This window comes from Streptomyces sp. NPDC090022 (assembly GCF_044748145.1).
In the GTDB taxonomy this organism is placed as follows: Bacteria; Actinomycetota; Actinomycetes; order Streptomycetales; family Streptomycetaceae; genus Streptomyces.
In genome coordinates this window covers 115,344-169,429 of record NZ_JBIVFN010000014.1, presented here as the reverse complement: position 1 = coordinate 169,429, position 54,086 = coordinate 115,344, and the positions used below count along the sequence as shown (strand labels likewise).

Annotated in this window: 53 protein-coding genes, 1 tRNA gene, 6 pseudogenes and 2 riboswitches (1 of these 62 only partly in view); of the genes and pseudogenes, 38 read left to right on the top strand and 22 right to left on the bottom strand. The window is 73.7% G+C overall.

Annotated elements, in window-relative coordinates; translation table 11 throughout:
- Positions 1-111: 111 nt before the first annotated feature.
- Positions 112-182: riboswitch (cobalamin riboswitch) on the bottom strand.
- A 119-nt stretch (positions 183-301) separates the two neighbouring features.
- Positions 302-440, top strand: a riboswitch (cobalamin riboswitch).
- 115 nt (positions 441-555) lie between these two features.
- Positions 556-1,968 (top strand): hypothetical protein, encoded by a 1,413-nt coding sequence (locus ACIPXB_RS23775; RefSeq protein WP_401453034.1) that lies wholly within the window; start codon positions 556-558, stop codon positions 1,966-1,968.
- 32 nt (positions 1,969-2,000) lie between these two features.
- Complete coding sequence (locus ACIPXB_RS23770; protein ID WP_401453032.1) at positions 2,001-3,086, top strand: enoyl-CoA hydratase/isomerase family protein; 1,086 nt, start codon at positions 2,001-2,003, stop codon at positions 3,084-3,086.
- Positions 3,087-3,167: 81 nt separating this feature from the next.
- Here ACIPXB_RS23770 and ACIPXB_RS23765 read toward each other — a convergent pair whose 3' ends face one another.
- The gene (locus tag ACIPXB_RS23765) at positions 3,168-3,758 is read right to left on the bottom strand and encodes a hypothetical protein (protein WP_401453030.1); all 591 of its coding nucleotides are present in this window, start codon (positions 3,756-3,758) and stop codon (positions 3,168-3,170) included.
- 138 nt (positions 3,759-3,896) lie between these two features.
- Positions 3,897-4,754 carry a GntR family transcriptional regulator gene (locus ACIPXB_RS23760; RefSeq protein ID WP_401453028.1) on the bottom strand — a complete coding sequence of 286 codons (858 nt, stop codon included), beginning with the start codon at positions 4,752-4,754 and terminating at the stop codon, positions 3,897-3,899.
- A 254-nt stretch (positions 4,755-5,008) separates the two neighbouring features.
- Here ACIPXB_RS23760 and ACIPXB_RS23755 point away from each other — a divergent pair, with 254 nt between their 5' ends.
- From ACIPXB_RS23755 to ACIPXB_RS23710, 10 genes are all read left to right on the top strand, one after another.
- On the top strand, positions 5,009-6,166 hold the full coding sequence (locus tag ACIPXB_RS23755) for an ABC transporter substrate-binding protein (RefSeq protein ID WP_401453026.1): 1,158 nt from the start codon (positions 5,009-5,011) through the stop codon (positions 6,164-6,166).
- The gene (locus tag ACIPXB_RS23750; RefSeq protein WP_401453024.1) at positions 6,166-7,068 is read left to right on the top strand and encodes an ABC transporter permease; all 903 of its coding nucleotides are present in this window, start codon (positions 6,166-6,168) and stop codon (positions 7,066-7,068) included. Before ACIPXB_RS23755 ends, ACIPXB_RS23750 begins: the two co-directional genes overlap by 1 nt.
- A 218-nt stretch (positions 7,069-7,286) precedes the next feature.
- Entirely contained in the window at positions 7,287-8,111 is an 825-nt protein-coding gene (locus ACIPXB_RS23745; protein ID WP_401453089.1) for an ABC transporter permease, read from the top strand.
- Positions 8,111-9,211 carry an ABC transporter ATP-binding protein gene (locus ACIPXB_RS23740; RefSeq protein WP_401453022.1) on the top strand — a complete coding sequence of 367 codons (1,101 nt, stop codon included), beginning with the start codon at positions 8,111-8,113 and terminating at the stop codon, positions 9,209-9,211. The genes ACIPXB_RS23745 and ACIPXB_RS23740 overlap by 1 nt, the downstream gene beginning before the upstream one ends.
- 26 nt (positions 9,212-9,237) lie before the next feature.
- Complete coding sequence (locus ACIPXB_RS23735) at positions 9,238-9,873, top strand: HAD family hydrolase (protein ID WP_401453087.1); 636 nt, start codon at positions 9,238-9,240, stop codon at positions 9,871-9,873.
- Positions 9,874-10,262: 389 nt separating this feature from the next.
- On the top strand, positions 10,263-11,921 hold the full coding sequence (locus ACIPXB_RS23730; protein WP_401453020.1) for a sensor histidine kinase: 1,659 nt from the start codon (positions 10,263-10,265) through the stop codon (positions 11,919-11,921).
- Between the two features lie 14 nt (positions 11,922-11,935).
- The gene (locus ACIPXB_RS23725; protein ID WP_401453085.1) at positions 11,936-12,322 is read left to right on the top strand and encodes a roadblock/LC7 domain-containing protein; all 387 of its coding nucleotides are present in this window, start codon (positions 11,936-11,938) and stop codon (positions 12,320-12,322) included.
- Positions 12,319-12,678: a DUF742 domain-containing protein gene (locus tag ACIPXB_RS23720; protein ID WP_401453018.1), complete on the top strand. Its 360-nt coding sequence runs from the start codon at positions 12,319-12,321 to the stop codon at positions 12,676-12,678. Before ACIPXB_RS23725 ends, ACIPXB_RS23720 begins: the two co-directional genes overlap by 4 nt.
- Positions 12,659-13,306, top strand: coding sequence for a GTP-binding protein (locus tag ACIPXB_RS23715; RefSeq protein WP_401453016.1), 648 nt, complete (start codon positions 12,659-12,661; stop codon positions 13,304-13,306). Before ACIPXB_RS23720 ends, ACIPXB_RS23715 begins: the two co-directional genes overlap by 20 nt.
- Positions 13,303-14,718: a cytochrome P450 gene (locus tag ACIPXB_RS23710; RefSeq protein ID WP_401453014.1), complete on the top strand. Its 1,416-nt coding sequence runs from the start codon at positions 13,303-13,305 to the stop codon at positions 14,716-14,718. Before ACIPXB_RS23715 ends, ACIPXB_RS23710 begins: the two co-directional genes overlap by 4 nt.
- A 9-nt stretch (positions 14,719-14,727) precedes the next feature.
- On the opposite strand, the gene ACIPXB_RS23705 is transcribed toward ACIPXB_RS23710, so the two are convergent.
- The 3 genes from ACIPXB_RS23705 to ACIPXB_RS23695 form a co-directional block, all read right to left on the bottom strand.
- Positions 14,728-15,843 (bottom strand): hypothetical protein, encoded by a 1,116-nt coding sequence (locus ACIPXB_RS23705; RefSeq protein WP_401453012.1) that lies wholly within the window; start codon positions 15,841-15,843, stop codon positions 14,728-14,730.
- A gap of 2 nt (positions 15,844-15,845) precedes the next feature.
- The gene (locus ACIPXB_RS23700) at positions 15,846-16,754 is read right to left on the bottom strand and encodes an SAM-dependent methyltransferase (protein ID WP_401453010.1); all 909 of its coding nucleotides are present in this window, start codon (positions 16,752-16,754) and stop codon (positions 15,846-15,848) included.
- Positions 16,755-16,951: 197 nt separating this feature from the next.
- Positions 16,952-17,371, bottom strand: coding sequence for a hypothetical protein (locus ACIPXB_RS23695; RefSeq protein WP_401453008.1), 420 nt, complete (start codon positions 17,369-17,371; stop codon positions 16,952-16,954).
- A gap of 107 nt (positions 17,372-17,478) precedes the next feature.
- Between ACIPXB_RS23695 and ACIPXB_RS23690 the strand changes: the two genes are divergently transcribed.
- Positions 17,479-18,027, top strand: a complete 549-nt coding sequence (locus tag ACIPXB_RS23690) for a type 1 glutamine amidotransferase domain-containing protein (protein WP_401453006.1) — start codon at positions 17,479-17,481, stop codon at positions 18,025-18,027.
- Positions 18,028-18,288: 261 nt separating this feature from the next.
- Here the strand turns inward: ACIPXB_RS23690 and ACIPXB_RS23685 are convergent, their stop codons facing one another.
- A complete protein-coding gene (locus tag ACIPXB_RS23685) occupies positions 18,289-19,689 on the bottom strand; it encodes an FAD-dependent oxidoreductase (RefSeq protein ID WP_401453004.1) in 1,401 nt (466 codons plus the stop codon).
- Between the two features lie 113 nt (positions 19,690-19,802).
- Here ACIPXB_RS23685 and ACIPXB_RS23680 point away from each other — a divergent pair, with 113 nt between their 5' ends.
- From ACIPXB_RS23680 to ACIPXB_RS23655, 6 genes are all read left to right on the top strand, one after another.
- A complete protein-coding gene (locus ACIPXB_RS23680) occupies positions 19,803-20,321 on the top strand; it encodes a DUF6328 family protein (RefSeq protein ID WP_401453002.1) in 519 nt (172 codons plus the stop codon).
- Positions 20,322-20,523: 202 nt separating this feature from the next.
- Positions 20,524-21,624, top strand: a complete 1,101-nt coding sequence (locus ACIPXB_RS23675) for a glutamate--cysteine ligase (protein ID WP_401453000.1) — start codon at positions 20,524-20,526, stop codon at positions 21,622-21,624.
- An 18-nt stretch (positions 21,625-21,642) separates the two neighbouring features.
- The gene (locus tag ACIPXB_RS23670; protein WP_401452998.1) at positions 21,643-21,978 is read left to right on the top strand and encodes a hypothetical protein; all 336 of its coding nucleotides are present in this window, start codon (positions 21,643-21,645) and stop codon (positions 21,976-21,978) included.
- Positions 21,979-22,120: 142 nt separating this feature from the next.
- Complete coding sequence (locus ACIPXB_RS23665; protein WP_401452996.1) at positions 22,121-22,477, top strand: DUF805 domain-containing protein; 357 nt, start codon at positions 22,121-22,123, stop codon at positions 22,475-22,477.
- Between the two features lie 161 nt (positions 22,478-22,638).
- Complete coding sequence (locus ACIPXB_RS23660) at positions 22,639-24,864, top strand: NADP-dependent isocitrate dehydrogenase (RefSeq protein ID WP_401452994.1); 2,226 nt, start codon at positions 22,639-22,641, stop codon at positions 24,862-24,864.
- 239 nt (positions 24,865-25,103) lie between these two features.
- On the top strand, positions 25,104-25,829 hold the full coding sequence (locus ACIPXB_RS23655) for a hypothetical protein (RefSeq protein ID WP_401452992.1): 726 nt from the start codon (positions 25,104-25,106) through the stop codon (positions 25,827-25,829).
- On the opposite strand, the pseudogene ACIPXB_RS23650 reads toward ACIPXB_RS23655, so the two are convergent.
- From ACIPXB_RS23650 to ACIPXB_RS23640, 3 genes and pseudogenes are all read right to left on the bottom strand, one after another.
- A pseudogene (locus ACIPXB_RS23650) lies at positions 25,810-26,136 on the bottom strand (hypothetical protein); the annotation flags it as partial. The gene ACIPXB_RS23655 and the pseudogene ACIPXB_RS23650 overlap by 20 nt on opposite strands.
- 400 nt (positions 26,137-26,536) lie before the next feature.
- Positions 26,537-27,571, bottom strand: a complete 1,035-nt coding sequence (locus ACIPXB_RS23645; RefSeq protein WP_401452990.1) for a methyltransferase — start codon at positions 27,569-27,571, stop codon at positions 26,537-26,539.
- 155 nt (positions 27,572-27,726) lie between these two features.
- Positions 27,727-28,197 (bottom strand): hypothetical protein, encoded by a 471-nt coding sequence (locus ACIPXB_RS23640; protein ID WP_401452988.1) that lies wholly within the window; start codon positions 28,195-28,197, stop codon positions 27,727-27,729.
- Positions 28,198-28,571: 374 nt separating this feature from the next.
- On the opposite strand from ACIPXB_RS23640, the gene ACIPXB_RS23635 reads away from it, so the two are divergent.
- Entirely contained in the window at positions 28,572-30,146 is a 1,575-nt protein-coding gene (locus ACIPXB_RS23635; RefSeq protein ID WP_401452986.1) for a glycoside hydrolase family 71 protein, read from the top strand.
- 110 nt (positions 30,147-30,256) lie between these two features.
- Positions 30,257-31,408 carry an aminotransferase class V-fold PLP-dependent enzyme gene (locus ACIPXB_RS23630; RefSeq protein WP_401452984.1) on the top strand — a complete coding sequence of 384 codons (1,152 nt, stop codon included), beginning with the start codon at positions 30,257-30,259 and terminating at the stop codon, positions 31,406-31,408.
- Between the two features lie 85 nt (positions 31,409-31,493).
- On the opposite strand, the gene cobF is transcribed toward ACIPXB_RS23630, so the two are convergent.
- On the bottom strand, positions 31,494-32,282 hold the full coding sequence (cobF, locus tag ACIPXB_RS23625) for a precorrin-6A synthase (deacetylating) (RefSeq protein WP_401452982.1): 789 nt from the start codon (positions 32,280-32,282) through the stop codon (positions 31,494-31,496).
- Between cobF and ACIPXB_RS23620 the strand changes: the two genes are divergently transcribed.
- From ACIPXB_RS23620 to ACIPXB_RS23605, 4 genes are read left to right on the top strand one after another with little or no spacing between them, the layout of a single operon-like run.
- The gene (locus ACIPXB_RS23620; RefSeq protein ID WP_401452980.1) at positions 32,281-33,036 is read left to right on the top strand and encodes a (Fe-S)-binding protein; all 756 of its coding nucleotides are present in this window, start codon (positions 32,281-32,283) and stop codon (positions 33,034-33,036) included. The genes cobF and ACIPXB_RS23620 overlap by 2 nt on opposite strands.
- Positions 33,033-34,655: a lactate utilization protein B gene (locus ACIPXB_RS23615; RefSeq protein ID WP_401452978.1), complete on the top strand. Its 1,623-nt coding sequence runs from the start codon at positions 33,033-33,035 to the stop codon at positions 34,653-34,655. The genes ACIPXB_RS23620 and ACIPXB_RS23615 overlap by 4 nt, the downstream gene beginning before the upstream one ends.
- A complete protein-coding gene (locus tag ACIPXB_RS23610; protein WP_401452977.1) occupies positions 34,652-35,359 on the top strand; it encodes a lactate utilization protein C in 708 nt (235 codons plus the stop codon). The genes ACIPXB_RS23615 and ACIPXB_RS23610 overlap by 4 nt, the downstream gene beginning before the upstream one ends.
- Before the next feature lie 34 nt (positions 35,360-35,393).
- Positions 35,394-35,789 carry a VOC family protein gene (locus ACIPXB_RS23605; protein ID WP_401452975.1) on the top strand — a complete coding sequence of 132 codons (396 nt, stop codon included), beginning with the start codon at positions 35,394-35,396 and terminating at the stop codon, positions 35,787-35,789.
- Here ACIPXB_RS23605 and ACIPXB_RS23600 read toward each other — a convergent pair.
- Complete coding sequence (locus tag ACIPXB_RS23600; RefSeq protein WP_401452973.1) at positions 35,766-36,254, bottom strand: DUF309 domain-containing protein; 489 nt, start codon at positions 36,252-36,254, stop codon at positions 35,766-35,768. The two genes, ACIPXB_RS23605 and ACIPXB_RS23600, sit on opposite strands and share 24 nt — an antisense overlap.
- 104 nt (positions 36,255-36,358) lie before the next feature.
- Between ACIPXB_RS23600 and ACIPXB_RS23595 the strand changes: the two genes are divergently transcribed.
- Positions 36,359-36,435: transfer RNA gene (locus ACIPXB_RS23595), tRNA-Pro, on the top strand.
- Positions 36,436-36,543: 108 nt separating this feature from the next.
- On the opposite strand, the gene ACIPXB_RS23590 is transcribed toward ACIPXB_RS23595, so the two are convergent.
- Together ACIPXB_RS23590 and ACIPXB_RS23585 are read right to left on the bottom strand one after the other, a co-directional pair.
- Entirely contained in the window at positions 36,544-36,747 is a 204-nt protein-coding gene (locus ACIPXB_RS23590) for a hypothetical protein (RefSeq protein WP_401452971.1), read from the bottom strand.
- 70 nt (positions 36,748-36,817) lie between these two features.
- On the bottom strand, positions 36,818-37,342 hold the full coding sequence (locus tag ACIPXB_RS23585) for an aldo/keto reductase (protein WP_401452969.1): 525 nt from the start codon (positions 37,340-37,342) through the stop codon (positions 36,818-36,820).
- Between the two features lie 38 nt (positions 37,343-37,380).
- On the opposite strand from ACIPXB_RS23585, the gene ACIPXB_RS23580 reads away from it, so the two are divergent.
- Together ACIPXB_RS23580 and ACIPXB_RS23575 are read left to right on the top strand one after the other, a co-directional pair.
- Positions 37,381-37,605, top strand: a complete 225-nt coding sequence (locus ACIPXB_RS23580; protein WP_401452967.1) for a hypothetical protein — start codon at positions 37,381-37,383, stop codon at positions 37,603-37,605.
- A pseudogene (locus ACIPXB_RS23575) lies at positions 37,589-38,083 on the top strand (LuxR C-terminal-related transcriptional regulator); the annotation flags it as partial. The gene ACIPXB_RS23580 and the pseudogene ACIPXB_RS23575, both read left to right, overlap by 17 nt.
- Positions 38,084-38,118: 35 nt before the next feature.
- On the opposite strand, the gene ACIPXB_RS23570 reads toward ACIPXB_RS23575, so the two are convergent.
- Together ACIPXB_RS23570 and ACIPXB_RS23565 are read right to left on the bottom strand one after the other, a co-directional pair.
- On the bottom strand, positions 38,119-39,036 hold the full coding sequence (locus ACIPXB_RS23570) for an aldo/keto reductase (RefSeq protein WP_401452965.1): 918 nt from the start codon (positions 39,034-39,036) through the stop codon (positions 38,119-38,121).
- 14 nt (positions 39,037-39,050) lie between these two features.
- Positions 39,051-40,001: an NAD-dependent epimerase/dehydratase family protein gene (locus tag ACIPXB_RS23565; RefSeq protein WP_401452963.1), complete on the bottom strand. Its 951-nt coding sequence runs from the start codon at positions 39,999-40,001 to the stop codon at positions 39,051-39,053.
- Positions 40,002-40,071: 70 nt separating this feature from the next.
- Between ACIPXB_RS23565 and ACIPXB_RS23560 the strand changes: the two genes are divergently transcribed.
- Both ACIPXB_RS23560 and ACIPXB_RS23555 read left to right on the top strand, forming a co-directional pair.
- Complete coding sequence (locus ACIPXB_RS23560) at positions 40,072-40,989, top strand: LysR family transcriptional regulator (RefSeq protein WP_401452961.1); 918 nt, start codon at positions 40,072-40,074, stop codon at positions 40,987-40,989.
- A gap of 125 nt (positions 40,990-41,114) precedes the next feature.
- Complete coding sequence (locus ACIPXB_RS23555) at positions 41,115-42,824, top strand: serine/threonine-protein kinase (protein ID WP_401452959.1); 1,710 nt, start codon at positions 41,115-41,117, stop codon at positions 42,822-42,824.
- 92 nt (positions 42,825-42,916) lie between these two features.
- Here ACIPXB_RS23555 and arsM read toward each other — a convergent pair whose 3' ends face one another.
- On the bottom strand, positions 42,917-43,672 hold the full coding sequence (arsM, locus tag ACIPXB_RS23550; protein ID WP_401452957.1) for an arsenite methyltransferase: 756 nt from the start codon (positions 43,670-43,672) through the stop codon (positions 42,917-42,919).
- An 87-nt stretch (positions 43,673-43,759) separates the two neighbouring features.
- Here arsM and ACIPXB_RS23545 point away from each other — a divergent pair.
- Both ACIPXB_RS23545 and ACIPXB_RS23540 read left to right on the top strand, forming a co-directional pair.
- A pseudogene (locus ACIPXB_RS23545) lies at positions 43,760-43,981 on the top strand (ArsR/SmtB family transcription factor); the annotation flags it as partial.
- Positions 43,980-44,162: pseudogene (locus tag ACIPXB_RS23540) on the top strand (phosphotyrosine protein phosphatase); the annotation flags it as partial. The pseudogenes ACIPXB_RS23545 and ACIPXB_RS23540, both read left to right, overlap by 2 nt.
- 87 nt (positions 44,163-44,249) lie before the next feature.
- Here the strand turns inward: ACIPXB_RS23540 and ACIPXB_RS23535 are convergent.
- Positions 44,250-44,324 (bottom strand): 50S ribosomal protein bL37, encoded by a 75-nt coding sequence (locus tag ACIPXB_RS23535; protein WP_401453083.1) that lies wholly within the window; start codon positions 44,322-44,324, stop codon positions 44,250-44,252.
- A gap of 17 nt (positions 44,325-44,341) precedes the next feature.
- Positions 44,342-45,160: an SDR family NAD(P)-dependent oxidoreductase gene (locus ACIPXB_RS23530; RefSeq protein WP_401452955.1), complete on the bottom strand. Its 819-nt coding sequence runs from the start codon at positions 45,158-45,160 to the stop codon at positions 44,342-44,344.
- Between the two features lie 555 nt (positions 45,161-45,715).
- On the opposite strand from ACIPXB_RS23530, the pseudogene ACIPXB_RS23525 reads away from it, so the two are divergent.
- Positions 45,716-45,928: pseudogene (locus ACIPXB_RS23525) on the top strand (HAD hydrolase family protein); the annotation flags it as partial.
- Between the two features lie 1,662 nt (positions 45,929-47,590).
- On the opposite strand, the pseudogene ACIPXB_RS23520 reads toward ACIPXB_RS23525, so the two are convergent.
- Positions 47,591-48,484 (bottom strand): annotated as a pseudogene (locus ACIPXB_RS23520) (NACHT domain-containing protein); the annotation flags it as partial.
- A 135-nt stretch (positions 48,485-48,619) separates the two neighbouring features.
- On the opposite strand from ACIPXB_RS23520, the gene ACIPXB_RS23515 reads away from it, so the two are divergent.
- The gene (locus ACIPXB_RS23515; protein WP_401452953.1) at positions 48,620-49,702 is read left to right on the top strand and encodes an ABC transporter substrate-binding protein; all 1,083 of its coding nucleotides are present in this window, start codon (positions 48,620-48,622) and stop codon (positions 49,700-49,702) included.
- A gap of 16 nt (positions 49,703-49,718) precedes the next feature.
- Here ACIPXB_RS23515 and ACIPXB_RS23510 read toward each other — a convergent pair whose 3' ends face one another.
- Positions 49,719-50,126 carry a RidA family protein gene (locus tag ACIPXB_RS23510; RefSeq protein ID WP_401452951.1) on the bottom strand — a complete coding sequence of 136 codons (408 nt, stop codon included), beginning with the start codon at positions 50,124-50,126 and terminating at the stop codon, positions 49,719-49,721.
- Positions 50,127-50,271: 145 nt separating this feature from the next.
- On the opposite strand from ACIPXB_RS23510, the gene ACIPXB_RS23505 reads away from it, so the two are divergent.
- The 4 genes from ACIPXB_RS23505 (at position 50,272) to ACIPXB_RS23490 (ending at position 52,844) form a co-directional block, all read left to right on the top strand.
- A complete protein-coding gene (locus ACIPXB_RS23505) occupies positions 50,272-50,652 on the top strand; it encodes a winged helix-turn-helix transcriptional regulator (protein WP_401452949.1) in 381 nt (126 codons plus the stop codon).
- Between the two features lie 121 nt (positions 50,653-50,773).
- Complete coding sequence (locus ACIPXB_RS23500; protein WP_401452947.1) at positions 50,774-51,340, top strand: hypothetical protein; 567 nt, start codon at positions 50,774-50,776, stop codon at positions 51,338-51,340.
- A 131-nt stretch (positions 51,341-51,471) separates the two neighbouring features.
- Complete coding sequence (sigK, locus tag ACIPXB_RS23495; protein WP_401452945.1) at positions 51,472-52,062, top strand: ECF RNA polymerase sigma factor SigK; 591 nt, start codon at positions 51,472-51,474, stop codon at positions 52,060-52,062.
- Positions 52,059-52,844: an anti-sigma factor domain-containing protein gene (locus tag ACIPXB_RS23490; protein ID WP_401452943.1), complete on the top strand. Its 786-nt coding sequence runs from the start codon at positions 52,059-52,061 to the stop codon at positions 52,842-52,844. Before sigK ends, ACIPXB_RS23490 begins: the two co-directional genes overlap by 4 nt.
- Before the next feature lie 16 nt (positions 52,845-52,860).
- Here ACIPXB_RS23490 and ACIPXB_RS23485 read toward each other — a convergent pair whose 3' ends face one another.
- Both ACIPXB_RS23485 and ACIPXB_RS23480 read right to left on the bottom strand, forming a co-directional pair.
- Entirely contained in the window at positions 52,861-54,000 is a 1,140-nt protein-coding gene (locus ACIPXB_RS23485) for a substrate-binding domain-containing protein (protein WP_401452941.1), read from the bottom strand.
- A 24-nt stretch (positions 54,001-54,024) separates the two neighbouring features.
- Positions 54,025-54,086, bottom strand: partial view of an ABC transporter permease gene (locus tag ACIPXB_RS23480; RefSeq protein WP_401452939.1) — the end only. It continues 1,021 nt past the right edge of the window; 62 of the gene's 1,083 nt are visible here — the last part of the coding sequence; its start codon lies off the right edge, out of view — the gene reads right to left on this strand; the stop codon is at positions 54,025-54,027.

Below are 54,086 nucleotides of genomic sequence, written 5' to 3'. Positions count from 1 at the left end.
GGGCGGACGCGTGCGTGGCAAAGGGCTCCCGCCGGGCACCGTGGGCCCCGGGGAAGCCGATCGAACCACGCCGTAGTCCGCGACGGCGCTTCTCGCTGAAACCTGGCCCCAGGCATTCCGGCTCGCCCGGACGATGCCGGGCCCACGGCTGCGGGTCAGCGCCGGATTCAGACCGGCTTCCCCTGGAGCTGAGTGCTTATCAGTCGGAGTGGAACACGCGGATAAAGACAGCGTCAAGGTGCTCTGCGTCTCACTGGAGCGGCGCTCCAGCGGCGCCCGTAGCCCGCTCCGGGGTGGCTGGCGGACCATTGATCACTCGGGTAGCGTCCTGGGCTGCCACATGGGGGAATCCGGTGCGAAGCCGGAGCTGACGCGCAGCGGTGTGGGACGGCAGGGGCCGTTTCCGAGCCCGAATGCCCATCCGGCGATGCAGTACAGGAAGCCGTACCACGCGTTCCGGGCGGCGGCCCTCCGGTGTGCCCGGCCGCGCGTGGAGCGCGGCGTCGGGGGAGTTCGCCGGCAGCGGTCGGCGTCCGCCGATTCCAGGAGCAGGCCATGTCCCGTCCCCGTACCTCCCGCCGCCTCGCGCTCGCGGTGCCCGCCGCGCTGGCCGCGTTCGCCCTCACCGCGCTGCCCGCCGCCGCGACCTCGTCGCCCGCGCAGATCGCCACGTCCAAGACCAACGGCGTCGCCTACCTCAAGTCCCTCCAGGCCGCGGACGGTTCGTACGCCGGCGCCGGACTGTCCAACGAGTGGGCGTTCACCGCCTTCGCCGCGAGCGGTACGGCCGTCGCCGACGTCCACCCCGGTGGCGACACCACGAAGAACGCCCGGACCGTCTACCGCAACCTGCTCTCGACGGCGGGCTGGCCGCAGGCTTCCCCCGTGGTCACCGACTACGAGCGCGGCACGCTCAACGCGTACGCCGCCGGCATCGACCCGGCCCGGGTCTCGGCCTCCCGCAACCTCATCGCCCACGTCTACTCGTACTGGCAGACGGCGGAGGCGGGCTACTTCGGCCCGTCCGGGAACTTCAACGGCACCGTGTTCGCGGCCCTTTCGCTGGGCGGCGCCAAGACCCAGGCCGGCGGCAACCGCGTCCCGCAGGCGCTGACCGACGCCATGGTCACCCGGATCCGCGCCAACCAGCACGTGGACGGCGGCTGGACGTACCAGAAGGCCGAGGGCAACCCGACCGTCCTCAACTCCGCGAGCGACGTGGATATGACGGGTGCCGCCATGGCCGCGCTGTGCGTCTCCGGGGTCCCGGGCACCGACGCCGACGTCGTCCAGGCGAAGAACTTCCTCAAGGGCAAGCTGGCCAACACCACCGGCGCCTTCAACTCCCTGTACGGCATCAACACCAGCTCCAACGGCTGGGGCGTGGCGGGCCTGAACGCCTGCGGCATCAACCCGCAGACCGGGGACTTCCGCACGCCCGCGGGCAGGACCCCGATCGACTTCCTGATCGCCAACCAGTTCAACCCGGCCGGCGGCTTCAAGTACAAGCCGGCCGACACCACGCCGACGTCCTACGCCTCCATCGACGCCCTGCGCGCGGTCGCCGGCGGCGGCTTCACCACCGCCCCGCCGGTCCCGGTCACCCCGGGCGCCCCGCAGTGGGTGGCGCAGAGCACCTTCACCGCCGGTACGGCGACCAAGCTGGCCCTGACCGTCGACGACGGCACCGGCGGCCTCAAGGTCTGCTCGGTGGCCTTCACGCCCACCGGTACGACCACCACCCTCGGCGACGTCCTGGCCGCGGCCACCACCGGCGCCACCCCGGCGGGCTGCGTCACGAGCGTGACCCCCGCATCGGGCACCGGCACCATCACCGCGGTCAACGGCGTCTCCAACAGCGGTGGCTCGACCTGGAAGGTCAGCGTCGACGGCTCCGCCTTCGCCGGCGCGCAGCGCGAGAAGATCATCAACGTGGGTGACACCATCGCCCTGCGCTACGGCAGCTGACTGTTCCCCTCCTGGAAGGAACCGACGAGATCATGCGCGACACGGACGCGGCGCAGGACGAGGTCCTGCTGGCGGTCGAGGGCCGGGCCGGACACATCACGCTCAACCGTCCCAAGGCCCTCAATGCCCTCAGCCACCCCATGGTGCTGCGCATCGGGGAGGCGCTGACCGCCTGGGAGCGGGATCCCTCCGTACAGACCGTGGTGATCTCGGGCGCCGGTGAGCGGGGCCTGTGCGCGGGCGGTGACATCCGCGCCATCCACGCGGACGCCCGCGCGGGCGGCCACGCCTCGGCGGACTTCTGGCGGGACGAGTACCGGCTGAACGCGCGCATCGCCCGCTACCCCAAGCCGTACGTGGCGTTCATGGACGGCATCGTGATGGGCGGCGGGGTCGGGGTCTCGGCCCACGGCAGCGTCCGGATCGTCACCGAACGGTCCAGGGTCGCCATGCCGGAGACCGGCATCGGCTTCGTCCCCGACGTCGGCGGCACCTACCTGCTGGCGCTGGCCCCCGGCGAGCTGGGCACCCACCTGGCCCTGACGGGCGCGGCCATCGGCCCCGCCGACGCACTCCTGGCGGGGCTCGCCGACCACTTCGTCCCCTCCGACCGGCTCGGCGCCCTGGCGGCGGACCTCGCGCTCTCGCCCGTACGCGAGGTCCTCGCCCGGTACGTCGCCCCGCCGCCGCCCGGTGAGCTCGCCGGCCACCGGGCCTGGATCGACACCTGCTACGCGGCCGACACGGTCGAGGAGATCGTCGACCGGCTGCTCGCCACCGGCCTGACGGCTGCCAAGGAGACGGCCGACACCCTGGTCGCCAGGTCGCCCACCGCCCTGAAGGTCACCCTGGCCGCGCTGCGCCGGGCCCGGGATCTCGGCCCCCTGGAGCGGGTCCTGGAACAGGAGTACCGCGTCTCCTGCGCGGCGCTGGCCTCCGCCGACCTCGTCGAGGGCATCCGGGCCCAGGTCGTCGACAAGGACCGCGAGCCCCGCTGGTCGCCCGCCACCCTCGCCGAGGTCACCGAGGCGGACGTGGCCCGCTACTTCGCCCCGCTCGGCGAGGGGCGCGAGCTCCGCCTCGGCGACGGCGGCTCCCCGCAGGAGGCGCCCTGGTGACCACCGTCGCCTGCGGGGCGGGGCGGGGCCCGGAGTCCGCCCTCGGCCGCGGCCACGTCCGCCCGCCCCGGGCGGGCCGCCTCAGTGGAAGCGGACGGCCGCCGCCGCGAAGGCCGGGGCGTGGGCCGGTACGGACGCGAGGAGGGCCACCCACGAGCCGTCGGTGAACTCGATGTCCATCCGGCCCTTGGGGTGCGCCCCGGCCGGGTTGGCGCGCAGGGCGGCGACCTCAAGCCGGGGTGCCTCCCAGTACTGCCGCAGCGCGGGAGTGTTCTGCCAGACCGGCGAGACGTCGCTCAGGCCGAACCAGCGGCGGTCGGTGACGGCGAGCACCCCGGTGACCGAACCGCGTACGCCGGCCCGGCCGATGAGGAGGCGTCCGGCCGAGCTCTCCCAGCCGCCCTCCATGCCCGTGCCGTGCGCCGTCCCGCCGACGGCGGGCCCGGCCGCCCGGGAGCGGTGCGTGTCGTGCGAGCGTGAGGTGAGCAACTGGCGCAGCGCGCCCGGGAGTCTGGCCTCGATCCGGCGCCCGAGGTCCGCCGGGTCGGGTGGGGCGAGCAGCGACTCGGGCGGCTGCGGTACGCCGGGGGCGAGTGCGTATCCGCACGCGGCGATCAGCCGTTCGTCCGGACGCAGGAACCGGTGGGCCTGATCGCGCGCTTCCTCGTTCAACGCGCCTGCTCCTGTTCTGTCGTGGGGCTCCCGGCACGCTGTCGGCGCGTCACGGGACGCCGTGCGACGTCGTGGGTGGGCGCCGGACAGATCGTGTCCGGCACGCCACGATTGTCCCCTGGTGCCCCGCCTTCTTGATCATCGGGGTGCCCCGCGCGGACGTCGGGCCGACGCGCGTGCCGACGGCGGGCCGCCGCCGCAGTCGCCGCCCGCGCCGGATCCGGGGATGCCGCCGGCGGCCCAGGGCCGTGAGAGATCGCCCGCGTGCCGCTCCAGCGGGGCGGTTACCGCCGAGTTGCTCACAAGGAAGGTCACGCTGCCGGCCCGGTACCGGTCGTCCGTCCACTCGATCGGCCTGCCGGTGTGCGTACTGGTCAGGTGACGCTGGCGCAACAGCGGGCTGCCCCGGCGCAGTTCGAGCAGGCGCGCGTCCTCGGACCCGGCCGGCAGGACGTCGATGAGGTGCTCGCCGTAGTGCGCGACGATGCCGGAGTCCTTGGCCAGGCTGTCCATGACCGAGCGGCAGTCGTCCGGCAGCGCCTCGACCGCCGGGGCGACCCAGTCCGCGTACGCGGTCCGCTCCACCATGGTGGGCTCCCCGTCCAGGCAGCGCAGCCGCAGGACGTAGAGGATCTCGGTGCCCGGCGCCAGCGCCAGCCTCCCGGCCTCCTCGTCGGTGGCCGCCCGGCGGGTGCGCCCCAGGAACCGGCTGGTGACCTCGTGGCCCATGCCCTGGGCCCACTGGGCGAAGCTGTTGAGCTCGCCGAAGCTGTGCCGGCGCTCCTGGCGCAGCACGATCCGGCGCGCCCCCTGCCGGGAGCCGATCAGCCCCTCGGCGGCGAGCACGGCCACGGCCTGGCGCACGGTGCCGCGGGAGGCCGACCAGCGGGCGGCGAGGTCGCTCTCGGAGGGCAGCTCGGCGCCCACCGGGTGCTCCCCGGCCAGGATCGCCGCGCGCAGCGCCTCCGCGATCTCCAGATACCGGGCCGTGCCCATCCGTCCGCCTCCCCGCTCTGCCGCAGTGCTCCTGACGATCAAGTCAACACTCCTGACTCTAGCCGCGGGCAACCATCCGGACCTGCTGTGTTGCGGATCGCACTCCCGCTGTCACGCCGGATTCCGGCCATCCCCACTTCTTCGTCGCACCGTGCTCCGCCGGGCATCCGCCGTTCATGTTCCGTACAGGGACCCCCGGCGAACTAGGGGCAACTTGTTCAGACAAGTGAACCCCTTCGTCTCTGGGAGAGACCGTGTTCAGATCCCCTGCCCGCGGCGCCGCCGCGCTGCTCGGTGCCGCCGTCCTCGCCACCCTCACCGCGTGCGGTGCGGCCCCCGACACCACCGCCAAGGGCGGCGACGCCAAGGGTGGCGTCCCGGCAGGTACGGCCACCTCGGCCGCGGAGTTCGGGGGCAGGTCCGCCCTCGTCACGGCCGCCGAGAAGGAGGGGCAGCTCAACGTCATCGCGCTGCCGCCGGACTGGGCGAACTACGGCGAGCTGATCAAGGCCTTCGAGGCCAAGTACAAGATCAAGGTCAACAGCGAGAACCCGGACGCCTCCAGCGCCGACGAGATCGCCGCGGTGAAGTCCCGCAAGGGCCAGAAGCGCGCCCCCGACGTCCTGGACCTCGGCATCGCCTTCGCGCGCAGCGGCGCCGAGGAGGGCCTGTTCGCCCCGTACAAGGTCGAGGCGTGGGACAAGATCCCGGCCGGCCAGAAGGACGCGGACGGCCGCTGGTACAACGACTACGGCGGCTACGTCTCCATCGGCTGCGACGCGGCGAAGATCGCGAACTGCCCGACCACCTTCGCGGACCTGCTCAAGCCCGAGTACAAGGGCAAGGTCGCCCTCAACGGCAACCCCACCAAGTCGGGTTCGGCCTTCGGCGGCGTGTACGCGGCCGCCCTGGCCAACAAGGGCTCCTTCGCCGACATCCAGCCGGGCATCGACTTCTTCGGGCAGCTGCGCAAGAGCGGCAACTTCATCCCCGTCGAGTCCACCCCGGCCACCGTCGAGAAGGGCGAGACGCCCATCTCCATCGACTGGGACTACCTCAACGCCGGCTACGCCGACCAGTTCAAGGGCAAGGGCGTCGACTGGAAGGTCACCGTGCCCAGCGACGGCGTCTACGCCCAGTACTACTCGCAGGCCATCAACAAGGAGGCCCCGAACCCGGCGGCCGCCCGCCTGTGGATGGAGTTCCTCTACAGCGCCGAGGGCCAGAACCTGTGGCTCAAGGGCTACGCCCGCCCGGTCCTGCTGCCGGCCATGACCCAGGACGGCACCGTCGACAAGGCCGCCGTCGCCAAGCTCCCGCAGGTCCAGGGCACCCCGTCCTTCCCGGCCTCCGCCAAGCTCGACAAGGCCAAGGCCACCCTCTCCGAGAAGTGGGACAAGGCCCTCTCCTGATGCCCGCCACCCCCACCACCCCTCACCCGGGGGGAACCGCCGGCGGCACCCGCCGCCGGCGGCGCGGCCCGCGCACCTGGCTCGCCGCCCTCCCGCTCCTCGTCTTCGCGGGGCTCTGCTTCGGACTCCCGCTCGGCGCGATCGCCTTCGGTGCCGTCACCGCCACCGACCCCGCGAGCGGTGCCACCCGTATGACCGGCGAGCACCTCCAGCGCTCGCTCCAGGGCCCCTACCTCGGCTCGCTCATCGGCAGCGTGCAGCTCTCCGCCCTCACCGCACTCGTCGGCGGCGTGCTCGGCGTCCTGATCGCGCAGGCCGTGGTCACCTCGCGCTCGTCGGCCCTGCGGGGCGCGGTCCTGACCGCCTCGGGCGTGCTCGCGAACTTCGGCGGCGTCCCGCTCGCGTTCGCGTTCATCGCCACCGTGGGCATCTCCGGGGTCGTCACCCAGCTCGCCGAGCTCACCAGCCTCGGCTGGAACCTGTACTCCTTCACCGGGCTCACCGTCGTCTACCTGTACTTCCTCGTGCCGCTGATGGTCCTCGTGATCGTCCCGGCCCTGGACGGACTGCGCCCGCAGTGGCGCGAGGCCGCGCAGAACGCCGGTGCGAGCGGCGGGCAGTTCTGGCGCCACGTGGGGCTCCCCGTCCTCGCGCCCAGCCTGCTCGGCGGCTTCGTCCTGCTCTTCGGTACGGCCTTCGCCGCCCACGCCACGGCCGCCGCGCTGGTCGGCGGCTCCGTGCCGCTGGTCACGCTGAAGATCGCCGACGCGCTCTCCGGCAACGTGCTGACCGGCCAGGAGAACGTGGCACTCGCCCTCGGGCTCGACATGATCCTGATCGCCGGCCTGGTCATGGCGGTCTACCTGCCTCTCCAGCGACGGAGCGCCCGATGGCTGCGATGACCCCGACCACCCCGGAGACCGGCCCGACGGCGCAGGACTCGGCCCAGGACACGGCTGCGGCCACGGCTGCGGCCACGGCCCGGGACACGGCCACGGCCCAGGACACGGCCGCGGCCACGGTGACGGATACGGCGGCCCCGGCCCCGGCTCCCGCGCCGGCCGCCCGCACGGCCGCCGCCGGGCCGCGCCGCCGCCCCCGCGTCTGGCGGGGCGCCGTCCTGCTCCTGGCCGGCGCGTACTTCCTGCTCCCGCTCGTCGCCTCGTTCGTCTTCACCGTGCACGTGCCCGGCCAGGGCGTCTCCTTCGCGGCGTACACCGAACTGCTCGCCGCCGACGGCTTCACCGAGAGCCTGCTGCTCTCGCTGGGCCTGGCCGCCGCCACCATCGCGCTGTCGCTGCTGCTCGCCGTGCCCGCGCTGGTGGCCGTGCACCTGGGCTCGCCGCGGCTGCGGCCGGTCGTCGAAGTGGTCTGCATGCTCCCCCTCGTCGTGCCGCCCATCGCCCTGGTCACCGGGATCACCACGGTGCTGCGCTGGGGCCCCGACCACCTCTCGCGCACCCCGCTGTACCAGACGTTCCTCGCGGTCCAGGACGAGAACTTCCCCCTCGTCCTGGTCCTCGCGTACACGGTGCTGGCGCTGCCCTTCGTGTACCGCTCGCTGGACGCGGGCCTGCGCGCCATCGACGTCCCCACCCTGGTGGAGGCGGCCCGCAACTGCGGGGCGAGCTGGCCGTACGTCGTGCGGCGCGTCCTGCTGCCGAACCTGCGGACCTCGCTGGCCGGAGCCGCGTTCCTCACCCTGGCCCTGGTGCTCGGGGAGTTCACGATCGCCTCGCTGCTGGGCTTCCAGCCCTTCGCCGTGTGGATCGTCTCGATCGCCGGCGCCCAGGCCCGGATGTCGGTCGCCGTCTCCCTCCTCAGCCTGCTGATCACCTGGGGCCTGCTGCTCCTGCTCTCCCGTGCCGGCACCGCCCCGGGGGCCGCCTCCGCCGCCCCCGCCGCCGGCACGTCCGCCGCCTCCCGCAAGGAGTCCCCGTCCTGATGTCCACCACCCTTCCCGCGGCGACCCCGTCCGAGCAGGAGCGGTCCGCCACCACCGGCGCGCGCGTCGAATTCCGCGGCCTGCGCCGGGCGTTCGGCTCCACCCTCGCCCTCGACGGCCTCGACCTGACCGCCGAACCCGGCGAACTGCTCGCCCTGCTCGGCCCCTCCGGCTGCGGCAAGACCACCGCCCTGCGCGTCCTCGCCGGCTTCGAGCAGCCCGACTCCGGCGACGTCCTGGTCGACGGCGAGGACATCACCCGGGTCCCGGCCAACCGCCGCGACGCCGGGATGGTCTTCCAGTCGTACAGTCTCTTCCCGAACCTGAACGCCCGCGACAACGTGGCCTTCGGCCTGCGCGTGCGGGGGGCCGGTGCCGCGCAGCGCCGCGAGCGGGCCGCCGAACTCCTGGACCTGGTGGGCCTGCCGGACCACGGCGACCGCTACCCGCACCAGATGTCGGGCGGCCAGCAGCAGCGCGTCGCGCTGGCCCGCGCGCTCGCCCTGCGCCCGCGCGTACTGCTCCTGGACGAGCCCCTGTCGGCCCTGGACGCCAAGGTCCGGGCGAACCTGCGCGACGAGATCCGCCGCCTCCAGCTCTCCCTGGGCATCACCACCATCTTCGTCACGCACGACCAGGAGGAGGCGCTGTCGATGGCGGACCGCGTCGCCGTCCTGAACGCCGGCCGGCTGGAGCAGTGCGCGGCCCCCGCCGAGCTGTACGAGCGCCCCGCGACGCCGTTCGTTGCCGAGTTCGTCGGCACCATGAACCGCCTCCCCGGCCGGCTCGCCGGATCCGGCGAGGTCGAGGCGCTGGGATCCCGGCTGCCCGTGGACGGCCCCGTGCCGGACGCCACCGACGTCGAGGTCCTCGTACGCCCCGAGAACGTCACCGCGACCGCCGACCCCGACGGCACGGCGACCGTGGTCTCCGCCTCCTTCTTCGGCTCGGTCACCCGTGTCCACCTCGACCTGCCCGGCGGTACGCGGGTCAAGGCCGACCTCGCCTCCCGGGACGCGGGCGCGCTGACGCCGGGCGCCCGGGCGGCCGTGGGCCTCGCGCAGCGACCGGTCCTCGTCGTGGCGGGGACGGCCGGGTGAGCGCGCCGGCCGCCGTCCTGTTCGACATGGACGGCACCCTCGTCGACACCGAGGGCCTGTGGTGGCGGACCACCGAGGAGATCGCCGCGGACCTCGGCCACCGGCTGACCGCCGTCGACGCCGCGGAGGTGGTCGGCCGCGCCGTGGAGGACACCGCGGCCCACCTCGTCACCGTCGCCGGCCGCGGTGCGCCCGAGGCCGTCGCCGCCGCGCTGACCTCGGCGTTCTTCGCCCGGGTGGAGGCCGGGGCGCCGCTGCGTCCCGGCGCCCGGGAGCTGCTGTCCGCCCTCGCCCGCGACGGCGTCCCGTTCGCCCTGGTCAGCGCCTCGCCGCGGATCGTGGTCGACAGCGTGGTGGGGGGCGCGCTGGCGCACGTCCCGTTCCGGTTCACGCTGTCGGCCGACGACACCCCGCGGACCAAGCCGCACCCCGACCCCTACCGGGCCGCCGCCGAGCGCCTCGGCGTGCGGCCGCAGGACTGCGTGGCCGTGGAGGACTCGCCCGACGGCGCCGCGTCCGCCGAGGCGGCCGGCTGCGCCGTCCTGGTGGTCCCCTCGCTGCTGGGCGTCCCCGGCTCGCCCCGCCGCACCTTCCTGCCCACCCTGGAAGGGGTGGACGCGCAGGTGCTGCGGCGATGCCTGGAGGGCCCGGTCACCGCCTGAGCGGGACCCCCGGCCGACGGCTGCCCCGCGCCCGGTGAGCCGGCCGTACGGCCCGCCCCCGGCGAGCCGTACAGCCCGCCCCCGGCCAGGAGGCTGTACGGCCCGACGGCGGCCGGTGGGCCGTACGGGAATCGGCCGATCTGAAGGCGATCTTCCGCGTCGCGCGGCGGGTGCGAGAGCGGGCGCGGCGTGCTCGCAGGCGGGGCGCGCGGGACAGGGAGGTGCCCCCGGGAAGCCGGGGGCACCTTCGCGTTTCGGCCAGATCCGGCAACTCCAACACGCCTGCCCGGTCCAGATGATGACCTGCTGTCAAGACCCGTGCTGTGTTACCGCTAAGCTTCCGGGCCGTTGTCATATGATCATTCGCTTTCGATCGTTTGAGGGTTCTGATGGTTCGAGTGGGATCGTCGCCCGGAAGTCCAGGGCCCACCTCACCCGTCGTTTGGATGCTTCCCGCCCTGGCCACCGCCGCCGCCGGGGCGGCGGCCGTGGCACTGGTGTCCGCACCTGCCCGTACGCCCGTCGCCTGGATCGGTGCCGTGGCGTTCGTCGCGGTGGCGCTCGCGTGTGCCGAGGCCGCCCGGCGCGGCCGGGCCGTCTCGGCCCTGCGGGCCACGGTCACCGCCCAGGAGGCGGCGCTGACGCGCCAGGAGGCGGAGACCGTCCTGCTGGCCCGGGCCCTGCTCCCCGACGTCGTGGAGCGCCTGCGCAAGGGTGAGTTCCCCGAGGAGGTGCTGGCCTCGCTGGAGGCCTCCGACTCCTACGGACCCGGTCTGACCCCCGAGTTCAAGGCCGCCCACCAGGCGGTGCTCCGCTCGGTGCTCGACGCCGTCGTCGCCGAGGAGGACCTGCGCGACTCGGCGCAGCGCGCCTTCGTCAACATCGCCCGCCGCGTCCAGGCCATCGTGCACCAGCAGGCCCAGGAACTGCGGGAGATGGAGGACCGGCACGGCAGCAGCCCCGAGGTCTTCGGCGACCTGCTGCGCCTGGACCACGGCACCGCCCTGATCGGCCGCCTCGCCGACTCCATCGCCGTCCTCGGCGGTGCCCGGCCCGGCCGCCAGTGGAGCAAGGCCGTCCCCCTGTACAGCGTGCTGCGCGGCGCCATGTCGCGGATCATCGACTACCAGCGCGTCGAACTGCACTCGGTCTCGCAGGTCGCCGTCGTCGGCCCCGCCGTCGAACCGCTCATCCACGCGCTGGCCGAGCTGCTGGACAACGCCACCCGCTACTCGCCGCCGCAGACCAAGGTCCACCTGACCGCCGTCGACGTGAACTCGGGCATCGCCGTCGAGATCGAGGACGGTGGCGTGAGCATGAGCGAGGAGGCCCGCAGCCGCGCCGAGCGCATGCTCCGCCAGGCACAGCAGGGCATCGACCTCAACGACCTCGGTGAGACCCCGCGCCTGGGCCTGGCCGTCGTCGGCCGGCTCGCACAGGCGTACGACTTCAACGTCTCGCTGCGCTCCTCGGCCTACGGCGGCGTCCGCGCCGTCCTGGTCATCCCGCAGAACCTGATCACCACCGCCGCGACCGCGACCGGCGTGGCGCACGGCATCGGCACCTCCTCGGGCCCCAGGGCCGCCCTGCCGAGGCCGGCCGGACCGACCACCGCCGGCCCCGCCCGTACGCCCGCCGCCGCCCCGGCCGCCACCGCGGCGTACGCCCCGGCCCCCGCCGCGACCCGCGAGCCGGAGCCGGTGCACCAGGGCGCCGACCCGCGGATCGCGGCCATGCTCGACGAGGTTCCCGTCGTGACCGAACGGACCGAGAACGGCCTGCCGCAGCGCCGTCGCAAGGCCCGCGCCGTGGCGCCGGCCCTGCCCGGCGCCCTGACCGACCCGATCACCGCCGCGGCCGCGGCGACCGCCGACCGGGCCCGGCACACCGAACCCGACCCCGCACCCGAGGTCCAGCCCGGGATGTGGCTGGCCGCCTTCCAGGGCGGCCTGACCGGGGACAGCCAGAGCGCCGTGGGCCGTACCGGCGCAGCACGTCAGAACACAGATGCCTCGCCGGCCGCGGCGAGCAAGGGGGAACAGCCGTGAGCCAGCCGACCAACATGGACTGGATGCTGAAGGACCTGGCCGAGAGCGTTCCGCAGACCCGGCACGTCATCGTCCTGTCCGCCGACGGCCTGCGCATGGCGCAGTACGGCGCGGAGACCGACACCGCCGACCGGCTCGCCGCCGCCTGCGCCGGACTGCAGAGCCTGGCCGGCGCGGTCGCCTCCGAACTCCCGCACAGCAACGGGAGGATGAGGCTCGTCGTCATCGAGATGGACGGCGGCTTCTTCTACCTCATGGCGGCCGGGGCCGGGGCCTTCCTCGCCGTCCTGGCCGACGAGGGCGTCGACGCCGGGCTGATGGGCCAGCGGATGCGTGACCTCGTCGCCCGGATCGGAGAGCACCTCAGCACCCCGCCGCGCCGCGAGGGGCAGCCCGCGTGAGCAACCCGGGCCGGGACTGGGACGACGGCACGCCCGAGCGGCTGTACGTGATCACCGGCGGCCGCAGCGGACCGTTACTGCCCGCCACCCTCGACCTGGTCACCCTGATCATCGCCAAGTCGGGGCCCAGGCCCGGGATGCAGCCGGAGCACGCGGCGATCATGCGGCTGTGCCAGTCGCCGCTGTCGGTGGCCGAGATCTCCGCGTATCTCGGCCTGCCGGTGAGCGTGGTCACCGTACTGCTCGGTGACCTGCTCTCCGCGGGCCATGTGCTCTCCCGTCCCCCCGTCGCCCCCGCCCACCTCCCTGACCTGGCACTGATTGAGGCAGTCATCGATGGACTTCGAAAGCTCTGACCCTCCCGCGGCGACCGCCCCGGGGTACCCCCCGGCGGGGCCGCGGCGCGAGGACGTGCTGCCGGCCACGGCCACCGCCGCGGTCAAGGTGGTGATCGTCGGCGGCTTCGGGGTCGGCAAGACGACCCTGGTCGGCTCGGTGAGCGAGATCCGGCCGCTGACCACCGAGGAGACGATGACCCAGGCCGGGGTCGGCGTCGACGACACCGCGGGCGTGGAGCGCAAGCGCTCCACCACCGTGGCCATGGACTTCGGCCGCATCAGCATCAACGAGGAGCTGGTGCTGTACCTGTTCGGCACCCCCGGCCAGGAACGTTTCTGGTTCCTGTGGCGCGGCCTCTTCGAGGGCGCGCTGGGCGCCGTGGTCCTGGTGGACACCCGGCGCCTGGAGGTCAGCTTCGACGTGATCGGCCGGCTGGAGGAGCGCGGCGTGCCCTTCGTGGTCGCCGTCAACTCCTTCCCCGACGCGCCCCAGTACGCCCTGGAGGAGGTCCGGGGCGCCCTCGACCTGCCCGAGTCCGTCCCGCTGGTGGTCTGCGACGCCCGCAGCCGCGGATCCAGCCGTGACGTCCTCATGACCCTGATGCGCTACCTGCACTCCCTCGCCGTGACCCCGGAGGCCTCGTGACCACCCCCTACCCGACCGGATCCGTCCCGCCTCCGGGCTGTCCGGCACACCGCCTCTACGGCCCCGAGGCCGACGCCGACCCCAGGGGCCTGTACGAGAAGCTGCGCGCCGAGTACGGCGCGGTGGCCCCCGTCCTGGTCCCCGGCGACCTGCCGGCCTGGCTGGTCCTGGGCCACCGCGAGAACCTCGACGTGGCCCGCACCCCGAGCCGCTTCTCCCGCGACCCCCGCCGCTGGCGGGACATGCAGGAGGGCAAGGTCCCGGCGGACCATCCGCTGACCCCGGTCGCCGCCTGGCAGCCCGTGTGCAACTTCCAGGACGGCACGGAGCACGAGCGGCTGCGCGGCGCGGTGACCGAGGCGCTGGAGCGCTTCGACCGGCGGGGCATCCGCCGCTACGTGACCCGGTTCGCCGGGCAGCTGATCGACCGGTTCGTGGAAGCCGGCCGGGCCGATCTGGTCAGGGACTTCGCCGAGCCGCTGCCGATGCTGGTGATGACCCAGCTCGTCGGCATGCCGGACTCCTACGGTCCACGGCTGGTCGAGGCCGCCCGGGACATGATCAAGGGCACCGAGACCGCCGTCACCAGCAACGCCTACGTCACCGAGGCGCTGGAGCAGCTGGTCGCGCGCAAGCGCGTCGTACCGGGCCGGGACTTCACCTCCTGGCTGCTGGAGTCCTCCACCACGCTCACCGACGCGGAGATCATCGAGCACCTGCGGCTGGTGCTGATCGCGGCGTTCGAGACGACCGCCAACCTGATCGCGAACACCTTGCGCATGGTGCTCACCGACCGGCGCTTCCGCGCGAACCTGTCGGGCGGGCACATGACCCTGCCCGACGCGCTGGAGCAGGTGCTGTGGGACGAGCCGCCGCTCACCACCATCCTGGGCCGCTGGGCCACCGGGGACACGGAGCTGGGCGGGCACCGCATCAAGGCCGGCGACATGCTGCTGCTCGGCCTCGCGGCGGGCAACGTGGACCCCGAGATCCGTCCCGACCTCACGGTCCCGGTGCACGGCAACCGTTCGCACCTGGCCTTCAGCGGGGGGCCCCACGAATGCCCCGGCCAGGACATCGGCCGGGCCATCGCGGACACCGGCATCGACGTGCTCCTGTCGCGCGTGCCGGACCTGGAGCTCGCGGTGCCGGAGGGGGAACTGCGCGTGTCCGCCTCCCTCATGTCCCGCCACCTGGTGTCGCTCCCGGTGGTGTTCACCCCGAAGGGCCGCACCGTGACGGCCTCCTCGCCGGTGCCCGCGCAGGTGCCGGTGCAGGTGCCCGCGCCGGCGCAGGTGCCGATGCAGGTGCCGCCGGCGCCGGCGGCACCGGCGGCCGTCCCACCCGCCGCCGCGGGTCACCGCCGCCGGGCCCGCCCGTCGTGGTGGGCCCGGCTGCTGGGCCGCGGCTGAGCGCCGCCGCTACCGCCGGTCCTCCAGCTGCCGCCACCACCAGGCGATGGCGGGGACCGGCGGCGGCCCCTCGTCCGGGTCGCTCGGTCCGTCGCGCCAGGTGACGTCGTACGCGGCGCCCTCCACCGGGAGGGTGTTGCGGTTGCGGGGACTGGCGAACCGCGGTGCGCTGTTCTGCCACTCGATGCAGCCGGCGACGTAGTGGGCGAGGGAGTCGAGGTAGCGCGCGAGCGGCTCGTCGGCGCCCTCGGCCAGCCGCTCGCGCAGCCGGACGAACAGGGTCATCGCACGGTCCCGCAGGGCGACGGCCGGCGCGAGGGCCTCGCGCGGGGTGCAGCCGTGGTGCCCGGCGACGACGTTCAGCAGGTTCTGCTCCCAGGGGTCCTGGTGGTCCTCCTTGTTGTACGAGAACAGGTCGTTGTCGCAGCTGACGATGAACCCGGCGGCGTCGGTGAGGGCCTGGACGGGCGCCGAGTACAGCACGTCGGCCGGCACGTGGATGTCGTTCGCCGCATCGCACCAGGTCAGCGTGAAACGGGTGCCGTTGACGGACATCCGCATGGCGGCGAACTCGTTCAGCGACGGCATGACCCCGAGCTCGGCGTTGGCGGTCTGCCAGCCGGCGCCGAACAGCCAGTCCCGGGTGCCCTCGGCGAACCGGCGCAGCTGGAACGGGGTGAGCACGGCGCGGGTACGGGCCACCAGGTCGTCGAGCGCCGTGGTGAGCGGGCCGGGCGGCAGCAGCCCCGACCCGGGCGCCTCGATCGCGCGGACCAGCCGGGCACTGTGGTCGGCGATGTGCGCGGTGCGGGTGGCGGCGGAATCGGAGTCCTGCCAGTCGTCGACGGCGTTGGCCCAGTAGTTCCACTGGACGAACAGCAGCACCGGCTCCACGTCGCCGTACGGGATGATCCTGCTGGTGAAGTCGGCGCTGTGGGTGGCCAGTCCCCAGGCGCGCTCGGTGTCGTCCGGGTAGAGACCGTACGTGTCGATCCACGCGACGGCCCGCTCCTCGATCTCCGCGGCCTTCGGGTGGATCAGCCCTCGCTCCAACGGGCAGTAGAACGGCGGGAGTTCCCAGCCGATGCGCGAGGGCCGGTGCCGTTCGGCGTAGACGGGGGGCACGGTCAGCGACCCCCGAGGCGGAAGAGGAGCAGCTTGGTCTCCAGCGCGTGGTCGCGCCAGATCCGGAACAGCTTGCCGTGCGTGATCGTGGACTCCCGCAGCCGCTCCCGGGACCAGGCCGAGCGGGCGCCGCGGTGCTCGACGCCGTCCAGCTCGGCGGTGTTCCAGGCCATCGACTGCACCCAGAACTCGGCGACCCGGTCGGTGACGTCCTCGTCCTGCTCCAGGGTGAAGCCGGCGGCCTCGGCCGCGGTGATGTACTCGGTGAACGTGCCCAGACGCGTCTTGTAGTAGCCGTCGATGAACTCGGTCCACTCGGGCCGGCAGATGAAGTGCTCCTGGATTCCGAACCAGCCCCCGGGCTTCAGGGAGCGGGCCACCACCTGGAAGAGCCGCTCGCGGTCCATGTAGCCGGAACTCTCGTTGGCGTACGCCGCGTCGTACTTCACGTCGGTGGTGAACTCGTGCACGTCCGCCAGTACCGGCGTCACCCGGTCGGCGACCCCGGCCGCACGGGCGAAGTCCTCGATCACCGGGACGTGGTCGGCCGCGACGGTCAGACCGGTGACGGACGCGCCGTGCACCTGCGCCCAGTAGAGCGAACCCCCGCCGACCCCGCAGCCGATGTCGAGCAGCCGGCCGGGAGGCGTGGCGTACGCGCCCCAACTGCGCGCGGCGTGCTCGACGATGGCCTCCTGCGACGCGACGATGCGACGCTTGAGCACCTCCTGGGAGACGGTGGTGTTCGGCGTCACGCCCGGATCGAAGAGCCCCATGTGGAAATGGACCCGCGGCCCCGGGCCGTACTTGTGGAGTATGTCCGCGGTCTTCCGGCTGTAGTAGAGCGGCACTTGGGTCTCGTCGAACGCCTGGCCACCCGTGGGGGGCGGGATGACGAGGTTTCTGTCCATCGGTTCTCCGGTCCTGCGGTCGTGTGGGGGTGTTGTCGGCCGCCCCACTGTGCCCGTAAACGATCGATAAAACTCCTCGATCGCACGGGACCTGAGCATAACCACACGTGAAAGGCCAACAATTCTGGCCATTTGATGCACCATCAGACAGATGGTGACCGGGACCCGACGGAGCGGGGGAACGCTTCCGGCCACGCTCAGCAGGCGTGGGCCAGCGGGCGTTCCTGACGGGTGAGGCGGAAGCGGTGGGTCTCCCTGGCGAGCTCGTTGCCGTGCCCGTCGCGGAAGGTTCCGGTCACGGTGTACGTGCCACGGGCCAGCCGGCCGGCGGGCAGCTTCTCGGCGGGCAGGACCACCTCGTACGGGCCGCCGGCCCGGAAGCTGCCGAGCGGGGTCTCGGTGACGGGGAGTGCGCAGCTGCCCACTTCCCGTGCGTCCACGAAGACCAGCCCGTCCACGGCCCGCTCCAGGCGGAACGTGAGTGCCACCGTGAGCAGGGCGCCCTCCGGGAGCTCGAAGGGGATGTCGTCCCCGGCGTCCAGGGGCACGGCCACCCGGCCGAAGCAGTCGGACTCCAGATGGACGCTGAGCAGCTCGAACCGCACGTCGTCGCTCATGCGCTGCGGCTACCCGCCCGGAGCCGGGTCATGCGTACGGAAACATCCCGGTTTGTCCCGAGGTGCTCGGGGCAGGCGCGACACGACGACGAGAGGACGTGAGCGGTATGCGCGTGGCATTCCTGACGGCGCCCGCGGGCGTCGAGCAGTCGGAACTGGAGCAGCCCTGGAAGGCCGTCCTGAACGCGGGCTGGGAGCCGCGCCTGGTGTCGACCCGGCCCGGCGAGGTCCAGGCCTTCCAGCACCTCGAGAAGGCCGATACCTACCCCGTGGACGACGTCGTCGGCCAGACGCCCGCCGACGAGTACGACGCCCTGGTACTGCCCGGCGGCCTCGCCAACCCCGACGCCCTGCGCAGGGAAGCGCGGGCCGTCGCCTTCGCCCGGCACTTCTTCGACGCCGGCCGGACGATCGCGGCCATCTGCCACGCCCCGTGGACGCTGGTCGAGGCCGATGTGGTGCGCGGGCGCACCCTGACCTCCTGGCCGAGCCTGGCCACCGACATCCGCAACGCCGGCGGTACGTGGGTCGACGAGCGGGTCCACGTCTGCCGCGCGGCCCCGGGCACCCTGATCACCAGCCGCAGGCCGGACGACCTGGACGCCTTCTGCGCCACCCTCGTCCGCGAACTCGGCGCCCAGGAATTCGGCACCTGACCCGCGGGCGCGGACAGCCGGGCGGTGCCCGTCAGTCGGGCGGTTCCGGGACCGGCGGGCGCTCCGTCGGGCCGGGCGGCGGTTCCGCCGGGGGAGCGGGCCCCGGCCCCGGCGGGGCGGGCCGCGGGTCGCGCGGTACGGCCCCGGGCTCGCGCGGTTCGGGAGCCGGGTCGGCGGGCGGCGGCTGCCGCCGCCCGGGCCCGGACGTACCCGTCCCGGTCCCGCTCGTCGGCTCGGTCTCGGTCTCCGTCCCGGTCCCGGTCATGGCAGGTCCTTCCTCTCCAGCGGTGCGGTCGCCGGGCCGTGCAGCACCGTGCCGTCGGCCGCGAAGCGCGACCCGTGGCACGGGCACTCCCAGATCTGCTCGGACTCGTCGAAGCCCAGCTCGCAGCCCATGTGCGTACAGCGCGGCGGCGGCCCGAACCCGGCCATGTAGTGCCGCGCCACCGTGGCCTGGGACCGGGCCACCTCGCCGATCTCCCGCAGCGGCAGCAGCCGCCGCGGGTCGTACAGCTCGGTCCACGGCGGCCGCGGCCCGCCCGTCACGTGCGCGGCCAGCAGCGGCCCCGCGACCACCCCGTTGCTCATGCCCCACCCCCCGAAACCGGTCGCCACGAAGACGTGCTGGGTGTCCGGGTGCTCGTGCCCGATGTACGGGAGGTGATCGGCCGAGTACACGTCCTGCGCCGCCCACCGGTATGGCGCCGGCCCGCCCGGGAAACCCGCCAGGTGCCGGTGGGCCCACGCCTCGAGCCGGGCCAGCCGCTGCCCGGTGCCCCCGGCCCCCGGCGTGACCGCCTCCCCGGTGACGATCACCAGCCGCCGCCCGTCCGGGTACGGGGCGCTGCGCACCGACCGGACGCCGTCCTCCTCCGTGAAGTACATGCCCTCCGGAGCGTCCCCGGCGGCCACCGGCGCGGCCACGACCAGCTCCCGGCGTACGGTCAGCCGCGCCATCAGGCCGCTGTGGCAGACCAGCGGGAACTGCGTGGCCAGCACCACGTCCGACGCGTGCACGACCGCGCCGCCCGCCAGCGTCAGCCGGCACTCGGCCAGCTCCCGCAGCCCCGTCACCCGGGTCCCCTCGTGCACGACGCCGCCGCGCGCCACCAGGTCCTCGGCCAGGCCCAGCAGGAAACGGCGCGGGTGGAACTGCAGCTGGTCCTCCACCCGGACCGCCGCCGCGACCGGGTACGGCAGTCCGGTCACCGTCACGTACCGGGCGTCCAGCCCCGCCGCCCGGGCCGCCTCCGCCTCCAGGAAGACCTCCGGAGCCCGCTCGCCGTCCATGACGTACGTGAAGGCGGGCACCCGCTCCAGCTCCGCGTCGATGCCCAGCTCACCGCAGAGCAGCACCGTCCGCCGCAGCGCCTCCTCCTGCGAGCGCGCGTACAGCTCGGCCGCCTCCGGGCCGCGCTCGTGCGCCAGCCGCGCGTACCGCAGGCCGTGCAGGGAGGTCAGCTTCCCCGTCGCGTGGCCGCTGGCCCCGGCCGCGACCCGGCCGGCCTCCAGGACCACCACCTCGCGCCCCGCCCGCACCAGCTCCCGGGCCGCGCACAGCCCGGCGATCCCGGCACCGACCACGACCACGTCCGCCCTGAGATCACCCTCCGGCGGCGGCCGGACGGGCGCGTCGGTGGTGTCGATCCAGTACGAACCCATCGCAGCTCCTCCCGTACGGCCGACGCGGCGCGCCCACGGCGCGCCCCGGACGGCGGATACCCCCTGCGGACCGGCGGATGCGTAGACGCGGCCGATCGGGGCAGGCGCGGGCCATGCGCGAGATCAATCCGTCCGCGGAGCGGGAACCGCGAGGAACCTCCGCCGATCCGCAGCGCGACGAGACGCAGGCCGAGCGGGCCGACCGGCACTGGGCCGAGCTGCTCCAGGAACTGCGGGTCGCCCAGACCGGAGTACAGATCCTGTTCGCGTTCCTGCTGACAGTGGTCTTCCAGTCGCGGTTCACCGAGCTCAGCGACTTCGACCGGAACCTGTACGTCGTCACGGTCCTCCTCGGCGCGGCGACGACCGGGGTCCTGGTGGCCCCGGTCTCCTTCCACCGGCTGGTCTTCGGCCGCCGCCTCAAGCCCGCGGCCGTGACCTGGGCCTCGCGGCTGACCATCGCCGGCCTGGTGCTGCTCTTCCTCACCATGGCCGCCAGCCTGCTGCTCATCCTGCGCTTCGTGCTCGACGACCGCATCGCGGGATGGCTCGTGGGGATCATGGCGCTGTGGTTCGCGCTGTGCTGGTTCTTCATCCCCCTGTGGTCCCGCACGCGGCACACCCTGAAATGACCGCCTGAGGCGACCGCGCGGGCCCCGCGGGTGCCCCGCTCGTACGGCCGCATCGCGCGGCCGGGCCGAACGCGCTCCGGGGGCGCACCATGGATGCACGGAAGCGCCCGTGCGGGATCCTCCCGACCGGGGCGGGCGGCCCGGGTGCTTCGCGACCCGAAAGGTGGGTACACGCGGCCCACCAGCGGCGAGGAGGCAGCCGATGAAGGTTCTCACCATGGGGGTCGAGGAGGAGTTCCTCCTGGTCGACAAGGACGGCGGAGCCCCGAGCGGCCGTGCGCCCGAGGTCATCGCGACCGCGGCCGAGGACCTGGGGGACCAGGTGCAGGCCGAGTTCTACACCGCCCAGGTCGAGGTCTGCACCCGGCCGGGCGCCGACCTCGGCGACCTGCGCGCCCAGCTCGCGCAGCTGCGGCGTACGGCGGCGGCCGCCGCGGACCGGGCCGACTGCAAGATCGTCGCCACCGGAACGCCCGTCCTCCCGCCGGCCGGCCCGCTGACGGTCACCGACTGCGACCGGTACCGCCGGATGGCCCGGCGCTTCGCGTCGATCGTGGCCGGCTTCGACCGCGTGGTCTGCGGTACGCACGTCCACGTCGGGAGCCTGACCCGCGGGGAGGCGCTGGCCCTGTCCCACACCATGCGGCCCTGGCTGCCCGTCCTGCAGTCGCTGACCGGGAACTCCCCCTTCACGCGCGGGCGCGACAGCGGGTACGAGAGCTGGCGGAGCGTGGAGTTCGCCCGCTGGCCGACCGTCGGGCCGGCCCCGGTGCTGCGCGAGCCCGAGTACGACGACCTCCTCGACGGGTTCGTCCGCGACCGGATCCTGCTGGACCGCCGGATGCTCTACTGGTACGCCCGCCCCTCCGAGCACGTCCCGACGCTGGAGATCCGGGTCGCCGACGCCAACGCCGAACTGGACACCGTGGTGCTGCTGGCGGCCCTGGTGCGCGGACTGTCGACCACCCTGCTCGCCGAGGTCGAGGCGGATCTGCCCGTCGCCGGGGTGCCGGACCGGCAACTGCGCTCGGCACACGAGTACGCCGCCCTGCACGGACTGCGCGGCGCCGGGCTCGACCCCGTCGACGGACAGGAGCTGCCGGCCGGGCGGCTGGTGGACCGGCTGGTCGAGCGGGCCGCGCCGGGCCTGGAGGCCGCCGGTGACCTGGGCCTCGTACAGGACCTGCTCAAGGCGCTGCGCGCGGACGGCACCGGCGCCGCGCGCCAGCGCGCGACGTACGCGCGGCGCGGGTCGCTGACCGCGGTGGTGGACGCGCTGGCCGCGGCCACGGTGGCGGCCTGAGGTGACGACGGGGCGGCGATGGCGATGGACGACCGGGAGCTCTCACGACGGGAACTGATGATCCTGGGCGAGATCGAGCGGATGCTGGACCAGGACGCGGTGCTCGCACGCCGGCTGCGCACGATGCGGCGCGGCGCGCGGCCGTGGTCGGGGCCGGCGGCAGGGGTGCGCCGGCACCGGCTCGCCCTGGCGACGGTGCTGCTGGGGCTGGTGTCGGCGGGGCTGTTCGTGCCCGCGGTGGCCCGGTCGTCACCCGTGCTGATCTGGGCCTTCGCCGTCTCCTGGGTGCTGATGCTGGTGTGTCTGCTGGGGCTGGTCTGCCGCTGGTGCCGGCGCTTCGGTGGACGGTCGTGACACGGCCGCGCGGGCGGTGGCCCGTGGGAACCCCAGGGAACCCTTGGGAATCACTACTTGACCGGCCAGTAGGGCAGGCATAGGTTCTGGCGCGGCTTGCTCCACCTGGGACGGGCCCGGATCCGTCCTATTGGGGGGACACATGAAGCACTACATCGACGTCCTCAGGAAGTACGCGCTGTTCGGCGGCCGGGCCCGTCGCCAGGAGTACTGGCTGTTCGCCCTGTTCAGCGGGATCATCGAGATCGCGCTCCTGGTCCTCGGCCGTCTGACCGGGGTGGGCCTGATCCCCATGGCCGTCTATCTCGCCGTGGTCTTCCTGCCGGGCCTGGGCGTCACGCTCCGCCGGCTGCACGACACCGACCGTTCGGGCTGGTGGGCGCTGATCGGCCTGATCCCGGTGATCGGCTGGATCGTCATCCTCGTCTTCATGGCGGACGAGGGCCGCACCGAGCCGAACAAGTGGGGCCCCAACCCCAAGTACGCCGGGGCGGCCTGAGGCCCTCCGGGGCGCCCGCACCGTTCCCGGGCGCCCCGGGTGACCCGCCTCTCGTAGATCCGTCCGAAGCGGCGGCAGGGGTCCTTGTCGAAGGAGACCCGATCACGAGATATCTTGATGTCAAGCAATGTTGCAGACGTGGACGTGGAGCGGAGTACCCGGTGACTGACTCGACCATCATCTATACGCACACTGACGAGGCTCCGGCCCTGGCGACCTATTCGTTCCTGCCGATCGTCCAGGCGTACGCCTCGACCGCCGGCGTCCGGGTGGAGACCCGCGACATCTCGCTGGCCGGCCGCATCATCGCCAGCTTCCCCGAGGCCCTCCAGGCCGAGCAGCGCATCGACGACGCCCTCGCCGAGCTCGGTGAGCTGGCCAGGACGCCCGCCGCCAACATCATCAAGCTGCCGAACATCTCGGCCTCGATCCCGCAGCTCAAGGCCGCCATCGCCGAGCTCCAGGGCCAGGGCTACGCCCTCCCGGACTACCCGGACGACCCGAAGACCGACGAGGAGCGCGAGCACCGCGCCCGCTACGACAAGGTCAAGGGCAGCGCCGTCAACCCGGTCCTGCGCGAGGGCAACTCCGACCGCCGCGCCCCCGCCTCGGTCAAGAACTACGCCAAGGCCCACCCGCACCGCATGGGCGCCTGGTCCGCCGACTCCAAGACCGACGTCGCGACCATGGGCGAGAACGACTTCCGCTCCACCGAGAAGTCCGCGGTGATCGCCGAGGCCGGCACGCTGCGCATCGAGCACGTCGCCGCCGACGGCACCACCACCGTGCTGCGCGCGTCCGTACCCGTCCTGGCGGGCGAGGTCGTCGACGCCTCCGTCATGCGCGCCGCCGCCCTGCGCACCTTCCTCTCCGAGCAGATCGCCCGCGCCAAGGCCGAGGGCGTCCTGTTCTCCGTGCACCTCAAGGCCACGATGATGAAGGTCTCCGACCCGATCGTCTTCGGCCACGTCGTGCGCGCCTTCTTCCCCAAGACCTTCGCCCAGTACGGCGAGGTGCTGGCCGCTGCCGGCCTGTCCCCGAACGACGGCCTCGGCACCATCCTCGGCGGCCTGGACGCCGTCCCGCACGGCCTCGGCGCCGAGATCAAGGCCTCCTTCGAGGCCGAGCTCGCCGAGGGCCCGGCCCTGGCCATGGTCGACTCCGACAAGGGCATCACCAACCTGCACGTCCCCTCGGACGTCATCGTCGACGCCTCCATGCCGGCCATGATCCGCACCTCCGGCCACATGTGGGGCCCGGACGGCCAGGAGGCCGACACCCTCGCCGTCCTCCCGGACAGCAGCTACTCCGGCGTCTACCAGGCCGTCGTCGAGGACTGCCGCGCCCACGGCGCGTACGACCCCGCCACCATGGGCTCGGTGCCGAACGTCGGCCTGATGGCCCAGAAGGCCGAGGAGTACGGCTCCCACGACAAGACCTTCGAGATCGCCGCGGCCGGCACCGTCCGCGTCGTCGACGCCGCGGGCAACGTCGTCCTGGAGCAGGAGGTCGCCGAGGGCGACATCTTCCGCGCCTGCCAGACCAAGGACGCCCCGATCCAGGACTGGGTCAAGCTCGCCGTCACCCGCGCCCGCGCCACCGGCGACCCGGCCGTCTTCTGGCTCGACGCGACCCGCGCCCACGACGCCCAGCTGATCGCCAAGGTCAACACCTACCTCGCCGACCACGACACCGAGGGCCTGGAGATCAAGATCCTGGCCCCCGTCGAGGCCACGAAGTTCTCCGTCGAGCGCATCCGCCGCGGCGAGAACACCATCTCCGTCACCGGCAACGTGCTGCGCGACTACCTGACCGACCTCTTCCCGATCCTGGAGCTGGGCACCAGCGCCAAGATGCTCTCGGTCGTCCCGCTGATGAACGGCGGCGGCCTCTTCGAGACGGGCGCCGGCGGCTCCGCCCCCAAGCACGTCCAGCAGCTGGTCAAGGAGAACTACCTGCGCTGGGACTCCCTCGGTGAGTTCCTCGCGCTGGCGGTCTCCTTCGAGCACCTCGCCACCACCACGGGCAACGCCCGCGCCCAGGTGCTGGCCGACACCCTCGACCGCGCCACCGGCAGCTTCCTCAACGAGGACAAGTCGCCCTCGCGCCGCCTCGGCGGCATCGACAACCGCGGCAGCCACTTCTACCTCGCCCTGTACTGGGCGCAGGAGCTGGCCAAGCAGACCGACGACGCCGAGCTGGCCACCGCCTTCGCCCCGCTGGCCAAGACGCTGGCCGAGCAGGAGCAGACCATCGTCGACGAGCTGATCGCCGTCCAGGGCAACCCGGCGGACATCGGCGGCTACTACCAGCCCGACCCGGCCAAGGCCGCGGCGGTCATGCGCCCGTCCGCGACCTTCAACCAGGCGCTCGCGATCCTGGGCTGACCCCGCCGCGCGGCCGATCCCCGCGCGACACCGCACCACCCGCGCCGCGCGTACCCCGCGTACCACCGGCGCGTCACCCCGCCCCGGCCAGGCTTCCGCCCGGCCGGGGCGGGGTCGCGTTTTCGGCCACGTGGCGGGGGAGCGTGCGCTAACGTTCACGGCCTGTGGGCGAGGGGGAGGCTGCTGTGGCACGGCGCGACGGAACGTCCTGCGCGGGAGGCGGCTGCGGAACGCTTCTGTTGCTGTTCCTCTTCGTCCTCCCGACCGTCGGCTACCTGCTGTCGGTGCCGCTGACCCTGCCCGACCTGCTGGCCGAACAGACGCCCCCGCAGCGGCTCCAGGGCTTCGGGGAGCACCTGACCGCCTACGCCCTCCCGGTCGTCGTGGCCGTGCTCGTGGCCCTCTGGGCGAGCCGCCGCCGCGCGTTCGTGTGGTGGCTGGTCCTGACCCGGGCCGCCGGCCTGCTCGCCCTCGTCGCCGCCGCCCTGTGGTGGACGCACGGCCAGGTCGGCGACCACCCCCTGTGGAACGTCCGGGCGACGGCCGAGAGCGTGGCCGCCGGTCTGGTGGCGTTCGCCTTCGTCGCCGCCGTACGCCGGTGGGACGCGTCCCGGGGCGGCCCGTCCGCCGCTCCGACCCGCCGCCGGCCGGCCCCGGGGGAGATCTGGCTGGCGATGGTCCCGCTGCGGGAGGACCCCGCCCGGCAGCTGCGCCACTACTGCGTCGTGCTGGCCGCCCACGACGACCATGCCGAGGTCGCCCAGATCACCACCAAGGACAAGGACGGCCGCTCCGACCACATCCGGATGCCGAACGACGGCTGGGACAAGGTCTCCGGCCGCGACCACTGGGTCGAGTACGGCCGTCCCCCGCGCCGCGTGGACTACCACCTCTTCCTCGCCGCCCGCCCCCAGGGCCGCTGCCCGGCCCCCGTCTGGCGCCGGCTCAGCCGCGACCCGGACTGAGCGCGCACAACGCCCGTCCGTCCTGGGCCCGTTCCGGCTCCTCCTCGCGCAGGCCGTCCCGGCCGTCGTCCCAGCTGCCCAGGGCCACCTCGGCGGTGATGCCGGGACCGGACCCCGCGATCAGCCCTCGGCCGGCGTGCTCGGCGCCGCCGTCCTCGAAGAAGCGGTCGAGGGCGTCGAAGACGACGGCGCTGGCGCTGTTCCCGCGCTCGCTCAGGGTCGCCCGGCCGTAGCGGAACATCGACGCCGGCAGGCGCAGGTGGGCGCCCAGGTCGTCCAGGATGCGCGGGCCGCCCGCGTGCACGATGCGCCGCAGCTGCGGGCGGTCCTCCGGGGGTGCGTCCATGAGCTGGCAGATCGTCATGAGGGGCAGCTCGTCGGCGAGATGGGCCATGACGTCGGCCAGTCCGCCGGCGGCGGCCATCCGGTCCACCAGGGTGTCCGCGGCGGCCTGGGTCCAGGGCCGCAGTGCCTCCACCCGGGGCGTGGTGAAGGCCCTGACGACCAGCTTGCGCACCCGGTTGAGGGCTGGCGCGTCCACGAGGTTGATCGCCTCGGCCTGGGCGATGGGGGCCGGGGTGATCCGAGGGAAGTCCCGGCCGACCAGGGCGGCGCGGCTGAAGCGGCGGTCGGAGGTCACCGTCCGGCCGTGCCGGTGTTCGGCGGTGCCGGTGCCGGTGCGGGGAGGTGCCGGTGCGGGGAGGGGCTCAGACCGCGACGGCCTCCAGGACCGAGGGCAGGGTCGGGGTCGGCAGGATCCGCTCCAGGCGGAAGCCCGCCCGGCCCAGCAGGTCCGAGAACTCGGCCGCGGTGCGCTCGCGTCCGCGGACGGCCAGCAGCATGACGACGTCGACGTTCACCGCCGGGTGCGGCGCGGAGCCCTCCGGCAGGACGGCGTCCACGACCAGCAGCCGGCTGCCGGGGGCTGCCGCGCGGCGGATCGTCCCGAGGATCCGCAGGGCGTCCTCGTCGCTCCAGTCGTGCAGGATGTGCTTGAGCACGTAGAAGTCGCCCCCGGGCGGCACGGCGGAGAAGAAGTCGCCGCCCTCGGTGTGCCACCGGCCCGCCAGTCCGGGCCGGTCCAGGAGGTGTTCGGCGACCGTCGCGGGCTGGTCGAAGAGGACGCCGGTCAGGGTGGGCTCCCGGGTCAGTACGGCGTCCAGCAGGCCGCCGCGGCCCCCGCCCACGTCGATCACGCGCGCCCCCTCGGGGAACGTGTAGCTCTGCGCGACGAGTTCCTCCACGGGACCGGACATCGAGGCCATGCCGGCGTCGAACGTGGCCCGGTCCTCGGGGGCCTTCAGGAGGTGCTCGAAGAACGACGTGCCGTACGCGAGCTCGAAGGCGGGTTCGCCCGTACGGAGGGTCTCCGCGAGCCCGTCCGTGGACCGCCCGAACATCGGGTCCGTGATCATCAGGACGGCGGCCAGCTGCGATCCCGGCGCGTCCGTGCGCAGCGCCTGCGCGCTGTCGTCCAGCCGGAACGCGCCCCGGTCGTCCTCGTGGAAGAGACCCCGGACCGCCAGCAGCCGCAGGATCCGGCGCAGGGACGGGGCGTGGGTGCCGGTGCGGGCGGCGAGGTCGTCGGCGGTGCGGGGGCCGTCGCCGAGGTGATCGGCGATCCGGTGCACGGCCACGGCCCGCAGCGCGGCGCCGTGGATGTGCCCGTACATCAGGTCCTGGAGGGGAGAGGGTCCGAAGGGGTCGGTCGGGTGGTTCGGTTCACCGGTGGTGCCGGCCACGGTCGCGCTCCTGTCGTCTGGGTCTCGATTTTCCCGGAGTACCGCAAACGGCCATGGTCACCCGCCCCCCGAGGGCGCGGGGGCGCTTTGCGCGGACCCGTCCGCCGTCAAGTCGACTTCCGGCCGGGTCCCCGGGGTCGCCCGGCGCCGGGCGCTCAGAGACGGTGGACCCGCTCCTGCTCCATGATCAGCGGGTACCGGCCGGCCGCCAGCAGCCGTACGCCGGGGGCGACCGCCAGCAGCTTGCGCAGCCAGCCCAGGGCGGCGGCGTCGAGCCGGTCGCAGCCCTCCACGACGAGCAGCATGTCGCGTTCGGCGAGCCAGGACGCGGCGTTCGCACCGCCGCAGGGGAGGAAGGGCATGCCGGGTACGCAGCCCAGCGCCTCCACCAGTTCGCGCACCCCCGTGGTGCGCTCCAGGCTGACGAAGGTCACCCCGTCGTAGAAGTTGGACGCGACCCGGCGGGCGATCTCCCGTACCAGCAGGGCGCGTTGTTCCCGCACCGGTCCGGTGACGGTCAGCACGCGGCCCCGGCGGACCGCCGTGAGCAGCCGCGACATCTCGTCGGAGGTCGCCGGAAGGGCCCCCGGATGCCCTGAATTCCCCATCGGCACGATGCCCCCCATGCATACGTGTCCCCGTGCACGGCCCGAGGCTCGATTCAAGCCGTGCCCAGATGATTATCCGCCAGGTGTGACGGATGGCCAGCGGAAGGGCAGATTCCCTGTAAATCAGGGGCCGTTGGGACGCGGGGTGCGCGGGGTCGACCGGAAGGGACGATGCCGCGCTGCCGTGCCCCGGCACCCGTCCGCCGGCCCATGCCGCCGCCTCGCCGGCCTCGGCCCCGACGGGGGACCGACGCTCGGCGAGGTGCCTGACCCGCCCGTGGCCCCGCCCCGGCGGCGGGAACGGTTGTCCGCGCCGCGGGGATCCGCTCTACTGCTGGGCGGACCCGGATTCCGTACCCAGGACCGGGCCGACGCGGGGGAGGGACCTGACGATGCACACGAACCACCGGCGCCGCTTCCGGCCGCTGGGGCGCCGGTCCTGGCTCGCCGCCTTCGTCTCGGGGCTGCTCCTGGTCGGCGTGTGCGCCGCCACCGGGATCGCCGGGGACCCCTTCGCCGCCGGTGGCGGCCGGCCCGCGCCCGCCGCCACCGCACCCGGCCACCCGTACCCCGGTGACGAGCGGGAACGCCCCGCCGGCGCCCTCCCGTTCGACATGCCGGATCCGGCGGCCCTGCGCGCCGCCGGGCCGGGCAGGCTGGTCTTCGCCCACTACTTCACCCCGTACCCGCTCTCCCTCGACAACGCCCGCCCCGAGGCCGACTACTACGCCCGCCACTACCTCACGGCGGACGGCGAGAGCGGCAAGCACGCGCCCTACGGCGGCCTGCTGCGCGACCGTCCGCTGCCGGTCGCGCCGAAGGGCGGCGACTGGGAAGGCGCCAACCTCCGGCAGGAGGTGCGCACCGCCCGCGCCGCCGGCATCGACGGCTTCACCCTCGACCTGCTCTCCCTCTCCGGCACGCACTGGGAGCGGGCGAACCTCCTGATGGAGGCGGCCCGTTCGGTCGACCCCGACTTCAGGATCATGCTGATGCCGGACATGACGTCCCTGAAGACCGACGACCCGACGGTCCTCGCCGACGCCGTCGCCGCCCTCGGCGCCCAGCCGGCCGCGCACCGCCTCGACGACGGCCGCCTGGTGCTCTCCCCCTTCAAGGCGGAGGCCAAGGACGTCGCCTGGTGGACCCGGACGCTGGACGTCCTGGAACGGCGGCACGGCATCCGCACCGCCTTCGTCCCCCTCTTCCTCGACCTCGCCTCCCACGCCGAGGTGTTCGCGCCCATCAGCCACGGCTTCTCGGAATGGGGCAGCCGCAGCCACACCGGACAGGAGGGTGCGACGGCCGACGTCCGGCGCGCCCACGCGCTGGGCAAGATCTGGATGCAGCCGGTCTCGGTCCAGGACGCCCGCCCCAACCAGGGCGTCTACGACGAGGCGGGCAACACCGCGACGCTGCGCGCGACATGGACCCGCGCCATCGAGGACGGCGCCGACTGGGTGCAGCTCACCACGTGGAACGACTACTCCGAAGGCAGCCACTTCGCCCCGTCGGCGCACAACGGGCACGCCTACCTCGACCTCAGCTCCTACTACCTGACCCGGTTCAAGACCGGCACGTGGCCGCGGATCGTCCGGGACACGCTGTACCTGACCTCGCGCACGCAGTTCGCCGCGGCCGCCCCGGCCGGCGGCCAGCAGCGGCTGATGTCCCTGCGCAGGGGCAGCGCGGCCGCCCGGGACACCGTGGAGGTGCTCAGCCTCCTCACCGCGCCCGCGACGGTCCGTACCACCGTCGGCACTGCCCGCTCCTCGTACGAGGCCCCGGCCGGCCTCCACTCCGCGCTGCTGCCGCTGCGCACGGGCACCGGCTCGGCGCGGGTGGTGCGCGGCGGCACCGGCACGGCGGCCGCCGAACTGCCGTACCCGGTGCGCAGACAGGCGCCGGTGCAGGACCTCCAGTACTACGCGGTGACCAGCGGCCGGGAGGTCCCTTCCTGCTGCTGACCCCGGGGCGGCGGGCCCGGCCGCCCGGAGTGCGGACACGGGGTACCGGATCGCGGGCGCGCGGGGGATGATCCCGTACGACACGCCACCCCGCCGCAACCGGAGGCCCCGTGACCGCGCCCGTGCAGCCCGCCGAGTTCCCCGGCGGCCCCGCCCTCTTCCGCCTCGACCCGGCCGTCTCCCACCTCAACCACGGGTCCTTCGGCGCCGTCCCCCTGCCGGTCCAGGAGGCCCAGGCGGCCCTGCTCGCCGAGGCGCACGCCGACCCCGACGCCTTCTTCATCGCCGCCCCGGACCGCATCGAGCGGGCCCGCGGCCGGGTGGCCGCCCTGCTGCACACCGACCCGGCGGGGCTGGCGTTCGTCGCCAACGCCACCGAGGGTGCCAACCTCGCCCTGGCCGCCCTCCCGCTCTCCGACGGCGACGAGATCCTCGTCACCGACCACGGCTACGGCACGGTCGTCGCGGCCGCCGCCCGCCGCGCGCCCCTGGTCACCGTGCGCCTCGACCCCGGCCTGCCCGACGAGGACGCGGTGCGCGAGGCCGTCCTCGCCGGCCTCACCCCCCGTACCAAGGCCGTGCTCCTCGACCACATCAGCTCGCCCACCGCCCGCGTGATCGCCTCGCCCCGGCTGCTCGCCGAGCTGCGCGAGCGTGGCGTGCTCACCGTCGTCGACGGCGCCCACGCCCCCGGCATGCTCGCCGACCCGCTCGCGGTGCAGGCGGACTTCTGGTTCGGCAACCTGCACAAATGGGGGTACGCCCCCTCGGGCACCGCCGTGCTCGCCGTCGCCGCTCCGTATCGCGACCGGATCCGGCCCCTGGTGCCCTCCTGGGAGGACCACCACGGCTTCCCGCGCTCGGTGGAGAACCGCGCCACCGCCGACTACACCGGCTGGCTCGCCGCCCCCGAGGGCCTGGAACTCCTCGCCCGCCTGGACGCCGCCAAGGTCCGCGCCCACAACAACGCCCTCGCCGCGTACGGCGCCGCCCTGCTCGCGCAGCTTCCCGGGCTCGCCCCGCTCCCGCACACCGAGGGCCTGGCCATGCGCGCGCTGCGGCTGCCGCCCGGGGTCGCGCAGACCCCCGAGGCCGCGCGCGACCTGCGGGAGGAGATCGCCGCGCGGCACCGCATCCGGGTACTGATCTGGCCGTGGCCGGGCGGCGGCGGGATCCGGGTGTGCGGCCAGATCTACAACCGGCCCGAGGAGTACGAACGCCTCGCCGCCGTCCTGCCGGACCACCTGCCGCCGGCGGCCTGAGGCCGGGCGGAAGCGCCCCCGGCCGAAACGACTGCGGCCGAAACGACTGCGGCCGAACCGACCCCGGTGTGCGAGCCCGCCGGGGTCAGTTCCGCCGGAGCAGGTACGTGTCCATGATCCAGCCCTTGCGGGCCCGGGCCGCGGTGCGCAGCTCCTCGATCCGGCCGGACACCTCCGCCAGCTCGCCCTGGACCAGGATCTCGTCGGGCGTACCGACGTAGGCGCCCCAGTAGATGTACAGGTCCTGGTCGAGGTGGCGGGTGAAGGCGTGCCGCGCGTCCAGCATCACCACGACGTCGTCCGCGTCGTCCGGCCAGCCCTCCGCCAGCCGCCGGCCGGTGGTGATCTGGACCGGGCGGCCCACCCGGTTGAGGGTGGTGCGGTGCCGGGCCAGCAGCGCCGAGATGCTGCTGATCCCCGGGATCACCTCGTGCTCGAAGGCCACCCGGCCGCGCGCGGCGACCTCGTCGAGGATCGCCAGCGTCGAGTCGTACAGCGACGGGTCGCCCCACACCAGGAACGCCCCGGTCTCGCCGTCGGCCAGGTCCTCCTCGATGAACCGCTCGAAGAGCGCCGCCCGCGCGCTGCGCCAGCCGTCCACGGTGGGCGCGTACTCGGCCGGCGTACGGTCGCGGTCGGGGTCGCGGCCCTCCACCAGCCGGTGGCCGGGGCGGGCGTGCGCCTCGAGCATGGCGCGCCGCAGCCCGGTCAGGTCCGCCTTCTCCTCACCCTTCTCCAGGATGAGGAACGCGTCCGCCGCGCCGATCGCCCGGACCGCCTGGAGGGTCAGGTGCTCCGGGTCGCCCGCGCCTATACCGATCACTGAGAACTTCTTCACCGCGCCATTCTGCACGGCCGCTATCCTGCCGGTCATGCGTGTCGCCCTGTTCGTCACCTGCGTCAACGACGCGCTGTACCCCGCCACCGGCGTCGCCGTCGTCCGGCTGCTGGAACGCCTGGGCGTCACCGTCGGCTTCCCGGCCGCGCAGAGCTGCTGCGGGCAGCCGCAGTACAACACCGGCTACCGGCGCGAGGCGGAGCCACTGCTGCGGCGCACCGCCGAGGCCTTCGAGGGGTACGCGTACGTGGTCACGCCCTCCGCCTCGTGCGCGGCGATGATCCGCGAGCACTACCCGCGTATCGGGCGGAAGGCCGCCGAGGAGGGGCGCGGGCCGGAGCTGGCCGGGCTCGCGGAGGAGCTCGTACCGAAGATGTACGAGCTGACCGAGTTCCTGGTGGACGTGCTGGGCGTGACCGACGTCGGCGCGTATTTCCCGCATACGGTCACGTATCACCCGTCCTGTCACGGTCTGCGCGCCCTCGGCCTCGGCGAGCGCCCCCGCCGCCTCCTCGCCGCCGTCAAGGGCCTGCGGCTGCGCGAACTGCCCGGAGCCGAGGAGTGCTGCGGGTTCGGCGGCACCTTCGCCGTCAAGAACCCCGACGTCTCCGCCGCGATGGGCGCCGACAAGATCCGCAACGCGTGTGCGACGGGCGCCCGGGTGCTGTGCGGCGCCGACAACTCCTGCCTCGCCCACCTCGGCGGCATCGCGCGCCGCGAGGGCGCCCCGCTGCGCGCCCTGCACCTCGCCGAGATCCTGGCCGCGACGGAGGAGGACCCGCTGCGATGAGCCGGACCGACCTGGGCATGCCGCCCTTCCCGCCCTCTCCTCCTCTCCAGCCCTCCCCGCCGTTGCCGCCGTTCCCGGCGTTCCCGGCGTTCCCGCCGTTCCCCGAGGCGGCCCGGGAGGCCGTACGGGACACCACCCTGCGCGCCAACCTGCGCCACGCCACCCACACCATCCGCGACAAACGGGCCCGCGCCGTCGCCGAACTCGCCGACTGGGACCGGCTGCGCGCGGCCGGCCGGGCCATCAAGGACCAGACGCTGCGCCACCTCGACCGCTACCTCCTCCAGCTGGAGGAAGCCGTCACCGCGGCCGGCGGCACCGTCCACTGGGCGGCCGACGCCGCCGAGGCCAACCGCATCGTGACCGGCCTCGTCCTGGCCACCGGCGAACGCGAGGTCGTGAAGGTCAAGTCCATGGCCACCCAGGAGATCGGCCTCAACGAGGCCCTGGAGGCGGCGGGCATCGCCGCGTACGAGACCGACCTCGCCGAACTCATCGTCCAGCTCGGCCACGACCGGCCCTCCCACATCCTGGTCCCCGCCATCCACCGCAACCGGGCCGAGATCGGCGCCCTCTTCCGCGCCGAGATGGGCGCGTGGGGGCGGCCCGCGCCCGAAGGGCTGGGCGACACCCCCGCCGAACTGGCCGAAGCGGCCCGGCTGCACCTGCGCGAGAAGTTCCTGCGCGCCAAGGTCGCCGTCTCCGGCGCCAACTTCATGGTGGCCGAGACCGGCACGATGGTCGTCCTGGAGTCGGAGGGCAACGGCAGGATGTGCCTGACCCTGCCCGAGACCCTCATCTCGGTCGTGGGCATCGAGAAGACCATCCCCACCTGGCGCGACCTGGAGGTGTTCCTCCAGACGCTGCCCCGCTCCTCGACCGCCGAGCGGATGAACCCGTACACCACCATGTGGACCGGGCCGGGGCCGTCGAGCGGGGCCGACGGCGACGGGCCGTCCGCCTTCCAGCTCGTCCTCCTCGACAACGGCCGCACCGACACCCTCGCCGACGCCACCGGCCGCCAGGCGCTGCGCTGCATCCGCTGCTCGGCCTGTCTCAACGTCTGCCCCGTGTACGAGCGGGCGGGCGGCCACGCGTACGGATCGGTCTACCCGGGCCCGATCGGCGCGGTCCTCACCCCCCAACTGCGCGGCACCGCGAGTCCGGTCGACGCCTCGCTGCCGTACGCCTCCACGCTGTGCGGCGCCTGCTACGAGGTCTGCCCCGTGGCCATCGACATCCCCGAGATCCTGGTCGCCTTGCGCGAACGCGTCGCCCAGGGCGGACCGGTGACCCGCGAGGGCATCCGCGTGACGATCCGCCCGGGGCGGGGCCACGCGGCCGAACGCGCCGCGATGCGCGCGGCGCGCCGGCTGCTGGACCACCCCGGCGCCCTGCGCGCGGGCGAACGCCTGCTGGCCCGTGCCCGGCGGCTGGGCGTCCGGCCCCGGCGGCTGCCGGGGCCCGGGCGGGCCTGGACGGACACCCGCGACCTGCCCGAGCCGCCCGCGGAGCCGTTCCGCGACTGGTGGGCCCGGGAGCGCGGCGCCGTCGGCGACGTACGGGGCGGCGACGTACGGGGCGGCGGCGACGTACGGGGTGGAGGGGGAGCGCGATGAGCAGCAGGGAGCGCATCCTCGCCCGGATCCGCCGGGCCGTGCCCGACCCGGGTCCGGACCTCGACATCCCCCGCGACTACCTCATGGTGCACGCCGCGCGCACCCCGCAGGAGCGGGTGGAGCTGCTGGCCGCGAACCTCACCGAGTACCGGGCGCACGTGCACCGCGCGACCCGTGGCACCTGCCGCGAGGTGGTGGCCGGCCTGCTCGCCGGGGCGCGGACGGTCCAGCTGCCCCCGGCCCTGGGCTTCGACCTGAAGCCCGGCCCGCACGACGGCCCGCCCCCCGAGCACTCCCCGCCCCCCGACCCATCCCCGACCACGGACCACTCCCCGGCCCCCGACCACACCCGCTTCCCGGTCCTCGTCCACGACCGGGCCGACCAGACCCTCGCCGAACTGGACCGGGTCGACACCGTCGTCACCGGGTGCGCCCTGGCCGTCGCCGAGACCGGCACCCTCGTCCTGGACGGCGGTCCCGACCAGGGGCGGCGGCGCATCACGCTCGTCCCCGACCACCACATCTGCCTCGTCCGCGTACCCGACCAGGTCGTGGACTCCGTACCGCAGGCGCTGGCGCTGCTCGACCCGGCGCGCCCGCTGACCTGGATCTCCGGCCCGTCCGCGACCAGCGACATCGAACTCGACCGGGTGGAGGGCGTCCACGGACCGCGCCGACTGGACGTCGTCCTGGTGACCCCGTAGCAGGACCGACCGGGACCGCCCGCACAATGAGGGCATGTCATCCCACATCGCCCTCACGGCGCTGGTCGTCACCGACTACGACGAGGCCATCGACTTCTACACGCGCGCCCTCGGCTTCGAGCTGGCCGAGGACACCGCCCGCCCCGACGGCTCCCGCTGGGTGGTCGTGCGCCCGCCCGGCGCCACGGAATCCGCCCTCCTCCTGGCCCGCGCCAAGGACGACGCCCAGCGCGCCCGGGTCGGCGACCAGACCGGCGGCCGGGTCGGCTTCTTCCTCCACACCGACGACTTCGCCCGCGACCACGCCCGGATGACCGCCGAAGGGGTCCGCTTCCTGGAGGAGCCGCGCCACGAGGCGTACGGCTCGGTCGCCGTGTTCGAGGACCTCTACGGCAACCGCTGGGACCTACTCCAGCCCGCCGCCGCGTAGCCGCGGCGCCTCCCGGGCGGCGTCGACCGCCTCGCCCCGCTCGACGCGGTGGGCCAGTTCCCCGGCCCACCGCACGAGGGCGGGCACATCCATCCCGTGGGTCCCGCCCGCCGCTTCGACGGACCGGGCGCCGCGCCGCAGCAGCCGCGCGCCCCCGACGGCGTTGCCGCGCGCGGCGTGCGTGAGCCCCACGGCCAGCTGCGCGAGCCCGCGCCACAGCGCCGCCTCGTCCGCCGGCCGGGACTTCCAGGCGTCCTCGAACACCTCGTGCGCGTGGAAGGGCATCCCGGCGTCCAGCAGCCGCTGCGCCTGCGCCACCGTCTCCTCGGGCGTGCGCACCACCCCCTCGGGCTGCCGCTCGACCCCGGGCGCCCCGTAGGGCAGCGGCCGCCCCAGCCCGTCCCGCGGCCGGGCACTGCGCGCCCGCCCCTCGCTGTCCCGGTCCCTGCCCTCACCCGTACTCACCCCCTCATCCTGCACCCCGCCCCGGCCGATGCGTGCGCACCCCTCGGCGTGCGGTAATGTTCTTTCTGCACCGCCGCCGGGGGGAAACCCCAGGTGAGGGGCATCGGGACGTGGCGCAGCTTGGTAGCGCACTTGACTGGGGGTCAAGGGGTCGCAGGTTCAAATCCTGTCGTCCCGACCATGCGGAAACGCAGGTCGGAGGCCGTTCTCTCATCCATGGGAGGACGGCCTTTCGTGCGTCCGGGGCCTTGGCGCGGTGCGCGCCGATCAGGTGGCGCTCGGTCGGGCATCAGCGGCGGGCGTCGATCTTCAGGTCGCCCCGGGTCTGCGTACGGGCGAAGGCGCCGGCGAGATGGGTGTGCGGGTAGCCGAGGTCGATCGCGCCGGACTCGTCGAGGCGGGCCAGGCGGGAGGCCGTGAAGTCGACCTCCGAGGCGCCCGGATTGTCCGTCAGTTGGGCTGGGGTGCGGGCGCCGGTGATCGGTGCCGTCACGTCCGGGTTCTGCAAGGTCCACGCCAGAGCGACCTGGACGGGGTGCGGCCCAGCTCCGTGGCAACCTCCTTCACCATGTCGGCGACGACGAGGCTGCTTTCGGTGACCCAGCCCAAGGTGTGGTTGAGGCGCTTGCGGGAACTCTCCTCGGATCCGCCGTCGGTGAATACGGGACGACTCCAAGGCCCATCTCCCGCGCCATGGGGATCAGATCGCGGTCCCCGGCACGCTGGATCAGACTGTATTCGATCTGCAGCGCGACCGGCGGCGACCAGCCGCGCAGGTCGCCATCCCATACGTGCAGGTAGAGAAGATCGATGCAGTCCGTGTTCAGCCGTCGCAGACTTGATTCCACCGACGCGAACAGGTTCTTGCGGTGCGGGCCCCCGGCGTTCGGATCGCCGGGACGGCGATGTGTCGCGTATTCCGTCGCGAGGACCAGGCTTTCGCGGTTGTCACGGGTGAACTCGCCGAGGAGGCTTTCGGAGCTGCCGTCGGTGTAGGTGTCGGCGGTGTCGATGAAGTCGCCGCCGTGCTCGACATAGAGGTCGAACAGCTTGCGCCGACCAGCCCGCCACCACCGCGGCGCCGCCACTGACCGGCCTGGTCGCCGACCTGTCGCCGCTCCCGGCCATGTTCCTGAACCACCGCTACGACATCCTGGCCTGGAACGTCGAAAGGGCCGGGCTGCTCATGGATTTCAGCACTCTGCCGCCGGAGCGGCGCAATGCGATGGGGCTGTGCCTGATGCATCCGGAGGTGCGCGAGTTCTATGTCGACCGCGAACGCGTCGTGCGGGAGGGGATCGCCCACCTGCGCGCCGCTGGGGCCGCGCATCCGGCGGACGCCCGGCCGTGACGGTCTCAGCGCGACGCGGGAACTCCTCTCCCGGCCGGTGCCGCCCCGGGTGCTCATGCTGACCACCTTCGACTCCGACGACCTGGTGCTCGGCGCGCTGCGCGCCGGAGCCCTCGGGTTCGTCCTGAAGGACACCCCGCCGGCGCGGATCCTCGACGCGGTGCGCACCGTCGCGGGCGGGAACCCCGTACTGGCCCCGGCGGCCACGGCACGAGTGATCGCCGCAGCCACCGGGCCGCGGTCCGCCACGGCTCGCCGCTCGTCCCGCGGAGCCGCTCGGAAACAGCTGTCCGCGCTGACCGAACGGGAACTCCACACCGCCCGGGCCATCGCGGACGGGCTGGGCAACCCGGAGATCGCCGAGCGGCTGCAGATCAGCATCGCGACCGTCAAGGCACACACAGGCAACCTGTTCGCGGGGCCGGCGGTCGAGAACCGCGTGCAGATCGCGCTCCTGGTCCGCGACGCAGAGGAATGACCGGCTACCCGCCACCCGGTCCGGATCTCGGAGCGTCAGTCGGCGCTGCCGGGCGCCGGCCACTGGGAGACGGCAGGCCGTTCCCGGTCGAGGCGGGACAGCTCGGTGGCCGTCAGGTCGAGGTCCGCGGCCCGGGCCGAGTCGGTGATGGAGGCTGGGCGGCTGGCTCCCGGTACCGGGATCACGGCCGGGGAGCGGGCCAGGAGCCAGGCCAGGGCGACCTGCTGCGCACTCACGCCGCGACCGGCCGCGACGCGGTGGAACGCGGTGCCCGTGGAGGCCGGGCCGGAGGGGCCGTCGAGGGAGCTGCGGGAGATACCGCCGAGGGGGCTCCAGGGAAGGAAGGCCAGGCCCAGTTCGGTGCACAGGCGCAGTTGGGGCTCGCTGTCGCGGACGGCGGGCGAGTACCGGTTCTGCACGGAGGCCAGAGCGTCACCGAGGATGGCGTGCGCCTCGCGGATCTGGTCGGTGGTGACGTTGGAGATTCCGGCGGCGCGGATGGTGCCGGCGTCGAGGAGGTCGCGCAGGGCGCCGACGGATTCCGACCAGGGGACGGCGGGGTCCGGTTTGTGGAGCTGGTAGAGACCGATCGCGTCGACGCCCAGCCGCCGGGCGGAGGCTTCGGCGGCGCGTTTGACGTGCTCCGGGGTGCCGTTGACGGTCCAGCTGCCGTCACCGGGGCGGCCGCGGCCGCCCTTGGTGGCGATCAGGACGTGGGAGGCGTCGCCGCCGTAGCGGGCCAGGGCGCGGGCGACGAGCCGCTCGTTGTGGCCGGCCTCGTCGGCGTGCCAGTGGTAGGAGTCGGCCGTGTCGATGAGGGTGACGCCGGAGTCGAGGGCGGCGTGGATGGTGGCGATGGCCTGGTCGCTGTCCGGGCGGTGCTCGATGGACAGGGGCATGGCGCCCAGTCCGATGGCGCTGACGGCGGTGCCTGCGAGGGCGCGGTGGCGCATGGGGCGGGAACTCCTCAGACGGTGGGGGCGGTGGGGGCGGTGGCTGCGGTGAGGGTCTCGGCGACGGCGCCGGGCAACCAGTCCACGGTGCGGGAGAAGGCGTAACCCAGCCCCTTGGCGCGGGTGTTGCTCATGGCGTACTGGCGGTCGAAGGAGAACGGCGACGCCGGGGTGCCGGTGGCGACCACCCGGTAGACGGGGTCGCGACCGATCTCGGCGGCGACGGCCGCGGCGAGGCCGCGTACGTCGAGCAGGCCGTCGGAGCAGGCGTTGACCGGGCCGGTGAAGTCGCCGGCGGTGGCCGCCCACAGCAGCAGGTCGGCCAGTTCGGCGTGGTGGATGAACACCGTGGGCAGCGGCCGTTCGTGCACCGTGATCGCTTCGCCTGCGCGTATGCGCTCGGTGTAGTGGGCCAGCCGTCCGGTGAACTCCCGTACGCCGCCGCCCAGTACGTGGGCGCTGCGCACGGCGGCGAATGCGAAGCCGCCGGCGCGGGCCAGGACCGCCTCCGCCTGACGCTTGCCCTCGGCGTAGTGGGCTTCGCGGTACGCCGCGTCGTGCCAGGGCAGGTCCATGGCCACCGGCCAGGTGGCAGGGTCCACGTTCTCCTCCGGCACCGGCGTCCCCGCCGGTACGGACGGCAGGACGGCGGTCGCGGGGTCGTAGACCTCGATCGTGGAGGTCATGACGTAGCGGCGGGTGCGGCCGGCGAAGGCCCGGGCGGCGATCGCGGCCTGCACGGGCGTGTAGCAGACCTGGTCGACGACCACGTCGAAGGTGCGGGACCCGAGGGCCGCGAGGAGCGCCGCCTCGTCGTCGCGGTCGACGACGAGGTGGTCGACGCCGGCGGGCGGCCCGTCGGAGCCGCGGTTGATCACGGTGACCCGGTGGCCCGCCGTCTGCAGGCGCTCGACCAGGACTCTTCCGAAGTACCGGCTTCCGCCGATGACGCAGATCCTTTGCATGCCCTCACTCTGGACACCTATCGTGATCAGCAGAAGTGGTGGCTTACTGGAGACGTTTTAAGGAAAACTGTTGATCGATGTGCAGCGGCTCCGTGTGCTGCGGGCGGTGGCGGAGCACGGCAGTTTCAGCGGGGCGGCCGCGGCGCTCCACCTCACGCCCTCCGCCGTCTCCCAGCACGTGGCGGTCCTCGAACGCGGCCTCGGCGCCCAGGTCGTGGCCCGCAGCACGCGCGGGGTCACCCTGACCGAGGCCGGCCGGATCATGGTCGGCGCCGCCGAGTCCGTCGCGGCCGAGCTCGAACACGCCAAGCAGCAGGTGGAGCAGCTCGGTTCGGGCCGTACGCAACTCACCGTCGCGACCTTCGGCACCGGTGGCCGGCACCTGCTGCCCGGTGCCCTCACCCGCTTCACGGCAGCCCATCCCGGCACCGTGCTCCACGTCCGGGAGGGCGAGCCCGAGACCACCCTGCCCCTGGTCCGCCAGGGCGCCGTCGACCTCGCCCTCGCCTACCACTTCGACGGCCCGCTGCCCCTCGGGCCGGGGCGGAACACCGGCCTGCAGTGGACCGCCCTGCTGGAGGACCCGCTGCACGCCGTCCTGCCGGAGGGCCACCGGCTCGCCGACCGCACGGCGCTGGACATCGCGGAACTGGCAGCCGAGCCCTGGGTGCTCGGCTGCCTCAAGACCGAGGCGTACCTGCGCCGCTACGCCGAGCGGGCCGGCTTCACACCGGACGTACGCGGCAGCACCACCGACTACTTCTTCGCCCGCGCGCTCGTCGCCGCGGGCCTGGGGGTCTCCCTCATCCCTGCCATCGCGCTCACCCCGGGCGTATCCGGCGTGAGCGCCGTGCCCCTCCAGGCGCCGGCCCCCGCCCGGTACATCGGCGTGGCCACGATCGCCCGCCACACCGCCCGGCCGCCCATAGCGGCGTTGCTCCAGGCCCTACGCGAACAGGCGGACCTCCATACCCCACCCCGAGGGTGAGCCCACCATCGACCGCGCGGGCCGGCGGCGGGCCACCGCAGCCGGCCCCCACGGTGGATCGCCTGCGCGAACGCCTCCCCCCACGGTACTTTGACGCACCATCACATCACGTAGGGTCGGCTGCTGTGACCAACGGCATCGACGACATACTGACCCCGCTCGGCCCCCTCGACCCGCGTGAGACAGCCGGCTACCGGCTGCTGGCCCGGCTCGGCGAGGGCGGCATGGGCACCGTGTACCTGTCGCACACGCGAGGCGGACAGCCCGTGGCGTTCAAGATGATCCGCCGCGAGTACGGCGAGGACCCGGAGTTCCGGCGCCGCTTCGAGCTGGAGGTGCGGGCCGCCCGCCGCGTCCAGGGGTACCACCTGGTACCGGTCGTCGACCACGACACCACCGGGGCCCTGCCCTGGATCGCCTCGGCCTTCGTCCCCGGTGTCTCCCTCGCCGACGCGCTCACCTCGTACGGTCCGCTGCCGCTGCCGGCGGTCTTCCAGCTGGTCGGCTGCACGGCCCGGGCGCTGGGTTCCATCCACGCCGCGGAGGTCGTCCACCGCGACCTGAAGCCCGCCAACATCCTGCTCGGCTCATCCGGCCCGTACGTCATCGACTTCGGCATCGCGCGGGCGGCAGACGTCACGCAGCTGACCCGCACCGGCGGAGTCATCGGCACCCCGCAGTACATGTCGCCCGAACAGGCGCTGGGCGAGACCGTCACCCCCGCCACCGACGTGTTCTCCCTCGGCCTGATCGCGGCGGTCGCGGCGACCGGGCACCATCCGTACGGCGAGGCCGGTGCGACCGCCCTGGCCGTACGGATCGCCAACACCGAACGGACGCCACCGGACCTGACCGGCTACCCGGCACCGTTGCGGACGCTGCTGGAACGATGCCTCATCGCCGATCCGGCGGCGCGCATCGCGACGGACGACCTCGCCGTGCTCTGCGAGCAGGCGGCGGGACGGCCGCTTCGCGCGTTCGGGAGTTGGTTGCCCGCACCGATCACGGAGCGGATCACACGCAGGGAGGAGGCTGCCACACACCCTCCGCAGCCCGCGCCCACGCCGACCCCCACACAACCGGACTCCGGGGCGCACGCTTCCCAGCAGCCCACCGTTTCGGCCCCGCCGCGCCCCAGCACCCCGCCTCCCGGCCCGGCCCACACGCCGTCGCCGACGGCAGTGCCCGCTCCCCGGCCCGCCCCGCCGAGCCGCCGGGCGATGCTCGCCGGCGCCGGTGCGGTCGCCGTGACCCTGGCCATCGTCATGATCTGGGTGCTCACGCGCCCGGACGGCGGCACAGGCAGAGCCGACACCTCCGGGTCGGATCGCAAGGGCAGCGCGGGCACCGGCACCTCCGCCCCCGTGGTCCCACCGTCCCCCACGCCGCCGCAGCCCGCGTACACGCTCCTCTTCGCGGACAAGCCCTTCACGCTGCGCGCACCGGCCGACGACACCGGGACGCACGTGGACCTGGACGCGCCGAAGATCTCCCCCGACGGCAAGATCGGCCAGAACCACGGCATGGAGATGACCTATCAGGACTGGGGTGACGCGGACCTGCGCTTCCTCACCCCCATGGGCAGGAGCACGGCCGGCACCCCGGAGGCATGCAGGACCGCTGTGGACACCGACACACTGCCTGCCAGGATCCCGGAGAAGGAACTGAACCTGGGCAGAACCCTGGCCAAGGACACAGTGCTGTGCACCGTCACCAGCGAGAACAACCTGGCGATGCTGCGCATCACCGACATCCTCCCTCCCGCCAAGGGAACCCCGTCCTCGGACATGCCCGGCTACGTCACCGCGCTGACCCTCTGGAAGATCGCCGAATAGGGCCGACCCGCCTGGACTTGCCCACATTCCTTCCCGATGGGGTGGCGAGTGGGACTACGACTGCCTCACGACCGGTGGACGGGGCGTCAGGGTCATCGCGCGTGCGGGACGTCGGTGGGTTTGACGGCTCGGATGGTTGTTGCGTGCAGGCCGTCGGTGATCGGGTGGGTCGGGGTGATCTCGATGTCGGTGAAGCCGGCCGCCTCGAGCCCGTGGCGGTATTCCGTGAAGGAGAGGGCGCCGGCGATGCAGGCGGCATGGTCCCCGCGCTCCGCCCGCAGGCCGGGCGTGAGGGTGTCGTCGGCGACGACGTCGGAGAAGCCGATCCGTCCGCCGGGCCGCAGGACCCGGTAGGCCTCGGCGAAGACCGCGGGCTTGTCGGTGGACAGGTTGATCACGCAGTTCGAGATCACGACGTCGATGGTGTTCGCGGGCAGCGGGACGGCCTCGATGACGCCCTTGAGGAACTCGACGCCGGCGGCCCCGGCCCGGGCGGCGTTGGCGAGGGCCAGGGCGAGCATCTCCTCGGTCATGTCCAGGCCGTACACCTTTCCGGTGGGGCCGACGCGGCGGGCCGAGAGCAGGACGTCGATGCCCCCGCCGGAGCCCAGGTCCAGGACGCGTTCGCCCTCGTTCAGGCCGGTGACGGCGGTGGGGTTGCCGCAGCCCAGGGAGGCCGCGACGGCTTCGGCGGGCAGCGCCTCGCGGTCGTCGGCGGCGTAGCAGGCGGATCCGATCCCGGCCGTCCGGGGCTCGCAGCACGTGGTGCCGCCCTCGGTGATTTTCACGGCTGCTGCGGCGTAGCGGCGTCGGACGGATTCGCGCAGATCGGTGGACGGTTCGCTCATGGCCATGGCTCCCAGGGGCGAGGCCCCGTTCCGGTGGGGGCGGGACCTGGTTGCATTGATGGTCCTCGATGCAAGTTTGCGCCTTGGATCGAAGGACGTCAACATAGAGGCACGTCGAAACAAGAGCTCGTGGTCCTCGGAAAGGACGCCGACGACTGCTGTGGCCGGCTCGCGGCCGCGCCGCTGGACGAGGACCGGGCCGCCGACCTGGCGAAGGTGTTCAAGGCCCTGGGCGACCCGGTCCGGCTGGGACTGCTGTCGATGATCGCCTCCCGGGACGGTGGCGAGGTCTGCGTGTGCGAGCCGACCCGTCGTGATCACCATGGGCTGCGGCGACGCCTGCCCGTACTTCCCCGGCGAGCGCCACCTCGACTGGACCCTCGACGACCCCACGGGCCGGGGCGCCGCCGCCGTCCGCCCGATTCGCGACCGGATCCTGGACAGGGTGCGCGGCCTGCTCGGCGAACTCGGGATTCCGGCAGCGGGGTGACCGCCGCGGTACGGCGCGGCGCGACGGAGGGGACGCGGAAGGCGGGGCGGCCCCGGACGGGGGGCCGCCCCGCCGACGGGGAGGGGACTACTGGCCGGGCTTGCTGCCGTGGTTGGCGCCCTTCTTGCGACGGGCCCTCTTCTTGCGCGCGCGCTTCGACATGGTGGTGCGGTGTCCCTTCAGGCGGTGTGGCCGACGAGGAGGTCGGCGAGCTTGGTGAGGCGCTTGACGGTGCGGTCCTCGGTGGCGGCGGCGGCCGGGGAGACACGCTCGGAGCGGTCGTAGTAGGCGCCGTTGACGATCTCGACCGCCGGGTCGCAGAGCCGTACCACGTGCGCCGCGCCCTCGGCCGCCGGCGCGCCCTCGTGCCCGTACAGCGGGAGCAGGCCGGTCTCGCAGACGCCGGGGTCGACGGAGACGGCCGTCACGCGCGGGTCGGCGGCGAACACGGTCAGCGCCAGCTGCGACTGCGCGTACGCGGCGAGGCGGGCGTACCGCCGGGTGCGGTGCGGGTCGTTCCACTGGATCGCCGCGGTGCGGTGCAGCGAGGACGAGACGTTGACGACCCGGCCCCCGGGCTCGCTCGTCAGGGCCGGCTCCAGCATCGTCGTGAGGAGGTAGTGGGCCAGGAAGTTGACCTGGAAGGCGATCTCGTTGCCGTCGGCGGTGAGGGTGTGGCGCTCGGGGGCCGCCATGGCGGCGTTGTTGACGAGCGCGTGCAGGTACGGGTGGTCGCGGACGACGGCGTGGGCGAGGTTCTCGACCTCCTCCAGACGGGAGAAGTCGGCGGCGAACGGGCGCAGCAGCGCGCCGTCGACACCGGCCGCGGCGATCAGCCGGTCCACGGCCGCCCGGGCCTCCTCGGGCGTACGGCCGTGGAGGAGGACGGTGGCGCCGCTGTCGACGAGCATGCGGGCGGCCTCGAAGCCGATGCCGGAGGTGGCTCCGGTGACGAGGACGGTACGGCCGGACAGGGTGGCGGGCAGGGTGGGAGACATATGGGATTCCTGGATGCGGGCATGACGCGTACGCTCCGCACCCTGGCACCCCGGCAATGGCGCAGGGGTGGGTGCGGGCTCGCGTCACGCGGTGACGTGGTGAGACGGGGAACAGGCACGTGCGCGGCCGCCGTGACGGCTTCGGTGAGCCGGGGCGGGCGGCGGGACGGACCGGACGACGCGCGGCAGGGGTCAGACGGCCGGGCGGGCAGCGGTCGCTGCCGGCGGCACCTGATGCGGTGGCCGGTCGTCGTGGCGCAGACCGCTGTTCATGGACCCATCCCAGCGCATCGGAACCCGCCGGGGCAAGGTGTCCCGCCCCGCTTTGACGGGCTTCTGACGCGCCGCGGTCGTCGCGGCGCGCGTCTTGACGTGCCGTTGTCGCGGCCTTGACGCTCTTGCCCACGGGTGTCAAGGGTGCGCCAATTCCACGGGCAGCAGAGGGAATTGACGGGGTGGACCGATAGGTTCGGTCCGTCCCGCCACCGCGGACCGTACCCATCCGCATACCGGCGGCCGAGGGGCCCCATGCCGGCAGGTCCGCAGGTCCGCAGCGAGGACAAGCTCGCCCTGATCCAGCGGGAGCAGGCCGGCGGCAAGCTGGTCGCGATGACCGGCGACGGCACGAACGACGCGCCCGCGCTGGCCCAGGCCGACGTGGGCGTGGCGATGAACACGGGCACCTCGGCCGCCAAGGAGGCCGGGAACATGGTGGACCTGGACTCCAGTCCCACCACATTGCTCGACATCGTCGCGGTCGGCAAACAGCGACCTGCTGGTCCCGACGATCCCCGGCCCCGGGTGACATCCCGGGTCGTCAGGAAACCGACAGGAATCCCGCCGCACCCTCGCCCCGGCGGTGGTCCGGCGGGATGCTCGGACGCATGACGTCCTCCTGGGGTCCCGACCGCGGTGTCCGGCGAGCCGTCCTCGCCCTCGGGGCCGGGGGCACGGCCGTGATCGCCGCGGGCGCCGCGACCGAGGCCCTGTGGCTGCTGGGCATCGGGGTGTGGGCGGCGATCCTGGCGATGGCCGTCGAAGTGATCTACCGACCGTGATGCCCCGCCAGATGGCGTTGCAGTTCACGGTGGCGGAACTGGTACGCCGTACCGGCCTGGCGCAGCACCCCCGGCGGTGGGCATCGGCCAGGAACGCCTGAAGGTGCCAGGGCGCGTGCCCCCTGAGCGCGAGCAGCGCGGTGGCCGCGGCATAGGGCGCCCAGGACGAGGAGGCCAGCCCGGCGATGAGCCCTGCGAGCACACCGAACGTGAGGGCCGAGGACACCACGAGGGGGAGGGGGAACAGATAGCCCTCAACCGTGTTCACGATGACCCCGACCACGAGTCCGGTGGCGAGGGCTGTGGCAAGTCCCGTCCGCAGTGCGGTGGCACGGAGGATCCGGCGGTGCAGCGTCAGGAGCGCCGCGGGGCCGGTGGCTTGGTCCGGTGCCACCGGGCGGGCGGCCAGAGCGCGCGCGGCCAGAAGGGGCACGATGAGGATCGCGATGACGGCGAAGTCGCCGAGCAAGGAGGAGGGATCATCGGAGGTCAGGGCCGTCACGCCGCTGGTCGCTGCCGCACCACCCGCCACTGCCAGGAGAACGGTTCCCGTGTCCCCCGACCTGAGTTGCTGCCAGGACCAGCGGAATCCGACTGCGGGCAGGTCCTCCTCCTCGCGCCGTCCGGTGGTGATCCAGCCGGCGACCGCGGCGAGCACCGCCGCCAGCACACTCCACACCGTGGCCTTGGGCAGCGCGAGGAGGTCGGACACCGCCACCGCATAGCGGAGAGCGGCCGACGCGACGCGTCCCACCTCCTGCGGGCCGGGTTTCGCGAGCGCGGTGACGAAGAAGTCCAGCGCGAATGCGGTTCCGTTCAACAAGAGGGACCCGACGAACACGATGCCCCCTGAGACGAGGCCGGCTGCCGCCCCCACCAGGCACCGGACCAGGGCTTGCGGAAAGCGCCTCCGCAGCTGCCACCAACGCAGTTGGTCGTCGTTCGGTGTCCGTTCGAGGTGATCGGCCAGGAGACTCAGCGTCCGTTCCGCGCGCTGGCGCGGCCAGCGGCACGGCCGTTCCGGATCGTCGCGGTACGCGGCAGGCAGGAACGACCGGAAAAGGAACGCCATGAGGTCTTCCCGGCCGGCGTGGCCGAGCATGCTCCTCGGGTGGGGTACGGCGCCGATCGGCTCACCGACGCGGGGGTTGAAGACCGTCTTCGCCAGGAACACTCCCAGCGGCGTCGCCAGTCCCTGCGCGACGGGCGAGCCCGTCGGCGCCGAGCCGACCTCGTCCCACCGCGCGTGGGCGGCGCCGGCGTCGCGCCGCAGGTACTCCATGGCGATCCGCCGGCTCAGGGGAATCAGCCGTATCCCGCCCGCCGCCAGCAGCGGCTCCGTCACCCCTCCGCTGCTCCTGAGCGCCTCCCGGTATTCCTCCGTCCGGCTCGTCACGACCAGCGGCCATTGGGACGGCGGGACGGCGTTGATGGCAGCCAGTGCCCGGTGCCGCTGCGCACGCGGCAGCTCATCGAGTCCGTCCAGCAGGGGCCAGAGCAGATTCCCGGCGATCAACCTCTGTGCGGCTCGCGTCGCTCGGGCTCTCATCTCCCGGCGGCCGGACGCCGTCGCGGTGGCCGAGGCGGCGAGCAGGGCGGATCCGTGGTCCCGCACCAGCTGCTCCGTCATCCACGCCCGGAACGTCTGGCGACCCACGTCCCACGACGCGAGCGGGAAGACGACCGGCACGGGTCCGTCGTCCGTGCGTTCGCCCAGCAGATCCCACTGGAGCCGTGTCAACAGCACGCTCTTGCCGGCCCCGGGTTCCCCGAGGACCACCAGGCGGCGGGTGGGCACGCGCCGGAGGAAGACGTCGCCGATCTCGCCGTCCGCGCCGCACAGGCCGGTGGCCGCCGCCGGCCACTGTGCGGGCCCTCCGGGCGGTCCGCCCGGCCACCCTGTGGCGGTGGACACCAACCGGCCCCATTCCTCCACCAGGTCACCCTCGGCGTTCTCCCAGGCGACGGGCAGGAGGTAGGGGCGCTCGAGCTCGCGTACCTCCCACTCTCCGCGCAACTGCCCGGCCACACTGGCGGCCAGATCGTGCGCGATCCGGGAAGAGTCGGGGAGCGAGGGGAACTCACCGCTCTGCTGTCGGTACTGGAGGATCGTCAGCACGAGCGCGACGACGGTGAACAACGCGGCCACGACGCTGGCCACCTTGTCGTTCGCTTCCAGCGTGTGCGTGGCGAAGTAGGAGCCGAGTGCCGCCACGGCTCCGACGCCGAGGATGATGACCGTCCGCTTGAATCGCCGCCCACCCATGCGGACATCATGGACCGGCCATGGCAGTCGCCGCCGCCCCTTCGCCGAGGCCGGCTCCGCTACTCTCGGTCGTACTGACGTTCACTTCGTGTTCCGGGCCGGCGCGGCCGGAGCGGTTCCGGGAGACGCCACCGTATGCATGCGCAGTCATCGGCCGTCCGGGTCGGCGCTCTCGTTCCGCTGACCCCGCCCGGCTGGGACGAGGCCGGCCGGCACCTGCTCGCCGGACTCGAACGGGCCGTGGCCGACGTCAATGACGCCGGCGGGATCGGGGGGAGGCCGCTGGAGCTGCTGGTCCGGGACACCGCGGCCGATCCGGAGCGGGCCGCCGCGGCCGTGGCGGAGTGGGCCGCGCTGGACGTGGCCGCCGTGGTGGGGGAGTACCACAGCGTCGTCGCGCGGGCCGCGGCCGCCCGGGCGGACGCCCTCGGGATGCCCTTCCTGTGCTCGTCGGCGGTGCTCGACGCGCTCACCGACCGGCCGGCGCCCGGGGTCGCGCGGCTGGCCCCGGCCCAGTCCCACGGCTGGCGGATCTACGCGGACTTCCTCCTCGGGGCCGGCCACCGCCGTATCGCGGTGGCGGCCGAGCCGAGTGTCTACTGGGCCGCCGGGACCCGCATCCTGCGGGATCACCTCGCGCCGCGCGGCGCCGAGGTCGACGAGCTCGACCTGCGGGCGCTCGGGCCCGCCGGGGTGTGCGACGCACTCGCCGACGGGCGCGCGAGCGCCCTGCTGATCCTGGCCGGCCACCCGGACCCGGCCGTGCCGCTCGTCAGGGCCGTCCGCGGCGACCGGCGGCTGGCCGGGATCACGATGGGCGCGCCGGCCGGGCAGCCGGAGTTCGCCGCATGGGCGCGCTCGCTGGGCCGGGACGGCGCCGGGATCCCGTTCCTGCGCTACCTGCCCGAGCGCCTCGGCCCGCTCGGCACGCGCGTGGCGGCCGCCCTGCGCGAGCGGCTGGGCGCGGCGCCCTCCTTCGTCGCCTTCGAGGGCTACGACACGATCGCCGTCCTGGCCGAGTGCTTGCGTTCCCACGGGGTGGAACGCTCGCGTACCGCCGCCGCCTGGCCGCACGTCGCGGTCGAGGGCACCCGCGGGCCGATCCGGTTCTCCCGTATGCCGGGCACGAGCGTGTGGCAGTGGGCCCGGCCGCCGGTCCAGGTCGTCGACCGGGACCCGGCGGACCCTGAGCGCTTCCGGGTCCTGCACACCGGCTGAGCCCGGCGGCCGCAGGTCAGTCGAGGACCGCGGTGGCCTCGATCTCGACGAGGTGCTCGGGGACGTCCAGGGCCGCCACGCCCAGCAGGGTGGCCGGCGGCGTCGCCGTGACGCCCAGCTTCGTGGCCGCCCGGGTGATGCCGTCCATCAGCTGGGGCATCATGTCGGGGGTCCAGCCGGCGACGTACACCGTCAGCTTCGCCACGTCGTCGAAGGTGGCCCCGGCCCCGGCCAGGGCGGTGCCGACGTTGAGGTAGCACTGCTCGACCTGGGCGGCGAGGTCGCCTTCGCCGACCGTGACCCCGTCGGCGTCCCAGGCGACCTGACCGGCCAGGAAGACCAGCTTCGACCCGGTCGCGATCGACACCTGCTGGTAGGCGCCGATCTCCGGCAGCCCGCCGGGGTTGACGAGGGTGATGGCCATGAGCCCGTCTCCTTGCTTCGTTCCCCGGGCACGGGTGCCCGCGGACACGGACCGTGCGGTCCGCGCTCTCTTGTGGTTACTCAAGAACCGTAGGAGAGTGGCGTCCGACGTGGAAGAACGCACTTTTGAGTGACTGGGGAACCTGATGGTGACCACGAAGTACGACGGCTCGGTCGACGAGGCCGATCTCCGGCGCGCCGACTCCCTCGGGCGCGAGGTCTTCTCCGACGTCGCCAACAAGTGGGCGCTCCTCATCATCGAGGCCCTCGGTGAGCGGACCCTGCGCTTCAGTGAGCTGCGGGACGAGGTCGACGGCATCAGCCACAAGATGCTCACCCAGAACCTGCGGATGCTGGAGCGCTACGGGCTGCTGGAGCGGACCGTGTACCCCACCGTGCCGCCCCGGGTCGAGTACCGGCTCACGGAGCCGGGGCAGGCCCTGCGCGCCACGATCGAAGGTCTGTGCGATTGGACCCACCGCTACATCGGGCACATCGAGGACTCGCGCCGCCGCTTCGACTCCTGACCGGCAGGCCGCACCCGAAAAAATGTCGGGTTACGACCCATCCATCCCGCTTTCTGTGCCGAATCCCTTGTGCCACATCGTGCACAGCTCTCACGCAGGTGAGGGCGAGGAGGTGGGATCCATGTCCGCTCCCAACCGAGCCAGGCGCCTGGCGGTCGCCATGACGGCGGCCGGCGCGCTCGCCGGCGGCGCGGTACTCGGCGGGGCCGCCCCGGCCGCCGCCGCTCCCGCTCCCCGGACGGCCGTCGCGGAGTCCGCCACCCAGGACCACGGCAAGAAGTGCGTCTGGAAGAAGGGCCACCTGGAGAAGCGGTGGGTCAAGGGCCACTGGGAGAAGAGGTGGGTCCGGGACGGGTACAAGGACCGGGACCACAAGGACCGGGACTACAAGGACCGCGGTTACAAGGACCGCGACTACAAGGACCGCGACTACAAGGACCGGGACTACAAGGACCGGGACTACAAGGACCGTGGCAACGGTGACCGCGGCTACGGCGGCGACCGGAACTACGGCGGTGACCGGAACCGGAACGGGAACGACGACGGGGACCGGGGCCGGAACCACGACAGCGGATGGGGCGGGTCCTCCCGCAGCGGCCACGGACACTGGAAGTGGATCTACGTCCCCGGACACTGGGACAAGATCTGGGTGAAGGGCCACTGGGACTGCTCCTACAAGCACCGCTGATCAGGCGGGCGGCGGCGGCCCCGCGGTCGCGGGGCCCCACCGCCCTCCCCCTTCCGTTGTCCCCGGAATGCGCCCGGCCCGCGACAGTGGTGGGATCGGGAGCAGGTGCACCCGAGGACACGGGACGTCTGATGGAGGACACGGCCGACAACGCGGACGCCGGGACCGGCGCCGGCGACGGCACTCTGGACGCGCTGCTCCTGAAGGTCGCCACCGGCGACCAGGAGGCGTTCACCCCCCTCTACGACGCGCTGTCGGCGCCCGTCATGGGCCTGGTCTGCCGGATCCTGCGGGACGAGGCCCAGGCCGCGGAGGTGACCCAGGACGTGATGGTCGAAGTCTGGCGCACCGCCGACCGGTTCCGGCCGGAGCTCGGCACCGCGCGCGCGTGGGTGCTGCTGCTGGCGCACCGCCGCGCCGTGGACCGGGTCCGCGCCGCCCAGGCCCGTACCGACCGCGAGGAGAAGGCGGCCCGGCTGGAGCGCGTCCCGCCGTACGACGAGGTGGCCGACGCCGCCCTGGACCGCGACGAGCAGGCCCGCGTGCGCCGCTGCCTCGACACGCTGAGCCCGCAGCAGAGGGAGGCCGTCCGGCTGGCCTTCTACGAGGGCATGACCTACCGGGAGGCGGCGCGCACCCTGGACTCACCGGAGGGGACCGTGAAGTCCCGGCTGCGCGACGGACTGCACCGGCTGCGCGACTGTCTGGAGGCGTCCCGATGACCCCCGCCCCCGCCCCCGACCCGCACGCGGCGCTCGCCGCGTACGTCCTGCACGCCCTCCCGCCCGACGAGGAGGCCGCGTTCGCGCGGCACCTGGCGCACTGCCACCGCTGCCGCCGCGAGGCCGTCTCCCTGGCCGCGGCCGCCGGCGCCCTGGCCGAGCTGCCCCCCGTGGCGCCGCCGGCCGCGCTGCGCGACCGGGTCCTCGAACGGATCGCCACCAGCCCGCAGGGCCCGGCGGCGGACGACGACGGGCCGCCGCCGCACGTTCCCGCGGCCCGTACCGCCCGTACCGCCCGTACCGTCCGGGCCCTGCGCTGGGCCCTCGCCGCCTGCCTCGCGCTCGTCGTCGCGACCGGCGGGATCGCGTACTGGCAGCACGAGCAGGCCGAGGAGGCCCGGGCCGGCCTCGCCGTCGCCCTGATGGACCCGATGGCCCAGCTCGCGCAGGTCCTGGCCGCCCCCGACGCCCGGATGAGCGCCACCGTCTTCACCGACGGGGCCACCGGCTGCGTGATCTTTTCCCGCAGCTCGCACCGGGCCGCCTTCATCGCCTCCGGCCTGCCGAAGCTCTCCGCGGGCCAGGTGTACGCCCTCTGGTACGACGACGCGGGCGCGCGCCGCCCGGCCGGCACCTTCCCCGGCGCCCTGGAGAAGTGGCACATCGCGCTGCTGGACGGCCCCGTCGACCACGCCACCGCCGTCGGCGTCACCGTCGAACCGGTGGGCGCCGTCACCGGGCCCACCACCGACCCCATCGGCGTGATCGACATCCCCGCCTGACGGCCGTCCCCGGTCGTCAGCCGTGCCAGATCCGCTCGTACGCCTCCCGGTAGCCCCGCGGGTCCCAGGACGTGGCCCCGGCGCTGTTGGCGGCCGTGGAGATGTGCACGGGGGCCACGTATCCGCTGGCGGGCCGGTCCGCGAAGGCCCGGTTGAACTCGTCGACGATCTGCCAGCCCTGCTGCGTGAGGGGCTCGGGCACGGTGGCCGCCTGGTACTGCTCGCTGTTGATGCGCCGGAAGGCGGAAGGGTCGCCGTCGCCGGCTCCGATGTTGAGCGGCGGTCCGGCACCCGGCCGGCCGGCGGCGCGGAAGGCCGGGGCCGCGTCGTCGAAGTAGAGGTCGTTGATGGCGACGGAGTACGTCCACCGGTCCCGGAAGCGGGACAGCAGCGCGGAGACCTCCTGAGGAGTACGCCGGCTCGCGTCCGGGATCGGGATGTTGGCGTGCGCCAGCAGCCGTACGCCGGGACAGTCGGCCAGCCGCTGCTCGATCAGCTGCGACTTCGTACCGGCGAACGGGATCGAGTCGTCGGTGAAGACGACGACTCCGGCGCCGCCCCCGGACCGGGCGATCACCCAGTCCGCACTGACCTCCGCCACCTCCTCCACCTTCGTGGTGACATTGGTGAACAGCCGGGGACTGGAGCTGGGGCCGGGGGAACTGACCGCGTGCCAGCCGATCAGCGGGATGCCCGCGGCCTCCGCCCGCGCCACCTGCTGCGAGGTCAGACGCGGGTCGAAGCCGCCGATGACGATGCCCGAGGGCCTCAGCGTGACGGCCTGGCTGAGTGCCGCCTGGATGCCGGCCGGGGTGCCCTCCCCGTCGATCACCCGGACGTCCCAGCCGATCGTCCGCGCGGCCTGCCGGACGCCCTCGGCCACTCCGGCGACGCCCGGGTTGATCATGGTCTGCGCCACGTAGACGATGCTCTTGCCCGGGACCGCCGCCGGCCCGGTGGTGGGGCCGTTCCACGAGGCGTCCGTGCTCTCGGCCCGCGCCACGCTCGCCTCGGCCTCCTGGAGGACGGCCGGGCAGCCGGCGGCCGAGGGGGCGGGGCGGGTGCCGTCCGGGGGGCCGCTCTCGCAGCCGGTGACGGCGGCCGCCGCCAGCAGCAGGGCTGCGGCCGCGAGGGCGGTCGTGCGGTTGGGGTACACGGTGCTCCTGATGCTGGTGGGTCCTCAGGACCGGGGCCCGGGGGCCGGGGCCGGGGTCTGGGACGGGGAACCGGGGACCTGGGGGG

What these genes read in the sequence shown, in the direction of transcription:
- ACIPXB_RS23700 (WP_401453010.1), bottom strand. Translation starts at nt 16,754, where the DNA reads ATGGACAGAAACCTCGTCATCCCGCCCCCCACGGGTGGCCAGGCGTTC.
- ACIPXB_RS23775 (WP_401453034.1), top strand. Translation starts at nt 556, where the DNA reads ATGTCCCGTCCCCGTACCTCCCGCCGCCTCGCGCTCGCGGTGCCCGCC.
- ACIPXB_RS23680 (WP_401453002.1), top strand. Translation starts at nt 19,803, where the DNA reads ATGCGCGAGATCAATCCGTCCGCGGAGCGGGAACCGCGAGGAACCTCC.
- cobF (WP_401452982.1), bottom strand. Translation starts at nt 32,282, where the DNA reads ATGACCGGCAGGATAGCGGCCGTGCAGAATGGCGCGGTGAAGAAGTTC.
- ACIPXB_RS23505 (WP_401452949.1), top strand. Translation starts at nt 50,272, where the DNA reads ATGGTGACCACGAAGTACGACGGCTCGGTCGACGAGGCCGATCTCCGG.
- ACIPXB_RS23735 (WP_401453087.1), top strand. Translation starts at nt 9,238, where the DNA reads ATGGACGGCACCCTCGTCGACACCGAGGGCCTGTGGTGGCGGACCACC.
- sigK (WP_401452945.1), top strand. Translation starts at nt 51,472, where the DNA reads ATGGAGGACACGGCCGACAACGCGGACGCCGGGACCGGCGCCGGCGAC.
- ACIPXB_RS23580 (WP_401452967.1), top strand. Translation starts at nt 37,381, where the DNA reads ATGTTCCTGAACCACCGCTACGACATCCTGGCCTGGAACGTCGAAAGG.
- ACIPXB_RS23605 (WP_401452975.1), top strand. Translation starts at nt 35,394, where the DNA reads ATGTCATCCCACATCGCCCTCACGGCGCTGGTCGTCACCGACTACGAC.
- ACIPXB_RS23510 (WP_401452951.1), bottom strand. Translation starts at nt 50,126, where the DNA reads ATGGCCATCACCCTCGTCAACCCCGGCGGGCTGCCGGAGATCGGCGCC.
- ACIPXB_RS23490 (WP_401452943.1), top strand. Translation starts at nt 52,059, where the DNA reads ATGACCCCCGCCCCCGCCCCCGACCCGCACGCGGCGCTCGCCGCGTAC.
- ACIPXB_RS23690 (WP_401453006.1), top strand. Translation starts at nt 17,479, where the DNA reads ATGCGCGTGGCATTCCTGACGGCGCCCGCGGGCGTCGAGCAGTCGGAA.
- ACIPXB_RS23715 (WP_401453016.1), top strand. Translation starts at nt 12,659, where the DNA reads ATGGACTTCGAAAGCTCTGACCCTCCCGCGGCGACCGCCCCGGGGTAC.
- ACIPXB_RS23740 (WP_401453022.1), top strand. Translation starts at nt 8,111, where the DNA reads ATGTCCACCACCCTTCCCGCGGCGACCCCGTCCGAGCAGGAGCGGTCC.
- ACIPXB_RS23500 (WP_401452947.1), top strand. Translation starts at nt 50,774, where the DNA reads ATGTCCGCTCCCAACCGAGCCAGGCGCCTGGCGGTCGCCATGACGGCG.
- ACIPXB_RS23665 (WP_401452996.1), top strand. Translation starts at nt 22,121, where the DNA reads ATGAAGCACTACATCGACGTCCTCAGGAAGTACGCGCTGTTCGGCGGC.
- arsM (WP_401452957.1), bottom strand. Translation starts at nt 43,672, where the DNA reads ATGAGCGAACCGTCCACCGATCTGCGCGAATCCGTCCGACGCCGCTAC.
- ACIPXB_RS23640 (WP_401452988.1), bottom strand. Translation starts at nt 28,197, where the DNA reads ATGGGGGGCATCGTGCCGATGGGGAATTCAGGGCATCCGGGGGCCCTT.
- ACIPXB_RS23565 (WP_401452963.1), bottom strand. Translation starts at nt 40,001, where the DNA reads ATGCAAAGGATCTGCGTCATCGGCGGAAGCCGGTACTTCGGAAGAGTC.
- ACIPXB_RS23635 (WP_401452986.1), top strand. Translation starts at nt 28,572, where the DNA reads ATGCACACGAACCACCGGCGCCGCTTCCGGCCGCTGGGGCGCCGGTCC.
- ACIPXB_RS23620 (WP_401452980.1), top strand. Translation starts at nt 32,281, where the DNA reads ATGCGTGTCGCCCTGTTCGTCACCTGCGTCAACGACGCGCTGTACCCC.
- ACIPXB_RS23695 (WP_401453008.1), bottom strand. Translation starts at nt 17,371, where the DNA reads ATGAGCGACGACGTGCGGTTCGAGCTGCTCAGCGTCCATCTGGAGTCC.
- ACIPXB_RS23610 (WP_401452977.1), top strand. Translation starts at nt 34,652, where the DNA reads ATGAGCAGCAGGGAGCGCATCCTCGCCCGGATCCGCCGGGCCGTGCCC.
- ACIPXB_RS23770 (WP_401453032.1), top strand. Translation starts at nt 2,001, where the DNA reads ATGCGCGACACGGACGCGGCGCAGGACGAGGTCCTGCTGGCGGTCGAG.
- ACIPXB_RS23515 (WP_401452953.1), top strand. Translation starts at nt 48,620, where the DNA reads ATGCATGCGCAGTCATCGGCCGTCCGGGTCGGCGCTCTCGTTCCGCTG.
- ACIPXB_RS23670 (WP_401452998.1), top strand. Translation starts at nt 21,643, where the DNA reads ATGGCGATGGACGACCGGGAGCTCTCACGACGGGAACTGATGATCCTG.
- ACIPXB_RS23570 (WP_401452965.1), bottom strand. Translation starts at nt 39,036, where the DNA reads ATGCGCCACCGCGCCCTCGCAGGCACCGCCGTCAGCGCCATCGGACTG.
- ACIPXB_RS23750 (WP_401453024.1), top strand. Translation starts at nt 6,166, where the DNA reads ATGCCCGCCACCCCCACCACCCCTCACCCGGGGGGAACCGCCGGCGGC.
- ACIPXB_RS23675 (WP_401453000.1), top strand. Translation starts at nt 20,524, where the DNA reads ATGAAGGTTCTCACCATGGGGGTCGAGGAGGAGTTCCTCCTGGTCGAC.
- ACIPXB_RS23760 (WP_401453028.1), bottom strand. Translation starts at nt 4,754, where the DNA reads ATGGGCACGGCCCGGTATCTGGAGATCGCGGAGGCGCTGCGCGCGGCG.
- ACIPXB_RS23725 (WP_401453085.1), top strand. Translation starts at nt 11,936, where the DNA reads ATGGACTGGATGCTGAAGGACCTGGCCGAGAGCGTTCCGCAGACCCGG.
- ACIPXB_RS23685 (WP_401453004.1), bottom strand. Translation starts at nt 19,689, where the DNA reads ATGGGTTCGTACTGGATCGACACCACCGACGCGCCCGTCCGGCCGCCG.
- ACIPXB_RS23615 (WP_401452978.1), top strand. Translation starts at nt 33,033, where the DNA reads ATGAGCCGGACCGACCTGGGCATGCCGCCCTTCCCGCCCTCTCCTCCT.
- ACIPXB_RS23530 (WP_401452955.1), bottom strand. Translation starts at nt 45,160, where the DNA reads ATGTCTCCCACCCTGCCCGCCACCCTGTCCGGCCGTACCGTCCTCGTC.
- ACIPXB_RS23730 (WP_401453020.1), top strand. Translation starts at nt 10,263, where the DNA reads ATGGTTCGAGTGGGATCGTCGCCCGGAAGTCCAGGGCCCACCTCACCC.